This is a genomic window from Pseudomonas sp. ADAK21 (assembly GCF_012935735.1).
Lineage (GTDB): Bacteria > Pseudomonadota > Gammaproteobacteria > Pseudomonadales > Pseudomonadaceae > Aquipseudomonas > Aquipseudomonas proteolytica.
This window is the reverse complement of record NZ_CP052857.1, coordinates 1,370,001-1,427,064: the sequence shown is the minus strand read 5'-3', so window position 1 is coordinate 1,427,064 and position 57,064 is coordinate 1,370,001. Positions and strand designations below refer to the sequence as shown.

Annotated in this window: 50 protein-coding genes (2 of these 50 only partly in view); 23 read left to right on the top strand and 27 right to left on the bottom strand. The window is 60.7% G+C overall.

Annotation, left to right across the window (positions count from 1 at the left end):
• The 4 genes from HKK57_RS06540 to rpsU all read right to left on the bottom strand — a co-directional run.
• A protein-coding gene (locus tag HKK57_RS06540) for a bifunctional diguanylate cyclase/phosphodiesterase (RefSeq protein ID WP_070994510.1) crosses the window boundary here: on the bottom strand, positions 1-3,672 show its 5' portion. 72 nt of this gene lie to the left of the window's left edge; 3,672 of the gene's 3,744 nt are visible here — the first part of the coding sequence; its start codon is at positions 3,670-3,672; the stop codon falls past the left edge of the window.
• Between the two features lie 125 nt (positions 3,673-3,797).
• Complete coding sequence (gene rpoD, locus HKK57_RS06535) at positions 3,798-5,648, bottom strand: RNA polymerase sigma factor RpoD (protein ID WP_029296867.1); 1,851 nt, start codon at positions 5,646-5,648, stop codon at positions 3,798-3,800.
• A gap of 67 nt (positions 5,649-5,715) precedes the next feature.
• Positions 5,716-7,686, bottom strand: a complete 1,971-nt coding sequence (gene dnaG, locus HKK57_RS06530; protein ID WP_029296866.1) for a DNA primase — start codon at positions 7,684-7,686, stop codon at positions 5,716-5,718.
• Positions 7,687-8,140: 454 nt separating this feature from the next.
• Positions 8,141-8,356 carry a 30S ribosomal protein S21 gene (rpsU, locus tag HKK57_RS06525; protein WP_002551877.1) on the bottom strand — a complete coding sequence of 72 codons (216 nt, stop codon included), beginning with the start codon at positions 8,354-8,356 and terminating at the stop codon, positions 8,141-8,143.
• A gap of 203 nt (positions 8,357-8,559) precedes the next feature.
• Here rpsU and tsaD point away from each other — a divergent pair, with 203 nt between their 5' ends.
• A complete protein-coding gene (gene tsaD / locus HKK57_RS06520; protein WP_029296833.1) occupies positions 8,560-9,585 on the top strand; it encodes a tRNA (adenosine(37)-N6)-threonylcarbamoyltransferase complex transferase subunit TsaD in 1,026 nt (341 codons plus the stop codon).
• A gap of 34 nt (positions 9,586-9,619) precedes the next feature.
• Here tsaD and plsY read toward each other — a convergent pair whose 3' ends face one another.
• Positions 9,620-10,189, bottom strand: a complete 570-nt coding sequence (plsY, locus tag HKK57_RS06515) for a glycerol-3-phosphate 1-O-acyltransferase PlsY (protein WP_029296831.1) — start codon at positions 10,187-10,189, stop codon at positions 9,620-9,622.
• 74 nt (positions 10,190-10,263) lie between these two features.
• On the opposite strand from plsY, the gene folB reads away from it, so the two are divergent.
• Together folB and folK are read left to right on the top strand one after the other, a co-directional pair.
• Positions 10,264-10,617, top strand: coding sequence for a dihydroneopterin aldolase (folB, locus tag HKK57_RS06510; RefSeq protein ID WP_092230882.1), 354 nt, complete (start codon positions 10,264-10,266; stop codon positions 10,615-10,617).
• The gene (gene folK, locus HKK57_RS06505) at positions 10,608-11,120 is read left to right on the top strand and encodes a 2-amino-4-hydroxy-6-hydroxymethyldihydropteridine diphosphokinase (protein WP_070994512.1); all 513 of its coding nucleotides are present in this window, start codon (positions 10,608-10,610) and stop codon (positions 11,118-11,120) included. The genes folB and folK overlap by 10 nt, the downstream gene beginning before the upstream one ends.
• A 73-nt stretch (positions 11,121-11,193) precedes the next feature.
• Here folK and HKK57_RS06500 read toward each other — a convergent pair whose 3' ends face one another.
• The 11 genes from HKK57_RS06500 to HKK57_RS06450 form a co-directional block, all read right to left on the bottom strand.
• Complete coding sequence (locus HKK57_RS06500; RefSeq protein WP_169389948.1) at positions 11,194-12,423, bottom strand: multifunctional CCA addition/repair protein; 1,230 nt, start codon at positions 12,421-12,423, stop codon at positions 11,194-11,196.
• 63 nt (positions 12,424-12,486) lie between these two features.
• Positions 12,487-14,049 (bottom strand): SpoVR family protein, encoded by a 1,563-nt coding sequence (locus tag HKK57_RS06495; protein WP_029296823.1) that lies wholly within the window; start codon positions 14,047-14,049, stop codon positions 12,487-12,489.
• Positions 14,046-15,317, bottom strand: a complete 1,272-nt coding sequence (locus tag HKK57_RS06490; RefSeq protein ID WP_029296821.1) for a YeaH/YhbH family protein — start codon at positions 15,315-15,317, stop codon at positions 14,046-14,048. Before HKK57_RS06490 ends, HKK57_RS06495 begins: the two co-directional genes overlap by 4 nt.
• A gap of 113 nt (positions 15,318-15,430) precedes the next feature.
• Positions 15,431-17,353 (bottom strand): PrkA family serine protein kinase, encoded by a 1,923-nt coding sequence (locus HKK57_RS06485; RefSeq protein WP_017739508.1) that lies wholly within the window; start codon positions 17,351-17,353, stop codon positions 15,431-15,433.
• Between the two features lie 283 nt (positions 17,354-17,636).
• Entirely contained in the window at positions 17,637-17,966 is a 330-nt protein-coding gene (glpE, locus tag HKK57_RS06480; protein WP_029296818.1) for a thiosulfate sulfurtransferase GlpE, read from the bottom strand.
• A gap of 32 nt (positions 17,967-17,998) precedes the next feature.
• Positions 17,999-18,850 carry a symmetrical bis(5'-nucleosyl)-tetraphosphatase gene (locus tag HKK57_RS06475; RefSeq protein ID WP_169389947.1) on the bottom strand — a complete coding sequence of 284 codons (852 nt, stop codon included), beginning with the start codon at positions 18,848-18,850 and terminating at the stop codon, positions 17,999-18,001.
• Positions 18,850-19,230 carry a Co2+/Mg2+ efflux protein ApaG gene (gene apaG, locus HKK57_RS06470; RefSeq protein WP_029296814.1) on the bottom strand — a complete coding sequence of 127 codons (381 nt, stop codon included), beginning with the start codon at positions 19,228-19,230 and terminating at the stop codon, positions 18,850-18,852. Before apaG ends, HKK57_RS06475 begins: the two co-directional genes overlap by 1 nt.
• Before the next feature lie 187 nt (positions 19,231-19,417).
• Entirely contained in the window at positions 19,418-20,230 is an 813-nt protein-coding gene (gene rsmA / locus HKK57_RS06465) for a 16S rRNA (adenine(1518)-N(6)/adenine(1519)-N(6))-dimethyltransferase RsmA (protein ID WP_029296812.1), read from the bottom strand.
• The gene (gene pdxA, locus HKK57_RS06460) at positions 20,227-21,216 is read right to left on the bottom strand and encodes a 4-hydroxythreonine-4-phosphate dehydrogenase PdxA (RefSeq protein ID WP_169389946.1); all 990 of its coding nucleotides are present in this window, start codon (positions 21,214-21,216) and stop codon (positions 20,227-20,229) included. The genes rsmA and pdxA overlap by 4 nt, the downstream gene beginning before the upstream one ends.
• The gene (locus HKK57_RS06455; RefSeq protein WP_169851218.1) at positions 21,213-22,547 is read right to left on the bottom strand and encodes a peptidylprolyl isomerase; all 1,335 of its coding nucleotides are present in this window, start codon (positions 22,545-22,547) and stop codon (positions 21,213-21,215) included. The genes pdxA and HKK57_RS06455 overlap by 4 nt, the downstream gene beginning before the upstream one ends.
• On the bottom strand, positions 22,528-25,305 hold the full coding sequence (locus tag HKK57_RS06450; RefSeq protein WP_169389945.1) for an LPS-assembly protein LptD: 2,778 nt from the start codon (positions 25,303-25,305) through the stop codon (positions 22,528-22,530). The genes HKK57_RS06455 and HKK57_RS06450 overlap by 20 nt, the downstream gene beginning before the upstream one ends.
• A gap of 130 nt (positions 25,306-25,435) precedes the next feature.
• Between HKK57_RS06450 and HKK57_RS06445 the strand changes: the two genes are divergently transcribed.
• From HKK57_RS06445 to HKK57_RS06435, 3 genes are read left to right on the top strand one after another with little or no spacing between them, the layout of a single operon-like run.
• Positions 25,436-26,461 carry an aminoglycoside phosphotransferase family protein gene (locus tag HKK57_RS06445; protein WP_169389944.1) on the top strand — a complete coding sequence of 342 codons (1,026 nt, stop codon included), beginning with the start codon at positions 25,436-25,438 and terminating at the stop codon, positions 26,459-26,461.
• Positions 26,458-27,132, top strand: coding sequence for an N-acetylmuramate alpha-1-phosphate uridylyltransferase MurU (gene murU, locus HKK57_RS06440; protein ID WP_169389943.1), 675 nt, complete (start codon positions 26,458-26,460; stop codon positions 27,130-27,132). The genes HKK57_RS06445 and murU overlap by 4 nt, the downstream gene beginning before the upstream one ends.
• A 1-nt stretch (position 27,133) precedes the next feature.
• The gene (locus HKK57_RS06435; RefSeq protein WP_169389942.1) at positions 27,134-27,901 is read left to right on the top strand and encodes a DnaJ domain-containing protein; all 768 of its coding nucleotides are present in this window, start codon (positions 27,134-27,136) and stop codon (positions 27,899-27,901) included.
• A 168-nt stretch (positions 27,902-28,069) separates the two neighbouring features.
• Here the strand turns inward: HKK57_RS06435 and HKK57_RS06430 are convergent, their stop codons facing one another.
• Positions 28,070-29,047, bottom strand: a complete 978-nt coding sequence (locus tag HKK57_RS06430; protein ID WP_169389941.1) for an alpha/beta hydrolase family protein — start codon at positions 29,045-29,047, stop codon at positions 28,070-28,072.
• A gap of 61 nt (positions 29,048-29,108) precedes the next feature.
• Here HKK57_RS06430 and HKK57_RS06425 point away from each other — a divergent pair, with 61 nt between their 5' ends.
• The 10 genes from HKK57_RS06425 (at position 29,109) to trpE (ending at position 41,494) form a co-directional block, all read left to right on the top strand.
• The gene (locus HKK57_RS06425; protein ID WP_175581910.1) at positions 29,109-31,502 is read left to right on the top strand and encodes a PAS domain-containing sensor histidine kinase; all 2,394 of its coding nucleotides are present in this window, start codon (positions 29,109-29,111) and stop codon (positions 31,500-31,502) included.
• A 137-nt stretch (positions 31,503-31,639) separates the two neighbouring features.
• Positions 31,640-32,269: a response regulator gene (locus tag HKK57_RS06420; protein WP_029296794.1), complete on the top strand. Its 630-nt coding sequence runs from the start codon at positions 31,640-31,642 to the stop codon at positions 32,267-32,269.
• 291 nt (positions 32,270-32,560) lie between these two features.
• Positions 32,561-33,673, top strand: a complete 1,113-nt coding sequence (locus tag HKK57_RS06415; protein WP_029296791.1) for an ABC transporter ATP-binding protein — start codon at positions 32,561-32,563, stop codon at positions 33,671-33,673.
• Positions 33,674-33,719: 46 nt separating this feature from the next.
• Positions 33,720-34,760: an ABC transporter substrate-binding protein gene (locus HKK57_RS06410; RefSeq protein WP_029296789.1), complete on the top strand. Its 1,041-nt coding sequence runs from the start codon at positions 33,720-33,722 to the stop codon at positions 34,758-34,760.
• Between the two features lie 157 nt (positions 34,761-34,917).
• Positions 34,918-36,165 (top strand): ABC transporter permease, encoded by a 1,248-nt coding sequence (locus tag HKK57_RS06405; RefSeq protein WP_029296786.1) that lies wholly within the window; start codon positions 34,918-34,920, stop codon positions 36,163-36,165.
• A 12-nt stretch (positions 36,166-36,177) separates the two neighbouring features.
• Positions 36,178-37,005: an ABC transporter permease gene (locus HKK57_RS06400; protein ID WP_029296783.1), complete on the top strand. Its 828-nt coding sequence runs from the start codon at positions 36,178-36,180 to the stop codon at positions 37,003-37,005.
• Positions 37,006-37,221: 216 nt separating this feature from the next.
• The gene (locus HKK57_RS06395) at positions 37,222-38,370 is read left to right on the top strand and encodes an iron-containing alcohol dehydrogenase (protein ID WP_169389940.1); all 1,149 of its coding nucleotides are present in this window, start codon (positions 37,222-37,224) and stop codon (positions 38,368-38,370) included.
• 84 nt (positions 38,371-38,454) lie between these two features.
• The gene (rpe, locus tag HKK57_RS06390; protein ID WP_092239451.1) at positions 38,455-39,129 is read left to right on the top strand and encodes a ribulose-phosphate 3-epimerase; all 675 of its coding nucleotides are present in this window, start codon (positions 38,455-38,457) and stop codon (positions 39,127-39,129) included.
• Positions 39,126-39,944: a phosphoglycolate phosphatase gene (locus tag HKK57_RS06385; RefSeq protein WP_029296774.1), complete on the top strand. Its 819-nt coding sequence runs from the start codon at positions 39,126-39,128 to the stop codon at positions 39,942-39,944. Before rpe ends, HKK57_RS06385 begins: the two co-directional genes overlap by 4 nt.
• A 68-nt stretch (positions 39,945-40,012) precedes the next feature.
• Positions 40,013-41,494 carry an anthranilate synthase component I gene (gene trpE, locus HKK57_RS06380; protein WP_029296771.1) on the top strand — a complete coding sequence of 494 codons (1,482 nt, stop codon included), beginning with the start codon at positions 40,013-40,015 and terminating at the stop codon, positions 41,492-41,494.
• 181 nt (positions 41,495-41,675) lie between these two features.
• Here trpE and estP read toward each other — a convergent pair whose 3' ends face one another.
• A complete protein-coding gene (estP, locus tag HKK57_RS06375; RefSeq protein ID WP_169389939.1) occupies positions 41,676-43,598 on the bottom strand; it encodes an esterase EstP in 1,923 nt (640 codons plus the stop codon).
• Positions 43,599-44,017: 419 nt separating this feature from the next.
• Between estP and HKK57_RS06370 the strand changes: the two genes are divergently transcribed.
• The 4 genes from HKK57_RS06370 to HKK57_RS06355 all read left to right on the top strand — a co-directional run bounded on the left by HKK57_RS06370 (position 44,018) and on the right by HKK57_RS06355 (position 47,291).
• Positions 44,018-44,611: an aminodeoxychorismate/anthranilate synthase component II gene (locus tag HKK57_RS06370; protein WP_029296765.1), complete on the top strand. Its 594-nt coding sequence runs from the start codon at positions 44,018-44,020 to the stop codon at positions 44,609-44,611.
• A gap of 9 nt (positions 44,612-44,620) precedes the next feature.
• The gene (trpD, locus tag HKK57_RS06365) at positions 44,621-45,670 is read left to right on the top strand and encodes an anthranilate phosphoribosyltransferase (RefSeq protein ID WP_029296763.1); all 1,050 of its coding nucleotides are present in this window, start codon (positions 44,621-44,623) and stop codon (positions 45,668-45,670) included.
• Positions 45,667-46,503 (top strand): indole-3-glycerol phosphate synthase TrpC, encoded by an 837-nt coding sequence (trpC, locus tag HKK57_RS06360; RefSeq protein WP_029296761.1) that lies wholly within the window; start codon positions 45,667-45,669, stop codon positions 46,501-46,503. The genes trpD and trpC overlap by 4 nt, the downstream gene beginning before the upstream one ends.
• Positions 46,504-46,595: 92 nt before the next feature.
• On the top strand, positions 46,596-47,291 hold the full coding sequence (locus HKK57_RS06355; RefSeq protein WP_169389938.1) for a lipoate--protein ligase family protein: 696 nt from the start codon (positions 46,596-46,598) through the stop codon (positions 47,289-47,291).
• Here HKK57_RS06355 and crp read toward each other — a convergent pair.
• Entirely contained in the window at positions 47,288-47,932 is a 645-nt protein-coding gene (crp, locus tag HKK57_RS06350) for a cAMP-activated global transcriptional regulator CRP (RefSeq protein ID WP_029296757.1), read from the bottom strand. The genes HKK57_RS06355 and crp overlap by 4 nt on opposite strands.
• Positions 47,933-48,167: 235 nt before the next feature.
• Between crp and HKK57_RS06345 the strand changes: the two genes are divergently transcribed.
• Positions 48,168-48,590: an OsmC family protein gene (locus HKK57_RS06345; protein ID WP_029296755.1), complete on the top strand. Its 423-nt coding sequence runs from the start codon at positions 48,168-48,170 to the stop codon at positions 48,588-48,590.
• Positions 48,591-48,710: 120 nt separating this feature from the next.
• On the opposite strand, the gene coq7 is transcribed toward HKK57_RS06345, so the two are convergent.
• From coq7 to hemJ, 6 genes are all read right to left on the bottom strand, one after another.
• On the bottom strand, positions 48,711-49,358 hold the full coding sequence (gene coq7, locus HKK57_RS06340; protein WP_029296753.1) for a 2-polyprenyl-3-methyl-6-methoxy-1,4-benzoquinone monooxygenase: 648 nt from the start codon (positions 49,356-49,358) through the stop codon (positions 48,711-48,713).
• A 170-nt stretch (positions 49,359-49,528) separates the two neighbouring features.
• Entirely contained in the window at positions 49,529-49,867 is a 339-nt protein-coding gene (locus tag HKK57_RS06335) for a histidine triad nucleotide-binding protein (RefSeq protein ID WP_029296751.1), read from the bottom strand.
• A 46-nt stretch (positions 49,868-49,913) separates the two neighbouring features.
• Complete coding sequence (locus HKK57_RS06330; RefSeq protein WP_154907903.1) at positions 49,914-50,699, bottom strand: SDR family NAD(P)-dependent oxidoreductase; 786 nt, start codon at positions 50,697-50,699, stop codon at positions 49,914-49,916.
• A 63-nt stretch (positions 50,700-50,762) separates the two neighbouring features.
• Positions 50,763-51,725, bottom strand: coding sequence for a DUF805 domain-containing protein (locus HKK57_RS06325; RefSeq protein ID WP_104911015.1), 963 nt, complete (start codon positions 51,723-51,725; stop codon positions 50,763-50,765).
• A 71-nt stretch (positions 51,726-51,796) separates the two neighbouring features.
• Entirely contained in the window at positions 51,797-52,759 is a 963-nt protein-coding gene (locus tag HKK57_RS06320) for an NAD(P)H-dependent flavin oxidoreductase (protein WP_029296746.1), read from the bottom strand.
• A gap of 35 nt (positions 52,760-52,794) precedes the next feature.
• The gene (gene hemJ / locus HKK57_RS06315; protein WP_029296744.1) at positions 52,795-53,223 is read right to left on the bottom strand and encodes a protoporphyrinogen oxidase HemJ; all 429 of its coding nucleotides are present in this window, start codon (positions 53,221-53,223) and stop codon (positions 52,795-52,797) included.
• Positions 53,224-53,359: 136 nt separating this feature from the next.
• Between hemJ and argC the strand changes: the two genes are divergently transcribed.
• Complete coding sequence (gene argC, locus HKK57_RS06310; RefSeq protein WP_169389937.1) at positions 53,360-54,394, top strand: N-acetyl-gamma-glutamyl-phosphate reductase; 1,035 nt, start codon at positions 53,360-53,362, stop codon at positions 54,392-54,394.
• A 163-nt stretch (positions 54,395-54,557) separates the two neighbouring features.
• Positions 54,558-54,908 (top strand): iron-sulfur cluster insertion protein ErpA, encoded by a 351-nt coding sequence (gene erpA / locus HKK57_RS06305; RefSeq protein ID WP_003176443.1) that lies wholly within the window; start codon positions 54,558-54,560, stop codon positions 54,906-54,908.
• 67 nt (positions 54,909-54,975) lie between these two features.
• Here the strand turns inward: erpA and HKK57_RS06300 are convergent, their stop codons facing one another.
• Both HKK57_RS06300 and HKK57_RS06295 read right to left on the bottom strand, forming a co-directional pair.
• Positions 54,976-56,067: an anhydro-N-acetylmuramic acid kinase gene (locus HKK57_RS06300; RefSeq protein WP_169389936.1), complete on the bottom strand. Its 1,092-nt coding sequence runs from the start codon at positions 56,065-56,067 to the stop codon at positions 54,976-54,978.
• 3 nt (positions 56,068-56,070) lie between these two features.
• A protein-coding gene (locus HKK57_RS06295) for a peptidoglycan DD-metalloendopeptidase family protein (RefSeq protein ID WP_169389935.1) crosses the window boundary here: on the bottom strand, positions 56,071-57,064 show its 3' portion. Its footprint extends 419 nt past the window's final position; the window shows 994 of its 1,413 coding nt (coding positions 420-1,413); its start codon lies off the right edge, out of view; the stop codon is at positions 56,071-56,073.

Sequence of the window (57,064 nt, the reverse complement as noted above, 5' to 3'; positions counted from 1 at the left end):
GATGTCGGCGGGTAGGGGCAGGCTGACGATGTAGCCTTGCATTTGTTCGCAGCCCTCGTCGGCGAGGAAGGCTTGCTGGGCGGGGGTTTCGACGCCTTCGGCGATGATGGTGAATTGCATGCTGTGGCCCAGGGCGATGATGGCGCGCACGATGGCGGCATCGTGGGGGTCGTCTGGCAGGCCGCGGACGAAGGACTGGTCGATTTTCAGGAAGTCCAGGGGCAGGCGCTTGAGGTAACTCAAGGACGAGTAGCCGGTGCCAAAGTCGTCGATGGCCAGTTGGACGCCCAGGCGCTTGAGTTTATGCAGCACTTCAAGGGCCTCTTCGGCCTGGCTCATGATGAAGTTTTCGGTGATCTCCAGTTGCAGGCAGTCCGGCTCCAGGCGGTTGTCCCGCAGCAGTTGCTCGATGCGCCCCAGCAGGTTGGGGTGGCGCAGTTGGGCACCGGCAAGGTTGACGGAGAGCGGGCCAAAGTCGTCATAGGTTTTGCGCCACAGGTGCAGTTGGCGGCAAGCCTGTTCCAGGACCCAGTCGCCGATTTGCAGGATCATGCCGTTCTCTTCGGCCAGGGCAATGAAGTGCTCAGGTGGCACGTCGCCAAAGGTGGGGTGGCGCCAGCGGATCAGGGCTTCGGCGCCGATCAGTTGCTGGGTCTCCAGGCTCAGCTTTGGCTGGTAATACAGAAACAGTTCGTCGCGCTCTATGGCGCGGCGCAGTTCGTGTTCGAGGGCAACGCGCTCGTTGGCCTGGGCGGTGAGGTCCTGGGTGTAACGTTCGACCCGATTGCGGCCCTTGGCTTTGGAACGGTACATGGCGGCATCGGCGTTTTTGACCAGGGTGGCGACGTCGATGCCGTCCTGCGGGTAGAGGCTGGTGCCGATGCTGGCGCTGATAAAAAACTCGTGCTCGCCCGCCTGAAAGGGCAGGGTGAAGCAGGCCAGCAGCTTATTGGCCAGGTGCTGCGCGTCGCTGGCTTGTTGCAGGCCGGGCAGCAGGATGATGAATTCGTCACCGCCCAGGCGGGCCACGGTGTCGATGTCGCGCAGTTGCTCCTTGAGGCGCACCGCGATGTCCTTGAGCAGCAGGTCGCCAATCGGGTGGCCGAGGCTGTCGTTGATGTGTTTGAAACGGTCGAGGTCGAGAAACAGCACCGCACCCTGGCTGCCGGTTTCCTGTTGGCTGGTGAGGGCGGTCTGCAGGCGGCTCTCAAACAGGGTGCGATTGGGCAGCCCGGTAAGCGGATCGTGATGCGCCTGGTAGTCGAGCCGCGCCTGGGCGTGCTTGAGGCTGGAGATGTCGGCAAATACCGCCACGAAGTGGGTGATTGACTGCTCGTGGTTGCGCACGGCACTGATGGTCAGCCAACTGGGGTACAACTCGCCGTTCTTGCGTCGGTTGGAGATCTCGCCTTGCCAATGGCCGTTGGCGGTCAGTTGATGCCACATGGCCGCGTAGAACGCGCTGTCATGCAGGCCGGAGGCCAGCAGGCGCGGGGTGTGGCCGAGGGCTTCGGCTTCGCTGTAGCCGGTGATTTCGCTGAAGGCACGGTTGACGGCGCTGATGTTTTGCCCGGTATCGGTGATCAGTACGCCTTCGGCTGTGCTTTCAAAAACCGTCGCGGCCTGTTGCAGTTTTTCCTGCATCAACTGGCGTTCGGTAATGTCGCGGGCGATGGTCAGCATACAGTCGTCATCCCCGATCGGCAGTGGACGACTGGACACTTCGCACAGGCGAATCTGGCCGTCACTGCGTCGGATATGACAGACAAAATCACGCACCAGACCGTCGCGGTGCAGCAGGTCGAGCATGTGTCTGCGTTCGTTCAAGTCCACCCAGATGCCCAGGTCCAGGGTCGACTGGTCCAGGGACATTGCACTGTTGAAACCGGTGATGCGGCTGAAGCCTTCGTTGACCTCCAGCAGTAGGCCATCATGCTGGCGTGTCAGCAGCAAGCCGTCGGGCGAGGCATGGAAGGCCTTGGCGAACTTTTCTTCGGAAGTCTGCAGTAGTTGCTGGGTTTCCTTCAGTTGGGTGATGTCCCGCACCACCACGACAAGCGCTTCGGTTGCATCGAGTTGGAAGGGTTCGGCGGAGATCAGCCCGGTAAACGCCTGGCCATTACTGCGCAGGAACGGCATCTCCAGGTTGCGGATGCTGGTGGTCTGCACGCGCTTGAGCAGGTTGGGGCCTACGCCCTGGATGCCCCAGATGTTCAGCTCGGTGGCGGTCTTGCCGATGACGTCTGCAGCACTCAGGCCTATCTGGTCCTCGAATGCCTTGTTGACCTCCAGCAGGCAACCATCGGACAGGCGAGCGATCACCAGTATGTCCGGGCATTGCTGGAACACCGAGGCGAACTTCTCCTCTGAGAGCTGCAATGCTTCCTCGGTGCGCTTGGCCTCGCTGATATCGATCATCAGGCCTCGCATGACGGGCTCATGCCCATGCTTGATCAGGCTGACAATGTCCCTGACCCATAGGCAACGGCCGTCGGCGGTGATTACCCGGTAATCGATGCTGTGGTCGCGGTTGGCGCGGGTTTCCCGTTGGCAGAAGGTGTCGGCGCGGGTCAGGTCGGCGGGGTGGATGATATTGCGCCAGAAGCCTGGGATCAGCCAGTGCGCCCTTGGATAACCCAGCAGTTCCTCGGCGTGGGGCGACACATAGCTGTAGGTGAAGTCATGGATGTCAGCTTCCCAGGCGATGGCTGACAGGCTTTCTACCAGCCCGCGGTAATGGTATTCGCTGCTGCGCAACTCCTGTTCCAAGGCCACCCTGCGGGAAATCTCCGAACTGAGCCGACGATTGATCCGAATCACGATGGCCAGCACGGTACTCAACAGCAGCACCGCAGGCAGGCCGTAGAGCAGCAAGTCAGTCCAGAAGGCGCGGTGATCGATGACATTGCCGACCCAGTGTTCCTGGATCTCGTCAATTTCCCGGGGGCTGAGGTCGGCGAGGACTTTATCCAGGATGCCAATCAGCATTTTGTTTTCGCGGGGCACGCCCATGGCCAGTTGATAGCGATAAGGCGTTTCGCCACTGACATATAAACCATCGAGCTTGAGTTGGCGCAGGCTCCAGACACTGGAGGCCAGGTCCCCGACGACGGCGTCCACCTCATCGGTAGCCAGGGCCTGTAACGTCGAGCTGACGTTGGGCATCGCCACCAGGTTCAAGTCGGGGTGGTGGGTGCGCAGCAACTCGTGGGGGGCATAGTTCTCCACCACGGCAATCTTCAACCCATACAGGTCCTTGAGGGAGCGGGGTTGGGCGCCGCCTTCGTGGGCAAGGATGACTATCGGGAAGTCGAGATAAGGCCGGGAAAATGCCAGGAAACCCTGGCGCTCCGGGGTGGACATAATGCCCGGCAAGAGGTCGAGCTGGTTGTTCCTGGCCTGCTCCAGCAGTGCGCTCCAGTTGGCGGGCTCGATCAACTTGACCTTGATACCCAGGCGATCCTGGATCAGTCGAACATAGTCAGCCGCCAGGCCCTGGTAGCGGCCTTCTTCATCGCGATATTCAAATGGCGGCCACGACGCATCAACGCCCAGGCGCAACTCCGGGTGGTCCGCCAACCAGCCATGCTCTTCATCAGTGAGAGTCAACGCGCCAGCCGTTGCGGTCCAGGTCAGCAGCGACAGCAGTAGCACGGTCGGCAGTCTGGGCATAACGGTCTCGTTATGGCACGGGGAATATTTCGAGTGTAGACGGGCATTGCGAGGGGAGGTAAAGCGGGGGGAGATTTAATCTGCACAAAGCAAAACCCCCAGGCCTGGGCCTGGGGGTTTTGTGATCACTCGTCGAGGAAGGAGCGTAAATGCTCGCTTCTCGTCGGGTGGCGCAACTTGCGCAGCGCCTTGGCTTCGATCTGACGGATCCGCTCGCGGGTCACGTCAAACTGCTTACCGACTTCCTCAAGGGTGTGGTCGGTATTCATGTCGATGCCGAAACGCATGCGCAGTACCTTGGCTTCACGGGCAGTGAGGCCGGACAGTACGTCGCGTGTCGCTTCTTTGAGGCTCTCAACGGTGGCGACATCGATTGGCGACTGCATGGTCGAGTCTTCGATGAAGTCACCCAGATGGGAGTCTTCGTCATCACCAATCGGGGTTTCCATGGAGATCGGCTCTTTAGCGATCTTCAATACCTTGCGGATTTTATCCTCAGGCATTTCCATGCGTTCACCCAGCTCTTCCGGGGTCGGTTCGCGACCCATTTCCTGCAACATCTGCCGGGAAATACGGTTGAGCTTGTTGATGGTCTCGATCATGTGCACCGGAATACGGATGGTGCGGGCCTGGTCGGCGATCGAGCGAGTGATCGCCTGACGGATCCACCAGGTGGCATAAGTCGAGAACTTGTAGCCGCGACGGTATTCGAACTTGTCCACAGCCTTCATCAAGCCGATGTTGCCTTCCTGGATCAGGTCGAGGAATTGCAAGCCACGGTTGGTGTACTTCTTGGCGATGGAGATCACCAGACGCAAGTTCGCTTCAACCATCTCTTTCTTCGCGCGACGGGCCTTGGCCTCGCCGATCGACATGCGACGGTTGATGTCCTTGATCTCGGCAATCGTCAGACCGGTTTCGGTCTGCAATGCAGTCAGCTTCTGCTGGCAACGAACGATGTCGGCCTGGAAGCGACCAATGGCTTCAGCGTATTTGCTTTTGCCCTTGGCCAGTGCGTCGGTCCAGCTTTCGTCAACTTCATTGCCTGGGAACTGGCGCAGGAAGTCGGTACGCGGCATGCGCGCATCACGGACACAGAGCTGCATGATCGCACGCTCTTGTGCACGCAGACGCTCAAGGGCGCTACGAACCCGCTCAACCAGGCCTTCGAATTGCTTCGGCACCAGTTTGATCGGCATGAACAGCTCAGCCAGGGCCAGCAGCTCGGCGGTTGCCTGCTTGCTGCCACGACCGTGCTTCTTCAGGGCCTTGCGCGCCAGTTCCATCTGATCGGAGACCGCGCCAAAGCGCTGGGCTGCGATGATCGGATCCGGGCCGCTTTCGACTTCTTCTTCGTCGTCGGTGCTGGCTTCAGCCTCGTCGTCGTCGGTTTCGTCGTCCGCTTTCACGGCCTTCGGGTCGACAGGCGGCGGTATTTCGGCGGCAGGCGGCGTAATGCCGTCGTCCGGGTCGATATAACCGCTCAGGACGTCGGACAGGCGGCCACCTTCGGTGGTAACGCGGGTGTACTCGGAGAGAATGTGGTCAACCGTGCCGGGGAAGTGCGCAATTGCGCCCATCACTTCGCGGATGCCCTCTTCGATACGCTTGGCGATTTCGATTTCGCCTTCGCGTGTCAGCAGCTCAACCGTACCCATTTCACGCATATACATGCGCACAGGGTCGGTGGTGCGACCGATATCGGTCTCCACTGCAGCCAGCGCGGCAGCAGCTTCTTCAGCGGCGGCCTCGTCGGTATCGGCGTCCGCCAGCATAAGAGAATCCTTATCTGGCGCAGCTTCGAATACGTTGATCCCCATGTCGTTAATCATGCGGATGATGTCTTCCACCTGTTCCGGATCTGAAATATCCTCCGGCAGGTGGTCGTTGACCTCCGCGTAAGTCAGGTAACCCTGCTCACGACCAAGGACGATCAACTCTTTGATACGAGACTGCTGTTGCGCTTTTCCGGACATAACACCCTATCCACTGAAGGTCTTGGCGGGCAAAAAACAAGCCGAGGATTATACCCGAGCTATGACCTCACACGCCAGCTGAGGTCGGGTTTGATGCGGAAACATTCTGTTTTAAGAGGTCGCGCATCTGCTTTGCTATCTGAATTTGCTCTTCAGCCGACAATCCTGGCTGCCTTGCTTTCTTGATAAGTTCATCGAGGGTCTGCGTGTGCTGACCCGCGGATAACCTAGTAATGGTGTCTAAAAACTGTTGTTCAAGGTTATCGCCGTCAATTAACCACTCCTTTTCTGCGAGTGCTTTCAACAAGCGTCCTTGCTCCGTGCCATGCCAGCGGGCCATCAGCTGGATTGAGTTTAGCTTAGGATTTTTCTGCACGGCTTCGATCAGGGCAATCAGCACCTGGGCGTAGGTGTTGCTTTCGTTGGCAAAATGTTCGGCGCTTTCCACTCGGCCCGCCAGTTGCGGGTGGTGGATAAGGGTGCGCAGGGCAATCAGCGTCGGCGCTTCTACGGCCACCGGCGTGCGCGGGGCGTACGGTTCGTCGCGGTCGCCGCGCTTGCCGTTTTTGTTCCAGGGCTTCTTGTCCCATTTCTTGCCGCCGGCGCCGGGTTTTTTCGGTGTCCAGTCCTGTTGCGGCACAAAGGCTTCTTGAGGCTGGTGAAAATCCCCATAGTCCGGCATGGCGTCGTAGTCGAAGCCCGGGTCGTAGGCCGGTGGCGCATCCTGGGGTGCGCTGTGCACCAGCTGGCTCACCGCCTCGCCGCTCAGCCCGGTGATTTCCAGCAAGCGCTGGCGCATCAGGGCCTTGAGGTTGGCGCCGGGAACCTTGTCGATCAGCGGTGCCGCGAGGGTGGCCATGTGGGCCTTGCCTTCGAGGGAGCGCGGGTCGGCTTCTTCGGTCAATTGCTGGAAGAAATAATCGGCCAGCGGCTGCGCGTGCTGATGAATGCGCGCGCGAAACGCATCGGTACCTTCGGAGCGCACCAGGGTGTCCGGGTCTTCACCTTCGGGCAGGAACAGAAAGCGCGCGCGGCGCCCGTCCTGCAGGCTCGACAGGGTCGCTTCGAGGGCGCGCCAGGCGGCATTGCGGCCGGCCTGGTCACCGTCGAAGCAGAACAGCACGCTGGGCACCACGCGAAACAGGCGTTTCATGTGTTCTTCGCTGGTGGCGGTGCCGAGGGTAGCCACGGCATTGCGCAAGCCCTGCTGGGCCAGGGCGATAACGTCCATATAGCCTTCAACCACGATGATTTCATCGAGGTTGCGGTTGTTCTTGCGCGCTTCGAACAGGCCGTAGAGTTCCTGGCCCTTGTGAAACACCGGGGTTTCCGGGGAGTTCAGGTATTTGGGCTTGTCGTCGCCCAATACCCGGCCGCCGAAGGCGATGATGCGGCCACGGCTGTCGCGGATCGGGAACATCACTCGGTCGCGGAAGCGGTCATAGCGCTTGCCGGTCTCGGCATTTTCCACCAGCAAGCCAGCGTCGATCATGGCTTTTTGCTGCAGGGTATCGCTGCTCAGGTGCTTGTACAGGTTGTCCCAACCCGGCGGGGCGAAGCCCAGGCCGAAGTCGCGGGCGATTTCCCCGGTCAGGCCGCGGCCCTTGAGGTAATCCACGGCGGCTTTGCGCTGTGGGTGGCTTTTAAGGGCCTGGCGGTAGAACTCGGCGGCGGCGGTGAGCAGCGGATACAGCGGCGAATCGGTGGGCTGGCGTGGTTTGTGCGGCCGGCCACTTTCTTCGCGGGGGATTTCCATGCCGGCGGCTTTTGCCAGTTCCTCGACGGCCTGGGGGAAGTCCAGGTTGTCATGGTCCATGATAAAGCCGAGGGCATTGCCGCCCGCGCCGCAACCGAAACAGTAGTAGAACTGCTTGTCGGGGCTGACGCTGAACGATGGAGTCTTTTCTTTGTGGAACGGGCAGCAGGCGGTGTAGTTCTTGCCGGCCTTTTTCATTTGCACGCGCGAGCTGACAACATCGACGATGTCGGTGCGGTTCAGAAGGTCGTCAATAAAGCTCTGGGGAATTAGCCCGGCCATGGCGTTCTCGTCATCACTGCGTGTAAATGAGGGCCCGTGACGCACTCAAGTCGCGCATGTCGGCGGCTTGATCATCGATTGTCTGTTTGGGCTGTCAGGAAGTCTATCTGTCGAGCGTTCACTGACGTTAGTTCCAATCAGTCTTCGACGTATCTGAAAGTGTTGCCCTGGAGTCCGGTCACGGCCAATGGCGGCCTCGGAAGCTCATCGTGGGGCACAGCCGACCTATTGATCGCCTGTTTGGAAAATAAGTGTGCTCGTCAGTAGCCTTGTTAGGCTCGTCAGAAGAGACGTGCACCGCTGGCAAAAGAGCCAGTCCTGACGTTTGAAACAGTGAAGCTTTGTCTCGGTCGCATGTGCGGCGTCGACGGTGAAGCATCAAGCGATATCCGCAAATGCCAACAGCCCGGCTGAGGGCCGGGCTTGGCAGAAGCTTGCTACGAACGTCTGTGTATTAGTACAGACGAACGGCGCGGCGCTGTTCGCGCTGAACTTTCTTGGCGTGACGCTTAACAGCGGCTGCTGCTTTACGCTTACGCTCAGAAGTTGGCTTCTCATAAAATTCGCGGCTACGAACTTCAGCCAGAACACCGGCTTTTTCGCAGGAGCGCTTGAAACGACGCAGAGCTACGTCGAAGGGTTCGTTCTCTTTTACTTTGACGGCTGGCATCCAGAGCTACCTTCTTTCATTACCGGGAATCAACGTTCTCGTCGCAAAAAATTCGCGGCTGAGGTCGTCGGTTTTTAAGGGTTGCGGATGTTAACCCCTCATTGCCCGGAATGCAAAGCCTCTGATCGAAAACCGCTAGTCGGGAGGGGGCATGGCGACTATTATGCGCGCCTTCGAATTCAGCCTCTACAAGGCGCAAACCCATGTTAGTACTGGGCTTAGAAACCTCCTGCGACGAGACCGGCGTCGCGCTTTACGACAGTGAACGCGGGCTTTTGGCCGATGCACTGTTCAGTCAGATAGACCTGCATCGCGCCTATGGTGGCGTGGTGCCGGAGCTGGCCAGCCGTGATCACGTCAAACGCATGTTGCCATTGATCCGCCAGGTGTTGGACGAGGCCGATTGTGTCGCGACCGAGATCGATGCCATTGCCTACACCGCTGGCCCAGGATTGGTCGGGGCCCTGCTGGTTGGGGCTTCCTGCGCCCAGGCGCTGGCATTTGCCTGGGGTATTCCAGCCCTTGGCGTGCACCACATGGAAGGCCATTTACTGGCGCCCATGCTGGAAGAAAACCCGCCCGAGTTCCCGTTCGTCGCTTTGTTGGTTTCGGGCGGCCATACGCAGCTGGTTCAGGTCGATGCAATCGGTCAGTACACGCTTCTGGGGGAAACCCTGGACGATGCCGCCGGTGAAGCGTTCGACAAGACCGCCAAGATGATGGGCCTCAATTACCCCGGTGGTCCGGAAATTGCGCGCCTGGCGCAAAAAGGTGTGGCTGGGCGCTATACCTTCCCCCGCCCCATGTGTGATCGCCCAGGCTTGATGTTCAGCTTCAGTGGCTTGAAAACCTCGGCCTTGAACACTTGGCAGCAAAGCGTCAGCGCCGGGGACGACAGTGAGCAAGCCCGTTGCGACATCTCTCTGGCGTTCCAGCAGGCGGTGGTGGAGACTTTGACCATCAAGTGCAAGCGCGCCTTGAAGCAGGCCGGGATGAAGCGCCTGGTGATTGCGGGCGGCGTCAGCGCCAACAAGGCCTTGCGTCTGTCCCTGGAGAAAATGCTCGGCGACATGAAGGGCAATGTGTTTTACGCGCGCCCCGAGTTCTGTACCGATAACGGCGCGATGATTGCTTTTGCCGGGTGCCAGCGCTTGCAGGCAGGCCAGCACGAGAGCCTGGCCATCAGCGTGCAGGCGCGCTGGCCGATGGAGCAGTTGCCGCCCTTGTGAGCAGACGAACATGAGCCGGGCTCACCGGGCATATTTAAAAATGCCGTTCGCGCCCGGCAAACAGGTCGCGTAAATTGCCGCGATGGCGCCAGACGATCAGCAGGGTGAGCACGCTCATCGGCAGCAGCGCTGCCGGCTCCTGCCAGGCCAGTAGTGGCAGGGTCAGGGGGGTGGCGATCAACGCTGCGAGGGAGCTGGTGCGGGTCAGGTAGAACGTCAGCAACCAGGCGGCAATGGCCAGCAACGCCGCTGGCGGGTAGATTCCCAGCAGCATGCCGGCCGCCGTCGCGACGCCCTTGCCGCCGCGAAAGCGAAAGTACAGTGGGAACAGATGGCCGAGCACGGCGCATACGCCAATCCAGGCCTGTTGTTGCAGGGAGAGGCCAGCCAGATCGGCTATCAGTACCGGCAGCAGGCCTTTGCAGACGTCGCCGAACAAGGTCAGCACGGCGAGTTTTTTGCCGGCCAGGCGCAACATATTGGTGGCGCCGGCGTTGCCTGAGCCACTCATTCGCGGGTCGGGATTTCCCGTCAGGCGGCTGAGCAAGATGGCAAAGGACAGCGAGCCGAGCAGGTAGGCGAGGGTCGCCAGCAACCAAGACATGCTAACTATTCCGGGCGAGGACGCCTTGATTCTAACGGGGCATTGCGCCCTTGTCGTGCTGTGGAGAAGAGTGCTTGGACAGAGTGTTTATCGAAGGCCTGGAAGTCGACACCGTGATCGGGGCCTACGACTGGGAGCGAGGTATCCGTCAGTGCCTGCGCCTGGACCTGAGTTTCGCCTGGGACAATCGCCCCGCCGCGGCCGGTGATGACCTGACCCTGGCGCTCGATTACGCCAGTGTTTCCGCACGTATCCAGGCCTTCGCCGCGCAGGCGCAATTCCAACTGGTGGAAACGTTTGCCGAGCGCCTGGCGCAAGTCCTGATGGAAGAATTCCAGATTCCCTGGCTGCACCTCAAGTTGACCAAGCCCGGTGCCGTCCCGGCCGCCAAGGGCGTGGGCGTGGAGATCGAGCGCGGATGTCGCTAACTCAGGTTTACCTTGGTCTTGGCAGCAATATCGAGCGCGAGTCCCATCTGTGTGCGGGCCTCGACGCGTTGGCGGGCTTTTTGACGGACTTGCGCTGTTCGGCGGTGTTCGAAAGCCAGCCAGTGGGAATCAAGAGCGGGCCGTTTTTCAACCTGGTGGTGTCGGCATATACCGATTTGCCCTTGATGGAACTGGATCGCCGCTTGAAGTTCATCGAGGCCGACAATGGTCGCTATGCGCCGGATCGCAAGGGTCTGCCTTTGGATATCGATGTGCTGCTGTATGGCGACCTGAGCGGTAACTTCGATGGATTGGTGTTGCCGCGGGCAGAAATCCTGAAGAATGCCTTTGTGTTGTGGCCGCTGTCGTTGATGGCGCCAGAGCGCGTGCATCCGGAGGTGGGCAAAACGTTCGCCGCGTTGTGGCGCGACGCGCAGATCGATCAGGTGCTGGCCCCTGTTGCCTTCAAGTGGCGCGACCAGCAGCTCACCCAGGGCCTGTAGGGGGCGGCCTGCCGGCTACGGCGCCCTCTGGTTTGCGGGGATGCTGCTGACGCCATCGCGGGCAAGCCCGCTCCTACACTGAATGCTGTTCTTTGTAGGCTTTCAGGGCGTTGAGCCGTTCACGCTTGAGTGCCTCGCCCAGTTGCGGGCCCTTGAAGCCTTTCTCCAGCAGTGGCGCCACTGCAACACCTCGCGACACCTGCGCAGCACCCCGTAGATAATCCGCCTGTGGATAACTTCTCTGCTCAAGGCCCTTGCGGCCCCGCGCGTCCATTTCGCAGGCGACGATAAACTCCTCAAAGCGCTGTGGCCGGCGGAACACGTCAAAACTCTGCAGCAACTCCAGCAGGGTCGAGGCCTTGAGCTCCAGTGCCCGATGCCCATGGGTGTGATACTCGCCGACCAGCAGTGCCAATTCCTGGCAGTCCTTTGGCACTTTGAAGCGCTCATTGACCGCTTTGATCAGCTTCAGGCCTCTCTGCTCGTGAGCGATATGCCTGGGTAACTTATCCACAGGTGTCAGGCCTTTGCCCAAGTCGTGCAGCAGGCAGGCCCAGCGCACAGTCAGGGGTTGGGCGTGCAGGGCGGTTTGCTCCAGCACGCTCAGGGTATGGATGCCGGTATCGATCTCGGGGTGGTGGGCCTCGGGCTGGGGCACACCGAACAGCGCATCCACTTCTGGCAGCAGGGTTTTCAAGGCGTGGCAGTCGCGCAGCACCTGGATAAACACCTGTGGCTGATCTTCCATCAGGGCTCGGGAGATTTCCTTCCAGCTGCGCTCTGGCGTCAGGGCTTCCAGTTCACCGGAGTCACTGAGTTGGCGCATCAATTTCAGGGTTTCGGGGGCGATAGTAAAACCGAGGCCGGCATAACGGGCGGCAAACCGTGCGACGCGCAGCACGCGCAGCGGGTCTTCGGCGAACGCCGGGGAGACGTGGCGCAATACCCGCGCTTGCAGGTCGCGCTGGCCGTTATACGGGTCGGTCAGGTTGCCGTCGTCGTCTTCGGCCATGGCATTGATGGTCAGGTCGCGGCGGATCAAGTCTTGTTCGAGCGTGACTTCGGGGCTGGCATGAAACACAAAGCCGCCATAACCCCGGCCACTTTTGCGCTCTGTACGGGCGAGGGCGTACTCCTCGTTGTTCTTCGGATCAAGGAACACCGGAAAGTCAGAGCCTACGGGCCGATAGCCCTTGGCGAGCATTTGTTCGGTGGTGGCGCCAACAACGACCCGATCTATATCGGTAACGGCAATGCCCAGCAAGCGATCACGCACTGCTCCGCCGACTTTGTAGATTTGCATTAAAAAGCCTCCATTAGCCCTACAGGATAACGCCTGTGCCAGGCTAATGGAGGCATTGCTGCGTCAAAGGTGAACCACGGCCAGGTCCAGGCGGCCGTAGTCGTTGTCGTTGTGGTCGTTGCGCGGCGGAACATGGTGGGTCTTCATGACCTGGTCGCCTTGCAGCGTCTCCAGATGGATGTCGAACCCCCACAGCCGGTGCAGGTGCTTGAGCACTTCATCGGTGGATTCACCCAGGGGTTTGCGATCATGCTGCTGGTGACGCAGGGTCAGGGAGCGATCACCACGCATGTCGATGCTGTAGATCTGCACGTTGGGTTCGCGGTTGCCCAGGTTGTATTGGGCCGCCAGGGTTTCGCGGATCGTGCGGTAACCGGCCTCGTCGTGGATCGCTGGTACCAGCAGGTCGTCCTTGAGGTCGTCATCCATGATGCTGAACAGCTTGAGGTCGCGAATCACTTGGGGCGACAGGTACTGCAGGATAAAGCTCTCGTCCTTGAAGCTGCTCATGGCGAACTTGATGGTTGATAGCCAGTCACTGCCGGCGATCTCCGGGAACCAGCGGCGGTCCTCTTCGGTAGGGTGTTCGCACATGCGTCGGATATCCCGGTACATGGCGAAGCCCAGGGCATAGGGGTTGATGCCGCTGTAGTAGGGGCTGTCGAAGCCCGGTTGGAAGACCACGCTGGTGTGGGAGGTGAGGAACTCCATCATGAAGCCGTCGGTCACCAGTCCTTCGTCGTAGAGGTCGTTCATCAGCGTGTAGTGCCAGAACGTGGCCCAGCCCTCGTTCATCACCTGGGTCTGGCGCTGTGGATAGAAGTACTGCGCGATCTTGCGCACGATCCGCACGATCTCACGTTGCCATGGCTCCAGCAGTGGCGCGTGTTTTTCCAGAAAATACAGGATGTTTTCCTGGGGTTCGACGGGGAAGCGCGCATTGTCCTTGTCGCTGTTCTTGTCGGCGCGTTTGGGGATGGTGCGCCACAGATCGTTGATCTGTTTCTGCAAATGCTCTTCACGATCCTTCTGGCGAAGCCGTTCTTCTTCGGCGGAGATAGGGTAGGGGCGTTTGTAGCGGTCCACACCGTAGTTCATCAGGGCATGGCAGGAGTCCAGTAGATCCTCCACGGCGTCGATCCCGTGGCGTTCCTCGCACTGCATGATGTACTGCTTGGCGAACACCAGGTAGTCGATGATCGAACTGGCGTCGGTCCAAGTACGGAACAGATAGTTGCCCTTGAAAAAGCTGTTGTGACCGTAGCAAGCGTGGGCAACTACCAATGCCTGCATGCAGATGGTGTTTTCTTCCATCAGGTAGGCGATGCACGGGTCGGAGTTGATCACGATCTCGTAGGCCAGGCCCATCTGGCCACGGGTGTAGGATTTCTCTGTGCTGAGGAAGTGCTTGCCGTAGGACCAGTGGTGATAGCCCAGGGGCATGCCCACCGAGGCATACGCGTCCATCATCTGCTCGGCGGTGATCACTTCGATCTGGTTGGGGTAGGTATCCAGGGCATATCCGGCCGCAATACGGCTGATTTCCCGGTCATAGGCCTGGATCAGTTCGAAGGTCCATTCGGACCCTGTGGAAATGGGTTGGCGCTTATGCTCTTTGGCGGTCATGTCACTAACCTGCGCTGGAAGAGTTCACGGAAGACCGGATAGATATCGCCGGCCGAGACCAGTTGTTGCTGGGCGAAGGTATCGGCGAAGGCTTCACCGATGCGCTCGTATTCGAACCACAGGGCCTGGTGCTCGCGGGGGGTAATCTCCACATAAGTGTAGTACTGCACGAACGGCATGATCTGGTTAACCAGGATGTCGCGGCAGATGGGCGAGTCGTCGTTCCAGTTGTCGCCGTCGGAAGCCTGGGCGGCGTAGATGTTCCACTCGTTGGCCGGGTAGCGCTCGGCCATGATTTCCTGCATCAATTTCAGCGCGCTGGACACGATGGTGCCGCCGGTCTCCCGTGAATAGAAAAACTCTTCTTCGTCGACCTCACGGGCACTGGTGTGATGGCGGATAAACACCACGTCGATCTTGTCGTAGTTACGCTTGAGAAACAGGTACAACAAGATAAAAAAGCGCTTGGCGATGTCCTTGGTCGCCTGGGTCATCGAGCCGGAAACGTCCATCAGGCAGAACATTACTGCCTTGGAACTGGGGTTGGGTTGCTTGACCAACAGGTTGTACTTCAAGTCGAAGGTATCGAGGAATGGCACGCGGTGAATGCGCGCGCTGAGTTTCTCGATTTCTGCCTCGATTTCCTGGATATCGCCGAAGTTGTCCGGTTCTTCGCGCTTCAAGCGCGCCAACTCTTCCTTGGCCTCCTTGAGTTTGGCGCGGCTGCTGCCGGACAGGGCAATACGCCGAGCATGGGCCGAGCGCAGGGTGCGGATGATATTGATGCGTGAAGGATTACCCTCGTTGCTGATGCCCGCGCGTACGGTCTTGAACGTGTCGGTGCCGGTCAGGTTGCGCTTGACCAGGTTGGGCAGCTCCAGGTCTTCGAACATGAACTCGAGGAATTCTTCCTGGGTAATCTGGAACACGAACTCGTCCATGCCTTCGCCGGAATTGCCAGCCTTGCCTGGACCTTTACCACCGCCACCGCCTTGAGGGCGCTGGATATGCTCGCCGGTGGTGAATTCCTTGTTTCCCGGGTGAACCACAGTCTGTTTGCCGCCACGGCCGTGATGCAGCACCGGTTCGTCGATATCCCGGCCGGGGATGCTGATCTGCTCGCCGTGTTCCATATCGGTGATGGAACGACGACTCACCGCCTCTTCGACGGCCTTTTTGATGTGGTCACGGTAGCGCCGCAGGAAACGCTGGCGGTTTACCGTGCTCTTGTTCTTGCCATTGAGGCGTCGGTCGATCACATAGCTCATAGGGAGCCCTCCGGGCAGCTTCACGTTACAAGCTTCAAGCCGCGAGCTGGAAGCTTAGAGACAAGCGGTCAGCTGCCAGGCCTGGGGCCCGGCAGCGCGCGCCTGTCGCTGCCTTACTGCGATTTGCGAACCCGCAGGTACCACTCGGAAAGCAGCCGTACCTGTTTGTCGGTGTAGCCACGCTCGACCATTCGTGTGACGAAGTCGTTGTGTTTTTGCTGGTCCTCCTTGCTGGCCTTGGCGTTGAAGCTGATGACTGGCAGCAGGTCCTCGGTGTTGGAGAACATTTTCTTCTCGATGACCACCCGCAGCTTCTCGTAGCTGAGCCAGGTAGGGTTCTTGCCGTTGTTGTTGGCCCGGGCGCGCAGTACGAAGTTGACGATTTCGTTGCGGAAATCCTTCGGATTGCTGATGCCGGCCGGTTTTTCGATCTTCTCCAGTTCCTCGTTGAGGGCTACGCGGTTGAGGATCTCGCCGGTTTCCGGGTCGCGGTATTCCTGGTCCTGGATCCAGAAATCTGCGTAAAGCACATACCGATCGAAGATGTTCTGCCCGTATTCGCTGTAGGACTCCAGGTAAGCAGTCTGGATTTCCTTGCCGATGAACTCGATATAACGCGGCGCCAGGTACTCCTTGAGGAAGCGCAGGTAGCGCTCGCGGGTTTCGGCCTGGAATTGCTCCTGTTCGATCTGCTGCTCCAGTACATAGAGCAGGTGTACCGGGTTGGCAGCGATCTCATGGGGGTCGAAGTTGAAGACCTTGGACAGGATCTTGAACGCGAAGCGGGTCGACAGGCCGTTCATGCCTTCATCCACGCCCGCCGTATCGCGGTATTCCTGGATCGACTTGGCCTTGGGGTCGGTGTCCTTGAGGTTTTCCCCGTCGTAGACGCGCATTTTCGAGTAGATATTCGAGTTTTCCGGCTCCTTGAGGCGCGACAGCACGGTGAACTGGGCGAGCATCTTCAGGGTGTCTGGCGCGCAATGGGCCTTGGCCAGGGAGCTGTTGAACAGCAGCTTGTCGTAGATTTTGATTTCATCGCTGACCCGCAGGCAGTACGGCACCTTGACGATATAGATCCGGTCGATGAAGGCTTCGTTGTTCTTGTTGTTGCGGAAGGTGTGCCATTCCGATTCGTTGGAGTGGGCCAGCAGGATACCGGTGAACGGAATCGCCCCCAGGCCTTCGGTACTGTTGTAGTTGCCTTCCTGGGTAGCGGTGAGCAGTGGGTGCAGCACCTTGATCGGCGCCTTGAACATCTCCACGAACTCCATCAGGCCCTGGTTCGCCCGGCACAGTGCGCCTGAGTAGCTGTAGGCATCGGCGTCGTTCTGCGGGAATTCTTCCAGCTTGCGGATATCGACCTTGCCCACCAGCGCCGAAATGTCCTGGTTGTTTTCATCCCCTGGTTCGGTCTTGGCCACGCCGATCTGGTTGAGGATCGACGGATAGAGTTTGACCACCCGGAACTGGCTGATATCGCCGCCAAACTCGGCCAGGCGCTTGGTGGCCCAGGGCGACATGATGGTATTGAGATAGCGGCGCGGGATGCCGAAGTCTTCCTCGAGGATCGCGCCATCTTCCGTGGCGTTGAACAGGCCCAGGGGCGACTCGAACACCGGGGAGCCCTTGATCGCGTAGAAAGGCACCTTTTCGATCAGTTGCTTGAGTTTTTCGGCCAGGGAAGATTTACCGCCGCCCACCGGGCCGAGCAGGTAGAGGATCTGTTTCTTCTCTTCCAGGCCTTGGGCGGCATGGCGGAAGTAGGAGACGATCTGGTCGATGCATTCTTCCATGCCATGGAAGTCTTCAAAGGCCGGGTAGCGGCGGATCACCTTGTTGGAGAATATTCGCGACAGTCGCGAATTGTTGGAGGTGTCTACCAGCTCCGGCTCGCCAATCGCCAGTAGCAGGCGTTCGGCGGCAGACGCGTAGGTGCTGCGGTCCTTTTTGCACAGCTCAAGATACTCTTGCAGCGTGAGCTCTTCCTGCTGTGTGGACTCGAAGCGTTGTTGGAAGTGGCTAAAAATACTCATGACGTCGTCACCTCGCTCGATACGTGGAGCCGACGCCGGATCAATCAGTCGATGCTGGCAGCCAGTGGCGCTTGCCGTGGCCATTTCCCCCCAGAACACCCTGAAACGCTACCGATGACCCGCACGCCGGTGTACCGGCTCTCCCCTGTTTTGGATGGCCTGCGCTTAATGATAGTTGGGAATCCGGGAGGTCAAGGCGAGATGCCGAATTAGTTTGGGCGCACCGTTCGTCAGAATCGGCGCGAGCCCAAGCGTCACGCGGGGTAGCGGGGTTTGAAAAAAATTATTGCGAATCGCCTGTGGCAATTTCTGCAGGATAGGTCGTACGCCATAGCTCAAAGCCACCGTCCAGGCTGTAGACGTCGGAGAAGCCCTGGCTGACCAGATAGGCGGCAGCGCTCTGGCTGGAGTTACCGTGATAGCAGGCCACTATCAGAGGCGCGTCGAGGTCGGCTGCGCGGATGAAGTCGGCGATATTGACGTTGTCCAAATGCTTGGCCCCGCTGATGTGGGCGGCGGCGTAAGTAGGCTGGTCACGGATATCCACCACCACGGCGCCTTGCTCGCGCAGGGCCTGGGCTTGTTCGGGGGGGATACGTTTGAATTCGGTCATGGCGGGCTCCTTGGGCGGGCGGCAAGCGGCGTCTAGCGCTTGGCGGCAGCCGGCTGTGTTACGGGAAGGGGAGATTCACACTGGCAGCTCAGACGCTCGCCGGTGTCGATGTTCATCAAGGTCATGGCCCCGCCCCACACACAACCGGTGTCGAGGGCGAAGACGCCGGGCTCGTCGCAATGGCCTTCAAGGGCGGCCCAGTGACCGAAGATGATCTTCGTGTCGCGGGTCTTGCGCTCCTTGTGGGCGAACCAGGGTTTGTAGCCGGGCAGGGCGGTTTCGGCGCCTTCCTTGCTCTTGAGGTCGAGTTTGCCTTCGGCGGTGCAGAAGCGCATGCGCGTGAAGTAGTTGGTAATGACCCGCAGGCGGGTGATGCCGGTCAGGTTGTTATCCCACTTCACTGGCTCATTGCCGTACATGCCGTCCAGATAGGTGGCGAACAGGGTGTCATCGGCCAGGACGGTTTCGACTTCGGCGGCACATTTGAGGGCTTTTTTCAGGGTCCACTGCGGCGGGATGCCAGCATGCACCAGGGCGGTATTACGGCTTTCATCGTAATGGACGAGCTTTTGCCGGCGCAGCCAGTCGAGCAGCTCGGCGCGATCCGGGGCCTCGAGGATTTCCCGCAGGGTGTCGCCCTTTTTCAGACGCTCGATGTTATTGCCGGCCGCCAGTAAGTGCAGGTCGTGGTTGCCCAGCACGCAGACCAGGGAATCGCGCAGGCGATACAGGTAGCGCAGGGTCTCCAGGGATTGCGGCCCACGGTTGACCAAGTCGCCCACCAGCCACAGCCGATCTTCGGCCGGGTCGAAGGCTACGCGTTCAAGCAGGCATTTAAGCGGCTCCAGGCAACCTTGCAGGTCGCCGACAGCATAGGCTGCCATCAGTGCAGGGCTCCCGGCACCGCCAGGCGGAAGGGGGCAATGATGGCGTCGAAATGTTCGCCGTCTTCGGCCAGCATCTGGTAGCTGCCCTGCATCGTGCCGACCTTGGAGGTCATCACGGTGCCGCTGCTGTAGGTGTGGCTGGCGCCGCTGTCGATCAGTGGCTGTTGGCCGATGACGCCGGCACCGCGCACTTCTTCGACATGGCCGTCACCGTCGGTGATCACCCAATGACGCGACAGCAGCTTGGCGGGCACTTGGCCGTTGTTCTTCACCGTGACGGTGTAGGCAAAGGCGTAGCGGTTCTGTTCGGGTTGCGATTGTTCCGCCAGGAAGCGGGTGACGACGCTGACGTCGATCTGATAGCGAGGATCGGACATGCAAGAGGCCTTAAGAGCAAAAGCGGAGGACAGCAGATGCGGATCAGTCTAGGCCATGAGGTGGGCACTAGGCCAGACATGCTGTCTGGCCGTGGATAATCCTGAGATCGCTATCGCTGGCAAGCCAGCTCCTACAGATGGCGCGGTGTGTGTCTGTAGGAGCCGGCTTGCCGGCGATGGAGCTGTGTCAGTCGGCAGTGGGTGCCGGCTGAATCGCTAGCTGGTCGGCCAAGCGTACGAACGCGGCCAGGTCCAACTGCTCCGGGCGCAGGCTGCCGTCGACACCGGCCGCTTCGATCTCGGCGTTGCTCAGCAGCGCCTTGAGCGTATTGCGCAAGGTCTTGCGCCGCTGGTTGAACGCTTCACGCACCACTCGCTCCAGCAGGCGATGATCCTTGGCCGGATGCGGCAGCACGGCGTGTGGTACCAGGCGCACAATCGCCGAATCAACTTTTGGCGGTGGATTGAACGCGCCCGGCCCCACATTGAACAGGTGTTCGACCCGGCAGTGGTACTGAACCATGATCGACAGACGACCCCAATCACCGCCGCCAGGACCGGCCGCAAGACGTTCGACCACTTCTTTCTGCAACATGAAATGCATGTCGCGGATGATCCCGGCGTTGTTCAGCAGGTGGAAGATCAGCGGCGTGGAGATGTTGTATGGCAGGTTGCCGACCACTCGCAGGCTGTGGGGGGCGGCATTGAGGCTGTTGAAGTCGAACTTCAACGCGTCGCCTTGGTGCAGGTTGAAGTTGGACTTGCCCGCAAACTGCTGGTTGAGGATCGGAACCAGGTCCTTGTCCAGCTCAATCACATCCAGCTGGCCGCCACTATTGAGCAGGCCCTGGGTGAGTGCGCCCTGGCCCGGGCCGATTTCCAGCAGGCGGTCTTCGGGCTTGGCATGGATGGAGCGCAGGATACGGTCGATAACGCCAGCATCGTGCAGGAAGTTTTGCCCGAAGCGCTTGCGCGCCCGGTGTTGGTAATGCTCGGTCATATACGGGTCTCGGCCATCTGATAGGCGGTTTCCAGGGCCACGTGCAGGCTGCCGGTATCGATCTTGCCGCTGCCCGCCAGGTCCAGGGCGGTGCCATGGTCGACGGAGGTGCGAATGATCGGCAGGCCCAGTGTCACGTTGACTGCGGCGCCGAAACCTTTGTATTTCAGCACGGGCAGCCCCTGGTCATGGTACATCGCCAGCACTGCGTCGCAGTGCTCCAGATATTTGGGGGTAAACAGAGTGTCCGCAGGCAGTGGGCCGCGCAGGTCCATGCCTTCTTGGCGCAGACGCTCCAGGGTTGGTTCGATGATGTCGATTTCTTCGTGGCCCAGGTGGCCGCCTTCACCCGCGTGGGGGTTGAGGCCGCACACCAGGATCCGTGGCTGGGCGATGCCGAACTTATGTTGCAAGTCAGCGTGCAGGATGCGCGTTACGCGCTCCAGGCGTTCTGGGGTGATGGCATCGGCAATCTGGCGCAAGGGCAGGTGAGTGGTCACCAGTGCCACGCGCAGGCCGCGGGTTGCCAGCATCATCACCACTTGTTCGGTGCGGGTCAGCTCGGCAAGAAACTCCGTGTGACCGGAAAAGGCGATACCGGCTTCGTTGATCACGCCTTTATGTACCGGCGCCGTGATCATCCCGGCGAAGTCGCCGTCGATGCAGCCTTGCCCGGCACGGGTCAGGGTCTCCAGCACAAAGGCCGCATTGGCCTTGTCCAGATGCCCGGCGACCACCTTGGCTTGCAGCGGGGTATCCCACACATACAGGCTGCCCGCGGGTGCCGGCAGGTTGGGCCAGTTGCCCGGTGCGGCGTCCAGCAGGTTGACAGCCACGCCCAACTGCGCGGCCCGCTCAAGGAGCAGGTCGCGGCTGGTAATGGCAATCAGGGGGTGGGGCTGAGCTTGCGAGGCGAGCAGCAGGCACAGGTCTGGACCTATGCCGGCCGGCTCGCCGGGTGTCAACGCGAAACGCTGGGGTTTCACTGGGCTGCCTGGTCGGTGCCTGTTGTGTCGGCGCCAGGAAGCTTGTTTTCCACGTAGGCTTCGTCACGGATCTGACGCAACCAGGTTTGCAGCTCTTCGTCGTACTTGCGGTTACGCAGTACAGTCAGCGCTTGTTGCTCACGGGCCTGGGTGGTGTTGTCGGTGGCGCGGCGGCCAAGGACTTCCAGGACGTGCCAGCCATATTGGGTCTTGAACGGCTTGGACAGCACGCCTTGCGGCGTATCGTTCATGACTTGCTGGAACTCGGGCACCAGGGCGCGTGGGTCGATCCAGTTAAGGTCGCCGCCGTTGAGGGCAGAACCCGGGTCTTCCGAGAAGCTTTTGGCCAAGGTGGCGAAGTCTTCACCGCCTTCGATGCGCTCATAGATCTTTTGCGCCAGTTCCTTGGTTTGAGCCTCGGTGCGAATCTCGCTCGGCTTGACCAGGATGTGGCGGACATGCACTTCGTCTTTCAACGAAGCCTCACCGCCGCGACGCTCCAGCAATTTCAGAATGATGAAACCACCCGGCGTACGCGCAGGTTGGGTGATGCCACCCACTTCCATGGCGCTCAGCTCACGGTCAAACGGTGGTGGCAATTGAGCAGCTTTACGCCAGCCCATATCACCGCCTTCGAGGGCGTTGTCGCTGCCGGACTGGGCAATGGCCATCTGGGCAAAGTCAGCACCGGCCTTGAGGCGGTCGTAGATCGCCTGGGTCTTGGCCGCTGCAGCATTGAGTTGCTCGGCGTTGGCGCTGTCTGGCGTCGGGATCAGGATATTGGCCAGGTGCAGTTCTTCGGAGAGCTGCATCTTGCCCAGGTCCGAGGCCAGGAAGTTCTTCACTTCCTGCTCAGAGACCTGCACGCGCTCGGCCACACGGCGCTGGCGCACACGGCTGATGATCATTTCGCGGCGGATCTGGTCACGGGCGTCCTCATAGGAGAGGCCATCACGAGCCAGGGCCGCGCGGAACTGATCAATGCTCATGTTGTTGCGTTGAGCGATGGTGCCGACGGCCTGGTTCAGCTCTTCGTCGGTGATGCGGATGCCGGAGCGGTCGCCAATCTGCAGTTGCAGGTTTTCGACGATCAGGCGTTCCAGCACCTGTTGGTCCAGGACGCTGGTCGGCGGCACGCCACCGCCACGCTTGGCGATGGTTTGCTGAACTTCCTTGACCCGTTGGTCGAGTTGGCTCTGCATGATCACGTCGTTATCGACGATGGCCACTACTTTGTCCAACGGTTGCACTGCAGCGTGCGCCGCTGCAGTACCCAGGAACAACGCGCCCAGCATCAGCGGGCGCAGACAATCAGAAAGCTTGATCTTCACGTTCACGATAACCTTGGATGCCTTTGTCGAGGAAGCTCTCTACCTTGGCGCCAGTCAGGCCGCCGAGTCCCTTGAGGACGATTTGGAGGAAGAGCCCGTGGTCGCCTTTTTCGTTAAGCGGGGCGATCTGGGTGTATTCGTCGTTGGAAACCCAATAACGGTTGATCACACGCAGTTTCCAGCAGCAGTTGTCGTACTCGAAACCACCGAAGGCTTCCAGGGTACGGTTGCGTGCATAGTCATACTGCCAGCGGGTGATCAGGTTCCACTGCGGAATGATCGGCCACATCATCGAGAAGTCGTGTTGCTGGATTTTGTAGTAATCCTTCACGTAGTTCGCGGTGTCCGACGGGACGCTGTAGTCGCCGCCAAACTGCCACTTACCGGTCAACTGGTTGTAGACAACTTGGTCGTTGCGATAGCGATAACCGACGTTGATAACCTTGTTAGGGTTGTCTTCCGGTTGGTAGTGAAACATTGCGCTGCCGGAGCGGGCACTGTGGTTTTCAGTGTCCCAGTTGTAGTCGGCAGTGGCACGCCAATCACGGTTGAAGCGGAACTCGTAGTCCAGAGCGAGCGGCGACACATCAGATAGCGAGTCTTCACGATCGGCGGCTACGATACCAGGCAGTTGGACTTCGCGGTCCTTGAAGTACAGTGCCTGACCAACGGAAACGCGTTGACGCTCAAATCCGTTCTCTTCGATCCAGCGGCTGGTTACGCCCAGGGACAGTTTATTCTCGTCACCAATACGGTCAGTGCCCGAGAAGCGATTTTCACGGAACAGCGAGCTATAGCTGAACGAGGTTTCGCTGGTGTCGAATACCGGGATATCGGACTGGTCTTTCTCAGGAACATAGAGATAGAACAGGCGCGGCTCCAGGGTCTGGTTGTAATTCTTGCCGAACCACTGGGTGGCGCGGTCGAAGTAGAGGCCACTGTCTACGCTAGCAATGGGGATCGAGCGATCCTGAGAGCTTTTGAACTCATCGCCCGCAGCGAGTGTGGTCTTGCCCCGGTTGTCCAAGTCGAGATCGTATTTTGTGTAGGCATACTTTAGCTTCGGCGTAATGTAGCCGTAACTCGCCGTCATCGGTAGCGAGACGCTTGGTGCCACATTCAAGCGCGTGCCATTTGCTCGGGTAAGACCTCTGACGTTTGTGTCAAGGCGTGGTGTGGTAGTCACGCCATCCTTGTCGATAAAGTTCCCAGTCTCAAGATCCCGGTCAAACCTCACCGCTTCAGTATCATAGGCAAAGTTCAGGCCGCCCGGATGGTAGGGCAGTGAACCATTGAAGGTGATCTGCGGCAGGCGGTTATACGGCGTAATCTGGGAAATCGTCGCCAACTTGTACGCTTGCAGATTCAGGCGCGCATTGTAGTTATCACCACGATAGTTGACGGCACCTTGCTGATTGAGCGCATCACGCCGTTCAACACCAATCTGGTCAGTCTGCAGATCCTGGAAGTAATACGGGTCGCTGATGTCGGTGTAGTCGACTTCAGTCATGACGCGCGAATCCAGGCCGCCCTTGTGCTGCCAGTTGAGCATCCAGCGGGTTTTCTCGAAATCTGTCTGCTTGCTGCGTTCGTCGTTGTCGTCGTTCAGGTACGCACCGCCGACCTGGCCTTCGCTGGACTTGGTGAGGTAGCGGAATTCGCCTTCCATCAACAAGCCACGCTTGGTCATATAACGCGGGTACAACGTGGCATCGTAGTTCGGCGCCAGGTTGAAGTAGTAAGGCGTCACCAGAGTAAAGCCACTTTCCCCACCCGAGCTGAAGCTCGGCGGCAGGAAGCCGGATTGACGACGATCGTCAATCGGGAAGTAGATGTACGGGGTGTACAGGATCGGGATGTTCTTGACCCGCAACGTCGCATTGGTCGCCGTACCGAAGCCGGTCGCCGGGTTCAACGTGATGTTGTTGCCACGCAGTTGCCAGGCATTGCTGTCTGGCTCGCAGGTGGTGTACGTACCATCCTTGAGGCGGATGATCGCGTTTTCGGCACGCTTGGCGTACAGCGCGTTACCGCGGATGCGCGATTTGTGCATCACGTATTCGGCGTTGTCGATCTGGGCCGCACCGGTGTCCAGCTGGACCTGGGCGTGGTCGCCGACGATCAGCGCGCCGTTATCGCGCATACGCACGTTACCGTTCAGCTCGCCACGGTTCTCGGCCTGGTACAGGCTGGCCTCTTGGGCCTCGACCTGCATGCTGCCCTGGCGCATGACTACGTCACCGGCCAGGGTTGCGACTTGGGTTTCCTGCTCGTAACGAGAGGCTTTGGCACCGATGAAGGTCGGCGCGTCGCTCTTGTCCGTCTTGTCGTTCATGCCAGGACGGATCGGCTCGATGTACGCACCGGCGCAATAAGGACCGGTTTCGGCCAGTTGCGCTGCGGTGAGTTTCTCGCGAGGGACCCAGTCCAGGTGGCTGTAGTCGGCGCTGCGCGAGCGCAGGCCACGGCCCTTGGATTCGGTGACCAGCGTGGTCTGCGGCACGGCTTCGGTACCAGCAGCTTCGCCTTGCGGCGTGCCGTTGGCCGAGCTGACGGCACTGCCGTCATGCACCGGACGCGGTGGCAAAGGGGCTGCGCTGGCTTTCGGCGCGCAATCCCAGGCACCCGAAGCAGAGACTGAGCAGTCATACTGTTCCGCGGCGACCACGAATGAGGTGGCGAAAGGTTGCATGGCCAGCAGACTGCCGGTTACCAGCAACGGAAATTTTCTACGAAACGCGGGGGATTTCAATGCCATCTTATTAGTCCGGGCTTCCTGCGTGCCATCTGCCCGCGGTGTGGGCCGCACGCCTCTCGATGGTCTGAAAAAGATGCGTGATAATAAAGCATGACCCGCTTGACGGCTAGCGCCGTCGGAGACCCTTGTAATGCCCGACCAAGATCTACGTTTGCAACACCTGAAAGTCTGGCTTGATCAGCAGTTACCCGAGCTTTTCCATGCCCAGGGTTGGGGGCCCGTCCCCCCGGCTACATTGACTGCGGCCAGCAGCGACGCGAGTTTCAGACGGTACTTCCGTTGGGAAGGCGAAGGTCGCACATTCGTCGTGATGGATGCCCCACCCCCCCAGGAAAACTGCAAACCTTTCGTCGATATCGCACGAATGTTGGCCAAATCGGGAATAAATGTTCCACAAATTTATGCCGAAGATCTGTCCCAAGGCTTTCTTTTGCTCAATGACCTGGGCAAAAACACCTACCTGGATGTGATCGACGGTGAAAATGCCGACCGATTGTTTGCCGAGGCCATCGACGCGTTGCTGGCTTTCCAGCAATTGCCCATGGACGCCGGGTTGCCCAGCTACGACGTGCCGTTGTTGCGCCGGGAGTTGGAGTTGTTCCCCGAATGGTACGTGCGCCGGCACCTGGGCATTGAGTTCGATGAGCAACAGGCGGCGCTATGGCATCGGGTCAGCCAATTGCTGATCGAGAGCGCCCTGGCCCAGCCCAAGGTCCTGGTGCATCGCGACTATATGCCGCGCAACCTGATGATCAGCGTGCCGAACCCTGGCGTGCTGGACTTCCAGGATGCGGTCTACGGCCCTGTGACCTACGACATTACCTGCCTGTTCAAGGACGCCTTCCTCAGTTGGCCCCAAGCGCGGGTGCGCGAATGGCAGCGTGGTTACTGGGAACGTGCTGGCCAGTTGGGCATCCCGGTACAGGCGGATGTTGAAGACTTCCTGCGTGCCAGCGACTTGATGGGGGTGCAGCGTCACCTCAAGGTCATCGGGATCTTCGCGCGTATCTGCCACCGTGACGGCAAGCCGCGCTACCTGGCGGACGTGCCGCGCTTCTTTGCCTATATAGACGCGGTGCTGGCTGATCGCCCGGAACTGGCCGACCTGGGCGAGTTGCTGTCCAGCCTGCGCCAACCGGTCGAGGCCCACGTATGAAGGCCATGATCCTGGCGGCCGGCAAGGGCGAGCGGATGCGTCCGCTTACCCTGCACACCCCCAAGCCACTGGTCCAGGCCGGTGGCAAGCGCCTGATCGAGTATCACCTGGAGGCGCTGGCGAAAGCCGGATTCACCGAAATCGTCATCAACCATGCCTGGCTGGGCCAGCAAATCGAGAGTTACCTGGGCAATGGCGCGCAATACGGCGTGCGCATCCAGTATTCGCCCGAAGACGAACCGCTGGAAACCGGCGGCGGGATTTTCCAGGCCCTGCCCCTGCTGGGGGACGAGCCGTTCCTGGTGGTCAATGGCGATATCTGGACCGACTACGACTTCGCCCGCCTCAAGCAGCCCTTGAGCGGCCTCGCGCACTTGGTGATGGTCGACAACCCGCCTCATCACCCCAGTGGTGGCGATTTCTATATCAAGGACGGTTTGCTTCATGATGCCGCGCCCGATGCCGATAACCTGACCTTCAGTGGCATTTCGCTGCTGCATCCCAAGCTGTTCGCGGGTTGCAGCGCCGGTGCCTTCAAGCTGGCGCCCTTGTTGCGCACGGCGATGGCTCAAGGCTTGGTTTCGGGGGAACACATGGATGGACGCTGGATTGACGTCGGTACGCTGGAGCGCCTGGCGCAGGTTGAAAGTCTGCTGACCGTGGGCCAGTAAGATGCTGTGGCCAGGGACTCTGATCGGAGCCGGGGCGGGGTTTGCCATCGCCAGTATTCCGGGGGCCATGTTGGGCGCGCTATTGGGCCAGGCGCTGGATCGGCGCCTGCAATTGCGCAGTTGGGCGCATCTGCGCGAGCGCCTGGGCGGCCGACCGGCGCTGCGTAATGACGAATTGCTGTTTGTGTTGCTCGGCCGCCTGGCCAAGAGCAACGGGCGGGTGGTGGACGGGCATATCCAGCAGGCGCGGGTGGAGATGCGCTCGCTGGATATGACCGAGCCGGCCCAGCGCCGGGCGATCGCGGCGTTCAATCGGGGCAAGTCGGGGACCGATCGTGTGCGCAGTTACCTACGTATGCTCAAGTCCCAGCCCCATGCGGCCGAAGGTGTGCTGCGTGCCTGCTGGCGCATGGTCTGGGCTGACGGCAAGGCCAGCCTCGCCGAGCGCGACCTGATCGCGCTATGGGGCAAATGGCTGGGGTGGACGCCACAACAGATCCAGGCACTGGCCCATGACTACGAGCCGGAGCGTAAACCCCTGGCTACTCGCGGCGGCACTTACCAGGACGCGCTTCGGATTCTCGGGGTCAGCGCGACTACTGAGCCGGCGGTCATCAAGCGTGCCTATCGACGGCTGCTCAGCCGTCATCACCCGGACAAGATTGCCGGCAGCGGCGCCAGCCCCGCGCAGGTACGCGAGGCCACGGAACGTACGCGGGAACTGCATAGTGCCTACACGATCATTCGCGAGCAGCGCAATTTCCGCTGAGCCGACGGCCTGTGGCTAGGGGGCTTGTCCCCCGTTGGGCTGCGCAGCAGCCCCAAAACCTGCTATCTCGGTTTATCTGATAGACCGGGGGGAGGCTTATTGGGGCTGCTGTGCAGCCCAACGGGGGACAAGCCCCCTCGCCACAACAAGCCCCTCGCCACGCTGGGATCAGCTTGCGCTGTTTTGCGGGCTCAACCAGCCGCGAATCCGCCGGTACAACTGTTCCTGGGCCGCTGCGCTATTGCCGGGGATCGTCTTCAACGACACCTGCTTATAGTTGTCATTCTTCAGCCGCTTGCTCGCCTGGCCGCGTTCGAGCGCCAGTTTGCTTGCCAGGGCGCTGTCCTGATAGAAGACATCGGCAGTCGCCAACTTCAAGGCCGGCACCAACTGTTGCAGGTCCGGTTGACGACCCACCGGCGTCTGCGCGGCGACCATAACGAATTTCTGCACCTGGGCTGGTTGTTTTTCGCTCAGGTAGCGCGCTGCCCACCAGGCCCCGGTGCCGTGCCCCAGTAGCACGACGCTGCGGGCGTTCTGGGTCTGGGCATAGGCGACAGCGGCATCGATACGGGCGAAGATCCGTGTCGCATCGGTCTTGTCCTGCTCGTCCACGCCGGGAACCACGACCGGGTCGGTGCCCTCGGCTTCGGCGCTGGCCGCCTGTTCGATCGGCTTGGGTGCGGCGCTGCTGGCATCCTTGCTGCTGGTGTCGACGGCCGCGTCGGGTGCCTGCATGACCCGAGGTGGCAGGGTGTCCAGGCTCAGGTCGGGCAGCGACAGGCTCAGGCTGCCCCACGCGGCATCCGGCAATTTCTGGCGCAAAGGCCCGATTGCTTGCGGCCAGTCAGCCGTTTCTCCGGCGCCGGGGACGATAATCACCACACCTTGCGGCTCGGCGCTGTTGGCCGGCTTCCACAGGGCCAGGAACGACTCGTCGCCGGCCTGTAACTGTTGCTGTTCCTGAGGCGGCAGTTGCCGCTCCAGGGCGCTGGCTTCTTCCAGGCTGCGCTCGGGTAACGGCTGGCGTTCCGGTGGCTTTTCGGCGGTAGCCGGCGCGGTATCAGCCGCCTGTACGCAAAAGGTGCTGGTAAACAGGAGCGACAGGCACAATGCTGGCAGTGTCGAACGGTGAAGCAGGGGCATAGTGGAATCCCGGCCAGAAGTGATCCCGGCAGCCTAATGGGTTGGATGTGAGATGTGAATGATGATTTTTCGCTGTCTGCTGGTTATCGGCTATCTGTGCTTTCCCTTGATGGCGAGTGCCGCGCCTGCTTCCGTGGTGCCGCCGGCGGTGCTCAGTGCCCAGCAACGCGAGTGGCTGGCGCAGCACCCGCAACTGCGGGTCGGTGTGGTGTTGCAGGCGCCCTACGCACAATACGACCGGCGCCTGCAGCGCTTGTCCGGGGCCAATGTCGAGCTGATGCAGGCGCTGGCCAAGGCGCTGAATATCGAACTGACCTGGCGCAACTTCCCCACGCAAGAGCAGTTGGAGGACGCCTTGCGTGAGGACGCGGTCGACCTCGCGCCTGGCCTGCTGCAAACCCCGGCCGGCCTGCGCCTGTGGCTGTTTTCCGACCCCTATATGCGTGTGCCCCAGCACATCGTGGGTATCCGTGACGGCAGCGGCGCAGTGGACCTGGAAAAACTCGACGAACACTCGCGGGTTGCGGTGCGCATGCCCAGTGCCGTGGCCGAATACCTGCGCAGCAATTACCCCAACCTGAACCTGCAAGGCGTGCCCCTGGAGCGCCAGGCCCTGCAATTGTTGGTCAGCCAGCAGGCGCGCTATGCGGTGATCGATGAGGCGCAGTTGAGTCGGTTGTCGGTCGAGCCCGAATTCGCCGGCCTGGCGGTGGTCGGTGATATTGGCCTGCCGCAACTGCTGCGGGTGGCCACGCGTCGTGACTGGCCACCCTTGGCGGACATTGTCGAGAGCGGCCTGCGGGCCATTCCCGCCCGTGAGTTGGAGCAATTGCACGCCCGTTGGCTGCAACCCAAATATCCGCGGCTCTCGGAATCTCCGGGGTTCTGGCAAAACCTCAGCCTGCTGCTGGGCCTGCTGTTGCTCGCGTGCCTGGCGGTCGCTGTGTGGCAGCGCCGGCAAAAACATGCCCTGGAGCACCAGTTGCTCGCCACCCGCGAAGAAAGCGCGGCCCGCGCCGCCGGTGCCGAAGCCTTGCGCCTGACCCAGTTTTCCATCGACCAAAGCACCGTCGGTATCCTCTGGGTCAATTGGGACAGCCATGTGCGCTATGCCAACGTCGCCGCCGAAGCCATGCTCGGCTACGCCCCAGGCGCGTTGATCGAACGCCCGTTGATCGAGTTCGAACCCAACCTGAGCATGGACCGCTGGCTGAACCTGTGGAAGCGCGCGCGTGCCAGCGAAGACGGCCCCCAGAGCTTCGCCACCCAGTGCCTGCGTGCGGATGGCAGCCTGTTGCCCACGGATGTGTCCCTGAGTTTCCTGCGTTTTGCCGGTGGCGAATACCTGGTGGTGTACCTCACCGACGTTACCGAGCGCCGCCGCGCATTGGCCGCCCTGCAGGAAAGTGAAGCGCGCTTGCAAGGCATCGCCGCCAATGTGCCGGGGATGGTCTTTCGCCTGGAGCGGCTGGCGCTGAGTGCCGATATCGACTTCGCCTATATCAGCGAAGGCAGCGAGCGCCTGGTGGGCTACTCGCCGTCCGTGCTCAGCCATCGCGATGTGGGGATTCGCAGCCTGGTACACCCCGATGACCGCGCCAGTTACCACCAGACCCAGGACCAGGCCATCGACAGCGAGAGTAACTGGTCGTGGCAGGGCCGCATCCTCACTCGCCAGGGCGAGCAGCGCTGGGCCGAGATCAAGGCCGTTACCCGGCGCCTGGAGGATGGCGCGGTGGTCTGGGACGGGATCGTCTGGGACATCAGCGACAGCAAGCGAATTGAATTGGAACTGGATGCCTCGCGTGCGCAACTACGCGAGCTGTCAGCCCACCTGGAGACGGTGCGCGAGGAAGAGAAGGCGCGGATTGCCCGCGAAGTCCACGATGAGCTGGGGCAGATGCTCACGGTGCTGAAACTGGAAACCTCCATGTGCGAACTGGCCTACGCGCAACTGGATCCCGGCCTGCACGAACGCCTGAATAGTATGAAGCGCCTGATCGCCCAGTTGTTTCAACTGGTGCGCGATGTGGCCACCGCGCTGCGCCCGCCGATTCTCGACGCAGGGATTGCCTCGGCCATTGAATGGCAAGCGCGGCGCTTTGAGGCGCGCACGCAGATCCCTTGCCTGGTGCAAGTGCCAGATAACCTTCCGGCGTTGAGCGACGCCAAGGCCATTGGCCTGTTCCGCATCCTGCAAGAGGCGCTGACCAATGTCATGCGCCATGCCCAGGCGCATACTGTGGAACTGACCCTGGCGGTGGAGGGCGCCAATCTGCGGCTGACCATCAGCGACGATGGCGCAGGCTTTGTCGCCGCGCCGGGGCGGCCGGTGTCGTTTGGCCTGGTGGGCATGCGCGAGCGGGTGCTGATCATGGGCGGGCAGTTGAGCCTGGACAGCGAACTGGGGGAGGGCACCACCCTGAGCGTGACGGTGCCGCTGGATGCGCCCTAGGCCCTTGTGGGAGCGGGCTTGCCCGCGATGGCGGTGTCACAGTCAGCGGATGCATAAGCTGCTAAACCGCATTCGCGAGCAAGCCCGCTCCCACATTTTGAATATCGGCGTTTAATCGTTATAGAGAGGAAAGTCCTGTGATCCGCGTATTGGTAGCCGAAGACCACACCATCGTCCGTGAAGGCATCAAGCAGTTGATCGGCCTGGCCAAGGATCTGCTGGTGGTGGGCGAGGCGGGGAATGGCGAACAGCTGTTGGAAGCCTTGCGCCATACACCATGCGAGGTCGTGTTGCTGGATATCTCGATGCCTGGGGTCAATGGCCTGGAAGCGATTGCACGGATTCGCGCGCTGAACAATCCGCCGGCGATCCTGGTGCTGTCGATGCATGACGAAGCGCAAATGGCTGCCCGGGCGCTGAAGGTCGGCGCGGCGGGGTACGCGACCAAGGACAGTGATCCGGCGCTGCTGTTGACGGCGATTCGCAAGGTGGCCGCGGGCGGGCGCTATATCGACCCGGACCTGGCCGACCGCATGGTGTTCGAAGTCGGCCTCACCGATGCCCGGCCCTTGCATTCGCTATTGTCCGAGCGTGAATTCTCGGTGTTCGAGCGTTTGGCCCAGGGCGCCAATGTCAACGATATCGCCCAACAACTGGCCCTGAGCAGCAAGACCATCAGCACCCACAAGGCGCGGTTGATGCAAAAGCTCAACATCACCTCCCTGGCAGAACTGGTGAAGTACGCGATGGAGCACAAACTCCTGTAGGCGCCCGGCTTGCCGGTGGTAGCTATCTTGAGGGCGCCATCGCCGGCAAGCCGGGCTCCTACAGGGAGGCGTATCTATTTGCGACACCCCGGCAGCACCCCGCAGCCCATGCCTGCGGCTTGTCGCGTCCTCCTGGCCGCTCAACTGTCCCATGCCCGCCATCCGTGTAGGGCAATCCCTACCCCGAACCTTCCACCGCGCTGATGCCAATCTCTCTTGCGCCCCGATTTTCGTGGGCTGGCGCCTGGACTACGCTTGCTCCACAGCAGTCCAAAACACAAAGGTGCGGGTATGAGCGAGGTGGATTCAAATGATGTGCTGGTCAGCTTTCGTGGTGTGCAGAAGAGCTACGACGGCGAGAACCTGATCGTCAAAGACCTCAACCTGGACATTCGCAAAGGCGAGTTCCTTACCCTGCTGGGCCCGTCCGGCTCAGGCAAGACCACCAGCCTGATGATGCTGGCGGGCTTCGAAACGCCGACCGCCGGGGAAATCCTCCTGGCCGGACGCTCGATCAACAACGTGCCGCCGCACAAGCGCGACATTGGCATGGTGTTCCAGAACTACGCGTTGTTCCCGCACATGACCGTGGCCGAGAACCTGGCGTTCCCCCTGACAGTCCGGGGTTTGAGCAAGACCGATGTCAGTGAGCGGGTCAAGCGCGTGCTGAGCATGGTGCAACTCGACGCCTTCGCCCAGCGCTACCCCGCGCAACTTTCCGGCGGCCAGCAACAACGGGTCGCGCTGGCCCGTGCATTGGTATTCGAGCCGCAGTTGGTGCTGATGGACGAACCCCTCGGCGCCCTCGATAAACAGCTGCGTGAACACATGCAGATGGAGATCAAGCACCTGCACCAGCGCCTCGGCGTGACCGTGGTCTACGTGACCCACGACCAGGGTGAAGCGCTGACCATGTCCGACCGCGTGGCGGTGTTCCATCAGGGCGAGATCCAGCAGATCGCACCGCCGCGCACCTTGTATGAAGAGCCGAAAAACACCTTCGTCGCCAACTTCATCGGTGAGAACAACCGCCTTAACGGCCGCCTGCACAGCCACACCGGTGAGCGTTGCGTGGTCGAGCTGGCGCGGGGCGAGAAGGTCGAGGCGCTGGCGGTGAATGTCGGGCAGATCGGCGGCCCGGTAACCCTGTCGGTGCGCCCGGAACGGGTCAGCCTCAATGGCTCCAGCGAAAGCTGCAGCAATCGCTTCTCGGGTCGGGTGGCCGAATTCATCTACCTGGGCGATCACGTACGTGTGCGCCTGGAAGTCTGCGGCAAGGCTGATTTCTTTGTGAAACAACCGATCGCCGAGCTGGACCCGGCACTGACGGTCGGCGATGTGGTTCCGATTGGCTGGCAAGTCGAGCACGTTCGCGCACTCGACCCACTTCTAGAGGCGAATTGATCGCCCCCTTGGCTTCACCCAACCCTGCACGTGGAGAGAACAATAAATGTTGAGATCCCTGAAATTGACCGCCCTGGCCATTGGCCTGGCGGGTGCTTCACAGGTCATGGCAGGTCCCGACCTGACGGTGGTGTCGTTTGGCGGCGCGAACAAGGCGGCCCAGGTCAAGGCTTTCTATGCCCCGTGGGAAAGCGCGGGCAACGGCAAGATCATCGCCGGCGAGTACAACGGCGAGATGGCCAAGGTCAAAGCCATGGTCGACACCAAGAGCGTGTCCTGGGACCTGGTGGAAGTCGAGTCGCCGGAACTGTCCCGTGGCTGTGACGAAGACATGTTCGAACCGCTGGACCCGAAACTGTTCGGCAACCCCGACGACTATGTGAAAGGCGCGATCCAATCCTGCGGCGTGGGGTTCTTTGTGTGGTCCACAGTGATGGCCTACAACGCCGACAAACTGAAGACTGCGCCCACCAGTTGGGCAGACTTCTGGGACACCAAGAACTTCCCGGGCAAGCGTGGCCTGCGCAAGGGCGCCAAATACACCCTGGAATTCGCCCTGATGGCCGACGGCGTGGCGCCCAAGGATGTCTACAAAGTGCTGGCCAGCAAAGATGGCCAGGACCGCGCCTTCAAGAAACTCGATGAACTCAAACCGTCGATCCAGTGGTGGGAAGCCGGCGCACAGCCGCCGCAGTACCTGGCCTCGGGTGATGTGGTCATGAGCTCGGCCTACAACGGCCGGATCGCCGCTGTGCAGAAAGAGAGCAACCTGAAAGTGGTGTGGAACGGCGGTATCTACGATTTCGACGCCTGGGCGATCCCCAAGGGCCTGAGCAAGGAGCGCGCTGAGGCGGCGAAGAAATTCATCGCCTTCTCCGTGGCACCGCAACAGCAGAAAACCTATTCGGAAAACATCGCCTACGGCCCGGCCAATACCCAGGCTGTGCCGCTGCTGGCCAAGGACATCCTCAAGGACATGCCGACCACCCCGGAAAACATCGCCAACCAGGTGCAGATCGATGTGAGCTTCTGGGCGGATAACGGCGAGCAGTTGGAGCAGCGCTTCAATTCCTGGGCCGCCAAGTAATACGCCGCGCCACATAACCCCTGTGGGAGCTGGCTTGCCTGCGATGGCATCACCTCGGTAGACCCGACACACCGAGGCGCTGGCATCGCGGGCAAGCCCGGCTCCCACAAGGGGGCCTTTCACACGGGTCTCAACAGTAGATTTTCCGGAGTTTGCCATGGCCATCGCCGTTCCCTCGAACGAGGTCACCACCCCCAGCTTGAAGCAGCGCCTGGCGCGTGCCGAGCGGCTTAACCGCTGGAAGGCCCAGGCGCTGATCGCGCCACTGGTGGTGTTTTTGCTGCTGGTGTTCCTGGTGCCCATCGTCGCGCTGCTCTACAAAAGCGTCGGTAACCCGGAAGTGGTCGCCGGCCTGCCGCGCACCGTGGTGGCGGTGACGGCCTGGGATGGTCGTGGCTTGCCCGGCGAGCCGGTGTACCAGGCCATCAGCGAGGACCTTGGCGAAGCCCGCAAAAACCAGACCCTGGGCGATCTGTCCAAGCGCCTGAACATGGAACTGGCGGGCTATCGCAGCCTGTTGACCAAAACCGCGCGGGCGCTGCCGTTCAGCGAAGTGCCGGCCTCTTATAAAGAAGCGTTGGAAAACCTCGACGAACGCTGGGGCGACCCCGCGTACTGGCAGGCAATCCGCCGCAATACCAGCAGCCTGACGCCTTACTACCTGCTGGCGGCGGTCGATCATCGGATCGACGACCTGGGCGAAGTCGCCCCGGCCACGCCGGACCAGGCGATCTACCTCGATATCTTCGCCCGCACCTTCTGGATGGGCCTGGTGATTACCGTGTGCTGCCTGTTGCTGGCCTATCCGCTGGCATACCTGCTGGCCAACCTGCCGGCGCGGCAGAGCAACCTGTTGATGATCCTGGTGCTGCTGCCCTTCTGGACCTCGGTGCTGGTGCGGGTCGCCGCGTGGATTGTGTTGTTGCAGTCCGGTGGTTTGATCAACGGCGCGCTGATGAGCATGGGCATCATCGATAAGCCCCTGGAATTGGTGTTCAACCGGCTTGGGGTCTACATCTCCATGGTGCATATCCTGCTGCCGTTCATGATTTTGCCGATCTACAGCGTAATGAAGGGTATTTCACCGACCTATATGCGCGCGGCGATTTCCCTGGGCTGTCATCCGTTTGCCAGTTTCTGGCGGGTGTACTTCCCGCAAACCTATGCGGGCGTCGGTGCCGGTTGCCTGTTGGTGTTCATCCTGGCGATTGGTTACTACATCACCCCGGCGCTGCTGGGCAGCCCGAATGACCAGATGGTCAGCTACTTCGTGGCGTTCTACACCAACACCAGCATCAACTGGGGCATGGCCACTGCACTGGGCGGCTTGCTGCTGCTGGCGACCGTGGTGCTGTACCTGATCTACAACTGGCTGGTGGGCGCCAGCCGCCTGCGCCTGAGCTGAGGAGCGCCTGATATGTCCAGCAGTCCTTACATGTCACCCATCGAACGGGTGTGGTTCTACAGCTTGCGGATCCTCTGCGGCCTGATCCTGTTGTTCCTGATCTTGCCGGTGTTGGTGATTATCCCGCTGTCATTCAACTCCGGAAGTTTCCTGGTGTACCCGTTGCAGGGGTTTTCGCTGCACTGGTACCAGGACTTCTTCGCCTCGGCGGAATGGATGCGCGCCTTGAAGAACAGCATCATCGTCGCCCCGGCAGCGACGGTGCTGGCGATGGTATTCGGTACGCTGGCGGCCATCGGCCTGACCCGTGGCCATTTCCCCGGCAAAGCGCTGGTGATGGCCCTGGTGATTTCGCCGATGGTGGTGCCCGTGGTGATTATCGGCGTGGCCAGTTATCTGTTCTTTGCCCCGCTGGGATTGGGCAACAGCTTCTTTTCGCTGATCGTGGTGCATGCGGTGTTGGGCGTGCCCTTTGTGATCATCACGGTGTCGGCGACCTTGCAGGGGTTCAACCATAACCTGGTGCGCGCGGCGGCCAGCCTGGGAGCATCGCCACTGACTGCCTTTCGCCGGGTGACCTTGCCGTTGATTGCGCCGGGGGTTATTTCCGGGGCGCTGTTTGCCTTTGCCACGTCCTTCGATGAGGTGGTGGTGACGCTATTCCTCGCCGGGCCCGAGCAGGCGACCTTGCCGCGGCAGATGTTCAGCGGCATCCGTGAAAACCTCAGCCCGACCATCGCCGCGGCGGCGACCTTGTTGATCGCCTTCTCGGTGGTTTTGCTGCTGACCCTGGAATGGCTGCGTGGTCGCAGCGAAAAACTGCGCACCGCGCAGGTCTGACTGCTGAAACCCGATCACCTGTGGGAGCTGGCTTGCCTGCGATGGCATCACCTCGGTACACCTGACACACCGAGCCGATACCATCGCAGGCAAGCCAGCTCCTACAGTGGCCGTGCCCGCCTGGAGTCATCCGACCATTCAGCCGCTGAATGGCAGACAACCCATATTCCCCAGCTATTCTTGTGCCAGCCCCCCAACTTATAAGAGGCCGCGCACATGAGTACCTCCTCATTCAAGATCGCCCATAAATTGCTCACCGGCCCAGGCGCCATCGAACAATTGGCCGCCGAGTTGACCCGGCTGGATATCGATAACCCGCTGATCGTCACCGATGCCGCGCTGGTCAAGTCCGGTACGGTGCAACTGGCGTTGGCGCAGTTGGGTGATCGTCCCTATGAGATTTTCGACCGGGTGTTGCCCGACCCGGAGATCGCCATTGTCGAAGACTGCATGCAGGTCTACCGCGAAGGCGGGCATGACGGCCTGATCGGTGTGGGCGGTGGCAGTGCCATGGATATCGCCAAGAGCGTTGCCGCCTATGCCGGTTATCACGGCGCCCTCGCGGATTTGTTCGGCGTGGACCAGGTGCCGCGCAAGGGGCCGCCGCTGATTGCGATTCCCACCACGGCCGGCACCGGTTCGGAAGTGACCAATGTGGCGATTCTTTCAGACAAGGCCGCGCAATTGAAAAAAGGCATCGTCAGCGACTATCTGCTGCCGGATGTCGCGTTGATCAGCCCGCAAATGACCCTGACCTGCCCGCGCAGTGTAACGGCGGCCAGTGGCGTGGATGCCCTGGTGCATGCCATCGAGTCCTATCTGTCGCTGAACGCCTCGCCGATCACCGATGCCCTGGCCATCGGTGCGATTAAGTTGATTGCCAAGGCCTTGCCCAAGGCCTATGCCAACCCGGCCAACCTGCAGGCGCGTGACGATATGGCCACCGCCAGCCTGATGGCCGGCATGGCGTTCGGCAATGCCGGGGTGGGCGCGGTGCATGCGCTGGCCTATCCGTTGGGCGGGCGTTTCAATATTGCCCATGGGGTGAGCAACGCGTTGCTGCTGCCCTACGTGATGCACTGGAACAAGCTGGCCTGTGTCGAGCGCATGCAGGATATTGCCCAGGCCATGGGCGTGAATGTCAGCGCGTTGAGTCTCAACGACGCTGCCGACCAGGCGGTGGAAGCGATGACGCGGCTATGTGCCGCAGTGGAGATCCCCCAGGGCCTGCGCAGCTTCGGCGTGCCGGAGGAGGCGATCCCGGCCATGGCGGTAGAGGCCGCGGGAATCGAGCGGCTGATGCGCAACAACCCGCGCAAGCTCAGTGCGGCGGATATCGAGAAAATCTACCGCGCCGCCTATTAGCCATTGAGTCAGGTCACGGTGCGCGCAGCAAAGCATGAGGTATACAATGCGCGCCATCGTGATTTAGCTCAGAAAAGGTGCGTCATGCAGCCCTTCGTTATTGCTCCATCGATCCTCTCCGCCGACTTCGCCCGCCTGGGTGAGGAAGTGGACAACGTGTTGGCCGCCGGTGCCGACTTCGTGCACTTCGATGTCATGGACAACCACTATGTGCCGAACCTGACCATCGGTCCGATGGTCTGCGCAGCGCTGCGCAAATACGGCGTGACCGCGCCGATTGACGTGCACCTGATGGTCAGCCCGGTGGATCGCATCATCGGCGACTTCATTGACGCCGGCGCGACCTACATCACCTTCCACCCGGAAGCCACGCTGCACATCGACCGTTCCCTGCAGTTGATCCGCGAAGGCGGTTGCAAGGCCGGGCTGGTGTTCAACCCGGCGACGCCGCTGGACACGCTCAAGTACGTGATGGACAAGGTCGACATGGTCTTGCTGATGAGCGTCAACCCAGGCTTTGGCGGGCAGAAGTTCATCCCCGGCACCCTCGACAAGCTGCGTGAAGCCCGCGCGCTGATCGATGCCTCTGGCCGCGATATCCGCCTGGAGATCGACGGTGGGGTCAACGTCAACAACATCCGTGACATCGCGGCGGCGGGCGCTGACACCTTCGTCGCCGGCTCGGCGATCTTCAACACCCCTGACTATCAGGCGGTGATCGCCAAGATGCGTGCAGAACTGGCGCTGGCGCGTCCATGAGCGGTTTTGAGCAGTTGTTCCCCGGCAAGTTGCCACGGCTGGTGATGTTTGATCTGGACGGCACCCTGGTCGACTCGGTGCCGGACCTGGCAGTGGCGGTGGACCAGATGCTGCTCAAACTGGGGCGCAAGCCTGTGGGTATCGAGTCGGTGCGCGACTGGGTCGGCAACGGCGTGCAGATGCTGGTGCGCCGGGCCCTGGCCAATCATATCGACGCCCAGGGTGTCGATGACGTGGAGGCCGAGCACGCGCTGGAATTGTTCAACGCCGCCTACGAAGACGGCCACGAACTGACCGTGGTTTACCCCGGCGTACGCGACACCCTCAAGTGGTTGCACAAGCAGGGCGTGGAAATGGCCCTGATCACCAACAAGCCGGAACGCTTCGTTGCGCCGCTGCTGGACCAGATGAAGATCGGCCGGTATTTCCGCTGGATCATCGGTGGCGATACCCTGCCGCAGAAAAAGCCTGATCCGGCGGCGCTGTTCTTCGTGATGAAAATGGCCAACATCCCGGCGTCCCAATCGCTGTTTGTCGGCGATTCACGCAGTGATGTGCTGGCGGCAAAAGCGGCGGGCGTGCAGTGCGTGGCCCTGAGCTACGGCTATAACCATGGCCGGCCGATTGCTGAAGAGTCGCCGGCGCTGGTGATTGACGACCTGCGACTGCTAATCCCCGGTTGCTTGGGAGCGGGCGCTGAGATAACGTTGCCCGACGCCGTCCCATCCCCTTCTGGAAATCCCATCGTGGTGGTCACTCGCAAACTCTGGATGAAAGTCATCAAGGCCCTGGCCCGCTGGCGTTGGCGCGCCTGACTGATCCTGGCCGCGCTGCGGCACGTTTGCATACCTGACCGTTAGACCCTCACGCCACGAGGCACCTCATGATCCGCGAAGAATTCCTGCGTTTGGCCGCTGCCGGCTACAACCGTATCCCCATGGCCCGGGAAACCCTGGCCGACTTCGATACGCCGCTGTCGATCTACCTGAAGCTGGCCGACGAGCCCAATTCCTACCTGCTGGAATCGGTGCAGGGCGGTGAGAAGTGGGGCCGTTACTCGATCATCGGCCTGCCGTGCCGCACGGTCCTGCGGGTGCATGACTATCACGTCAGCATCACCCATGACGGCGTCGAGATCGAAAGCCACGATGTGCAAGACCCGCTGGCCTTCGTCGAAGCGTTCAAGGCGCGCTACAACGTGCCGACTATCCCTGGCCTGCCGCGCTTCAATGGCGGCCTGGTGGGGTATTTCGGCTACGACTGCGTGCGTTACGTGGAACAGCGCCTGGGCAAATGCCCAAACCCCGATCCTTTGGGGGTGCCGGACATTCTGCTGATGGTTTCCGACGCGGTGGTGGTGTTCGACAACCTGGCCGGCAAGATGCACGCGATCGTCCTCGCCGACCCGGCCCAGGCCGATGCTTTCGAGCAAGGCCAGGCCAGCCTCGAGGCCCTGCTGGACAAGCTGCGCCAGCCGATCACCCCACGTCGCGGCCTGGACCTCAGCCGTCCGCCGGCGGCCGACCCGGTATTTCGCTCCAGCTTTACCCAGGATGACTACGAGCGCGCGGTCGATACCATCAAGGAATACATCCTCGCCGGTGACTGCATGCAAGTGGTGCCGTCGCAACGCATGTCCATCGACTTCAAAGCGGCGCCCATCGACCTGTACCGGGCGCTGCGTTGCTTCAACCCTACGCCGTACATGTACTTCTTCAACTTTGGCGACTTCCACGTGGTGGGCAGCTCGCCAGAAGTGTTGGTACGTGTCGAAGATAACCTCATCACCGTGCGCCCGATTGCCGGCACCCGGCCCCGTGGCGCCACCGAAGAGGCTGACCTGGCGCTCGAAGAAGACCTGCTGTCCGACGACAAGGAAATCGCCGAGCACTTGATGCTTATCGACCTGGGGCGTAACGACACCGGGCGCGTTTCGGAAATCGGCTCGGTGAAACTCACCGAGAAAATGGTGATCGAGCGTTATTCCAACGTGATGCACATCGTCTCCAACGTCACCGGCGAGCTGAAGGCCGGGTTGACGGCAATGGACGCGTTGCGCGCGATTCTGCCGGCGGGCACCTTGTCTGGTGCACCTAAGATCCGCGCGATGGAAATCATCGATGAACTGGAGCCGGTCAAACGCGGTGTCTACGGCGGCGCCGTGGGCTATTTTGCGTGGAATGGCAACATGGACACCGCCATTGCGATCCGCACGGCGGTGATCAAGGATGGCGAATTGCATGTGCAGGCGGGCGGCGGGATTGTTGCCGACTCGGTGCCGGCCCTGGAATGGGAAGAAACCCTGAACAAGCGCCGGGCGATGTTCCGGGCGGTGGCGTTGGCCGAGCAGAGCCCGCAGGACTGACGGCCGGTCCAGATCCAACTGTGGGGCGGGCTTATGTGGGAGCGGCGGTGCGACGATTCGACTTGCCCGCGATGGCGGTCTGTCAGTCACCGATGTAGTGACTGAACCACCGCTATCGCGGGCAAGTCGAATCGTCGCACCGCCGCTCCCACATTGGTTTTACGTTGGGCTTGCGACCGTATTAGAAATCCAGGCTCACCCCGACACTGACTCCCTGCTGGGTCAGGCTGTCATCCTTCCTTACGTTATAGGCGGCCCGCAACGCCAGCTCCTGGGTCAACTTGTGGCTGACCCCGAGGCTCAGGCGCTCCGAGTTGCTGCGGGGCGTGTAGCCGTCCAGCTTGAAGTCGATCCCCTGCACGCTGTTGAGCGAAATGTTCACCTTCTGGGTGTCGTTTTCAAACTCATGCTCGTGAGCCACTTCGCCAAACACCTGGGTTTGCGGGGTGACCCGGTAGCTGCCCTGCAGGCCAACCCCCAGGCGTTTGGAGTCGCGCTGCTGGTCATCAAAGGTCAGCGCCGTGGAGCGGTTGCCTTTTTCCCCGTAGCCATCGACTTCGACCCGCGCATAGTCGGCGCTGATGAACGGTGACAGGTGCCAGTCGCTGCCGACCCCGGCAATGTCATAACCCACGCGGCCGCTCAAGGCCCAGAGCCAGCCGTCGGTGTCGCCTTTTTCGGAGCCTTCGCTGACGCCCAGGGCGAATTTGCGTTTGAGGCTGTCGAAGTCCAGGCGGCCACCGGTCAGCGCGGCATCGGCCCACCAGTGATTGTGCTGATACTGCGCGAATGCGCTGCCCATGTAGCTGTTGAGCTTGTAGTCCGAGTCGTTGGCGCCGGCTTCCAGGGTCTGGCGATACAAGCCAGCCGCGACGCCTACGCGCCAACTCTCGTCGAGCCGATAGCTGGTGCCGACATTCAGGTTGTGGCCACTGCCGTCGCCACTGGCCGAACTGCGTTGATCATCAAAGTCCAGGCGCTGGCCACCGCCGGCCACAATTGCGCGCCACTGGCCAACGGCCTGCCAGTTGCCATTGTCCGCTTGCCATTGGTTGCGCAGCTCATCCTGGTGGGCACGCAGGGTGCCCTGGGCCATTTCCGGCAGCAAGGTCAGCTCCCAAGGGGCGGCCAGCAGGGAATAGGCGTAGTCGGCGATCAAGCGCTGCCCGGCGACGGTGGGGTGGACCGAGTCGTTGTAGATCAGCTTGGTCGGATCCGGGTTGGTGCCGCCAATGCCGTAGACCGGGTTGGCGGTGCAACTGTTGCCACTGAAGCAGGTGCCGGTAAGGTTCTGCCCGGTTGCCAGGCCAAAGCGGCCTGGGTCGGCGAAGGATTCTTGCAACAACAGTGGAATATTCAACGGGATGATCTGGGCATCGATCTGCGACAGGCGTTGTACCAATGCCTGGTTGAAAATATTACTCAGGGCGGAGGTCGCTGCCTGCTGTGGTGTGCCGTTGATGGCAGGTGTCAGGCCCAGGTCGGGTAGCATCCACACCATGATGTAGCGCGCACCGGCTTGTTGCAGGACCTGGGCGCTGTCGGCCAGGCGCCCGCCTGCCGCAACGGCGTCGCCAGGGCTGCCGATGCGCTGTTGCAGGAAGTCATTGCCGCCACCGGACAGAAAGTACAGGGCATTGGGGTCGGCGCGCCCGCCGTTTGCCGGCAGGTAGCCCTGGCGACTGCGCAACACCGTGCCCGCGCCCGCATTGCCGGGTGGGATCGCGGTGTTGGATACCGAGGTGATGGAATCCAGGATGTTGTCGGTCCGGTAACCACCGACCGCCCAGTTGTTGCCGTCAGGCAAGCCTTGCGCCGCGCGAACCGGGGAGGTGGAGGCATTCAGGTCGTTTGGCGCTACGCCCAGTTTCGAGCCCAGCAGGGTTGATGACACCAGGCCATAGTCGCCTTGGAATGTCGGACCGGTACGGTTGGTGAAGCGCAGGCTGGCGCCAGACAACCCGTCGGGGAACTGGCCGGCGTCCGCCAGGCTATCGCCGAAAACGACCATGGTTGAATAAGGTGAAGGTGCTGCAAACGCCTGCGCGCAGGCCAGTGCCAAGAGGCAGCCGGCAAGGGGCGCAACAAAATATGGTCTGAGCATACGAAATTCCATGTGATTGTTTTTGTATCGGAAGTGGAACACTAGCAATGTAGTGGGAGTTGCCTGTGAGGAAAAACGTTTTTTCCTACAAACCCTTGGTCATCGCCCCCGTATTTGCTGCTCCATATTGCACGGCCGGCGAGGCTACGTTACTGTGCGGGAACGTATGAATGAGACCCTCCCCGTGTTGATCATCAGCAAACTCTTGATGCGAGTAGTCAAGGCACACGCCCGTTGGCGTTGGCGCGCCTGAATTTTCTCTGCCGGCCCCGCCGGACCTGTACCGATTTGCCTTCTTCACCCTTTGTTCGACGCCCCTTGCCGGCTCACCCTGGCAACCGGAAAGTGCGTCTGGCAGCGGGTCACTCTCTTGGAAGGCGGTCATTCGAAATCAGTGAATTCAAGAGGTTTGAACCCACATGTTGCTGATGATTGATAACTACGACTCCTTTACCTACAACGTTGTGCAATACCTGGGCGAGCTGGGTGCCGAGGTCAAGGTGGTGCGCAACGATGAAATGACCGTGGCGCAGATTGCGGCCTTGAACCCGGAGCGCATCGTCGTTTCGCCCGGGCCGTGTACGCCGACCGAGGCGGGAATTTCCCTTGAAGCGATCAAGTATTTTGCCGGCAAGCTGCCGATTCTCGGGGTTTGCCTGGGCCACCAATCCATCGGCCAGGCGTTTGGTGGCGATGTAGTGCGTGCCCGCCAGGTAATGCACGGCAAGACCAGCCCGGTGTTTCATCGTGACCTGGGCGTGTTCCAGGGCCTGAACCTACCGGTGACGGTGACCCGCTACCACTCACTGGTGGTCAAGCGCGAAACCCTGCCCGAGTGCCTGGAACTGACGGCCTGGACCCAACTGGAAGACGGCTCGGTCGATGAGATCATGGGCCTGCGGCACAAGACACTGAATGTCGAAGGGGTGCAATTTCACCCCGAATCGATTCTGACCGAGCAGGGCTACGAGCTGTTCGCCAACTTTCTCAAGCAGAGCGGCGGCACGCGCTAAGGACTTTCCATGGATATCAAGACTGCCCTGAGCCGTATCGTCGGCCATCTGGACCTGAGCACCGCTGAGATGAGCGATGTCATGCGCGAAATCATGACCGGTCAATGCACCGATGCGCAGATTGGCGCCTTTATGATGGCCATGCGCATGAAAAGCGAGAGCATCGACGAAATCGTCGGCGCCGTCTCAGTGATGCGCGAGCTGGCGGACAAGGTCGAACTCAAGACCCTCGACGGCGTGGTCGATGTGGTCGGCACCGGCGGCGATGGTGCGAATATCTTCAACGTATCGACGGCGTCTTCCTTTGTGGTCGCGGCCGCTGGCTGCACCGTGGCCAAGCATGGCAACCGCGCGGTATCGGGCAAGAGCGGCAGTGCCGACCTGCTGGAAGCGGCAGGTATCTACCTGAACCTGACGCCGGTGCAGGTGGCGCGCTGCATCGATAACGTTGGCATCGGCTTTATGTTTGCCCAGTCCCACCATGGGGCGATGAAGCACGCCGCAGGCCCGCGCAAGGACCTGGGCCTGCGTACCCTGTTCAACATGCTTGGCCCGCTTACGAATCCGGCCGGTGTGAAACATCAGGTGGTGGGCGTGTTCAGCCAGGCGCTGTGCCGGCCTTTGGCCGAAGTCCTGCAACGCCTGGGCAGCAAGCATGTGCTGGTGGTGCATTCCAAGGATGGCCTGGACGAATTCAGCCTGGCGGCCCCGACCTTTGTGGCGGAGCTCAAGAACGACCAGGTCACTGAGTACTGGGTCGAGCCAGAAGACCTCGGTATGAAGAGCCAGAGCCTGCATGGCCTGGCGGTGGAAAGCCCGGCGGCTTCCCTGGAGTTGATTCGCGATGCCTTGGGGCGCCGCAAGACCGAAAACGGCCAGAAAGCGGCTGAGATGATTGTTCTGAATGCTGGCGCGGCACTTTACGCAGCCGATCACGCCTATAGTCTTAAAGAAGGTGTCGCCTTAGCCCACGATGCGCTGCACACGGGTCTGGCTCGCGAAAAACTCGAAGAGCTGGGAGCATTCACGGCCGTATTCAAAATGGAGAATGAAGGATGAGCGTGCCAACAGTCCTGGAAAACATCCTCGCCCGCAAAGTTGAAGAAGTCGCCGAGCGCCGCGCCCGCGTGAGCCTGGCCGAGCTGGAAGGCCTGGCGAGAAGCGCCGATGCACCGCGCGGCTTCGCCAATGCCCTGATTACCCAGGCCAAGCTCAAGCAGCCGGCGGTGATCGCAGAGATCAAAAAGGCCTCGCCGAGCAAAGGTGTGATCCGCGAGCACTTCGTGCCAGCAGAAATTGCTGCCAGTTACGAGAAGGGCGGGGCGACCTGCCTTTCCGTGCTGACTGACATCGACTATTTCCAAGGTTCCGATGCTTACCTGCAACAAGCCCGCGCCGCGTGCAAGTTACCGGTGATCCGCAAGGACTTCATGATCGACCCGTACCAGATCGTCGAAGCCCGGGCATTGGGCGCCGATTGCGTGCTGCTGATCGTTTCGGCGCTGGACGACGTGCAGATGGCCGAGCTGGCGGCTGTTGCCAAAGGCGTGGGCCTGGATGTACTGGTCGAAGTCCACGACGGTGACGAGCTGGAGCGCGCACTGAAAACCCTCGATACACGGCTGGTTGGGGTCAACAACCGCAATCTGCATACCTTTGAAGTCAACCTCGAAACCACCTTGGACTTGCTGCCGCGCATTCCCCGCGACCGGCTGGTGATTACCGAGAGTGGGATCGTCAATCGTGCGGATGTGGAGCTGATGGAAATCAGCGACGTCTACTCGTTCCTGGTCGGCGAAACCTTTATGCGTGCGGAAAATCCTGGGGCTGAGTTGCAGCGCCTGTTTTTCCCGGAGCGTGGTGTGCCGGTCAGCGGTTCGACGCTGGATTGATTTGAAACGCGGTCACTGTGGGAGCTGGCCAGCTCCCACACAAGCCAGCTCCCACATTTGCTTTTGTGTTTATTCAGAGAGGTAAATGCCCGATGATCCAGCCCGTAGCGATGACCGTTGAAGCAGGCCTTGCCGCCGAGCAGGACTTGCTGGCCGCCGTCTGTGCGGGTGAGCAGTCATTCGGGCTGCTGTTCTGGCAACCCAGCGACCAGGCATTGGTGATGCCTCGCCGCCTGAGCCGCGTGCCTGCGTTTGAAACGGCGAGCCAAGTGTCGGCCGCCCATGGTTGGCCGGTATTGCTACGGGAAACCGGCGGTGAACCGGTGCCGCAATCGAGCGCGACGGTCAATATCGCTCTGGTCTACGCGCCGCCGCGCAGTGAAGGCGACCAGGGCCGGATTGAAACCGGGTACTTGCGTCTGTGCCAACCTATCTGCGATTTGCTGACTGAGTTGGGGGGCGATGCTTCTGTAGGCGAAATCGACGGTGCCTTTTGCGATGGCCGCTATAACGTCAACCTCGACGGACGCAAGATGGTCGGTACTGCCCAGCGTTGGCGCCAGAGTGGTGGGCGCCCGGTGGGCCTGGTGCATGGCGCACTGTTGCTGGATAACCATCGCGAAGAACTGATTGCTGCGGTCAATCGCTTCAACCAGGCGTGTGGCCTGGAGCAACGGGTTCGTGCCGACAGCCATATCGCCCTGCATGAAGCCTTTGCTGCGCCGGATGCGGTCAGCCGCCTCGACGCTTTATACCGGCAGATGCTGGCGCAGGTCTTTGCGCCCTAGCGGGTGCCGAACACCACCATCGTCTTGCCTTTGACGTGAACCAGGTTGCGCTCTTCCAGATCCTTGAGCACCCGACCGACCATCTCCCGCGAGCAACCGACGATGCGCCCGATCTCTTGGCGCGTAACCTTGATCTGCATTCCGTCAGGATGAGTCATGGCATCTGGCTGCTTGCACAGCTCCAGCAGGCAGCGGGCGACGCGCCCTGTGACATCGAAGAATGCCAGATCGCCGACTTTGCGTGTGGTGTTGCGTAATCGCTGGGCAATCTGGCCGCTCAGGGCGTAGAGAATTTCCGGATCCTGTTGGGCCAGCTCGCGAAATTTTGCGTAGCTGATTTCCGCGACCTCACACTCGATCTTGGCTCTCACCCAGGCGCTACGTTCCTGTTCTTTGCCGGCTTGCTCAAACAGCCCCAGTTCGCCGAAAAAATCACCGGTGTTGAGGTAGGCGATGATCATTTCACGGCCGTCTTCATCCTCGATCAGGATCGTGACCGAACCTTTGATAATGAAGAAGAGGGTTTCCGAGCGTTCCCCGGCGCAGATGATGTTCTGTTTCGCCGGATAGCGTCGCCGCTGACAATGAGTCAGGAGCTTGTCGAGGTTCTTGATCTTGGGTATGGGGGTAATAGCAACCATGGTTGTATCCCGAAAAGACTGCACGGTGTGGTTGGACTTGTATTTTTTATCGAGCGAGGTCCATCCAATGGATGGCAATGCGCCATTGATTTGGCGCCAGCTTAACAGACACATTCTGACTCGATCAGGGAATTTATCTATCAAGGCCTACTGTTGAGCGCATTGCGGCAGAACACTGCGCTCGCGGGGGCCTGTGATAAGCTGGCGCCCCTTTTTTAGCAGTGGAGTCTGGGCGATGAAGGCACGCATCCAATGGGCGGGCGAAGCCATGTTCCTCGGTGAGTCGGGCAGTGGCCATGTGGTGGTCATGGATGGCCCGCCGGAGGCCGGTGGTCGCAATCTGGGGGTACGGCCCATGGAAATGCTCCTGCTAGGCGTGGGCGGCTGCAGTAATTTTGATGTGGTCAGCATCCTGAAGAAGTCGCGCCAGGCGGTGGAAAGCTGCGAAGCCTTTCTGGAGGCCGAGCGCGCCACTGAAGATCCAAAGGTGTTTACCAAGATCCATATGCATTTTGTGGTCAAGGGGCGCGCGCTGAAGGAGGCGCAGGTCAAGCGGGCTATCGAGCTGTCGGCGCAGAAGTACTGCTCGGCCTCGATCATGCTTGGTGCGGCCGGAGTGGCCATTACTCATGATTACGAGATCATTGAGCTGGGTTGACCCTTTGTAGGAGCGAGCTTGCTCGCGAAGAACGCCAGCGACAGCGGGTTTAGTCAGGCTGCCCGCGGTGCTCTTGAGTTTTTCGCGAGCAAGCTCGCTCCTACAATGTTCGTGCGAGGTTTAAATGCGGTAAGTGCTTTTGGTCATGACCTTGGCCATCAGGCTCATGCCAAACCTTACCGGCGCCGGGAAGCGGAATCCGCCGGCATCCAACGCGCTTTCGGCGTGGTGCTCTTCGTCGATACGCATCTGCTCAAGAATCGCCCGGGATTTTTCGTCCTCGGCCGGCAGTTGTTCCAGATGCTCATCCAGGTGCTTGCACACCTGATGTTCGGTCGCCGCGACAAAACCCAGGCTGACCTTGTCGCTGATCAATCCCGCAGCGGCCCCGATACCAAACGACAAACCGTAAAACAGTGGGTTCAGCACGCTGGGGTGGCTGCCCAACTGGCGGATGCGCTGTTCACACCAGGCCAAGTGGTCGATTTCTTCCTCGGCCGCATGCTCCATGGCTGCGCGTACTTGCGGCAGCTTGGCGGTCAGGGCTTGGCCCTGGTACAGCGCCTGGGCGCAGACTTCACCGGTATGGTTGATACGCATCAGGCCGGCGACATGACGGGTGTCCGTCTCGCTCATTTGCGCTTCGGGTTGCACGATGGCGGGTGATGGGCGATACGGCTGGCCGCTGAAGGGAAGCAGCGTGCGCATGGCCGTATCGGCTTGCAGCAGCAGTCGGTCAATCGGCGAGTAGTGACGTTGGGTAGTCATGCTGACCTCCGGGAAAAATCTCGGCGCCCAGTTTACCGCAAGACAGGGGCGTGCGTTTGCGCTGGGTCATGCTTCTTGTAGGGGGTGCGGCTTGCTGGCGATGAGGCTCCTGAGGGTTACGGTGCTCTGGAAGGCGACATCGCCGGCGAGCCGGCTCCTACAACAGGGGTTCAGCCCGGTGGCCAGTTCATCTGGCGTTGACCCAATACATGCATATGAATGTGATAGACGGTCTGGCCGCCATCCTCATTGCAGTTCATGACCACGCGAAAGCCTTTTTCACAGCCTTGTTCCACGGCCAGGCGCTGGGCGGTGTACAGGATGTGTCCAGCCAGGCCTTTATCTTCTTCCGTCAGGTCGTTGAGGGTGCGGATCGGCTTTTTCGGAATCACCAGGAAATGCACGGGGGCCATTGGCGCAATATCGTGGAAGGCCAGGACCTGGTCATCCTCGTAGATAATCCTCGCGGGTATTTCTCTGTTGATGATCTTGGTGAACAGAGTATCCACAGCTGTTTCTCCATTATGAAAGTGCAGGGTGAGTGTACTCAGCAGTTCAACGCGGGCAATAGGCCTTGTTGATGGCGCCGGCAATCTTGCGGGTCAACCAGCGTGGGCTCAAGCGCGGGCTGAACGCCAGCCAGCGATTACGGCGCCCGGGAATAATGATCGCTTTGTTCTTTGCCAGGGCGCGAACGGTGTGCAGCGCCACCTCTTCCGGGCTCATCAACGCCAAGCGGTCCAGCTTGGCGGTGTCCATCTGTGCGGTACCGAAGAACGCGGTGCGTGTCGGGCCGGGGCAAAGTACTGAAACCTTGATGCCGCAGCTCTTCAGCTCTTCGCGCAGGCCTTCGGAGAAGTGCAGCACATAGGCTTTGCTGGCGTAATAGGTGCTCATCCACGGTCCCGGCTGGAAGGCTGCGACCGACGCGACGTTGAGAATCTGCCCGCCACCCTGCAGGGCCATGGAGTTACCCAGTGCGTGGCACAGACGAGTCAGGGCCAGGACGTTGACTTCGATCAGGTCTTGCTCGGTCATCCAATCCTGGGCCAGGAATGGCCCGCTGGTGCCGATGCCGGCGCAGTTGACCAGCAAGTCGATCTGTCGCTCGCCTTCTTCCAGCTCCAGCAGGAACCCGGACAGGCGCAACGGTTCGCCCAGGTCGCAGGCACGGAACAGCACCTCGACGCCAAAGCGTTGGGTCAGTTCTATGGCAATACTTTCCAACTGATCACGCTGGCGGGACACCAGAATCAAGCTGCGGCCGCGACGGGCCAGTGCTTCGGCCAAGGCCAGGCCGATGCCGCTGGAGGCACCGGTGATCAGAGCGTAACGGGTCATGCGTTTCTCCATCGCAACGCCACCGCGCCTGCGACAGATGCGTCACAGGCGCGGGGCGTTTCTTCATTCTTCCGGAGAGTCTACAGGTTCGGCCGCATCGTCAGCACTTTGCGCGTCTTCTTCACCGGCGATGACGCTCTGGTCCGCGTCTTCATCGGTGGTCATGGAGCTGCTTTCATAGCCGCTGTCCACGCTGCTTTCGAGCTGGTCCAGGTAACCGCCCATGGCCAGCATCACCATAGCGGCGAAGATCAATGGGAGCAGCGCTAGCCACAGGGTGGCCAGGACCTTCACCGCCGTCGAGTTGCGTGGCGGTGGCGCACCATATTGGTTGGCGCCCGCATTGCCTGGCAGCACGATCAGCAGGATCGGGAAAATGCTGCCTACGATCGGTACGAGGTTCAGGAACCATAACCAGCCGGACCAGCCCAGGTCATGCAGGCGCTGTACGGTGATCTGGACACTGATCCACACAGACGCCACGAGTACGACGAAGCCAAGCAGCGAGCCAATGATGATTGCGGCGGTGGGGGAGGCTGCGGCAATACCCAGGCCCACGGTGAACAGGGCACCCACGATGGCGAACATCGCCAGGCTCAGCACCAGGGTCCAGGCCAGGAAGCGCAGGCGCCCGATACGGCCGTTGACGGTAAACACCTTGAGGGTGGAAAACTCGGGAAGGTTATCCCCGACAGCTGCGCGCGGCGGTGCGTATGGCGAAGCAGCCGCGCTTGAGACGTCAGAGCGGGCGGAGTCAGTCTCGTGAGTTTCAGCCAGGCTGAAGGCCACGGGTTGTTCCGCTTCGATGCGTGCATCAATCCCGGTGTTTTTCAGGGCCGTCAGGTAGGTTTCGGCATCGGGGTGAGACAGGTCGCGCTTCAGGGCCACCGGACGACCGGTGAAAAGCTTTTCGATCGCTTCAACGTCGCTTTTAAACAGTTCGGCCAGGTTCAGCTTGGCGGTGGTGCTTTCGACACCCGGGAGCAGGGCTCCATCAAACACAATCTTGAAACGGTTGTCGCTCATGCGGGCATCCTTGTCACTTTCCAGGAGGTAGGTAATGCAGGCCTGCTTCAATCGGCAGGCCTGGGGGGGTGTCAGCGTGGCCAGCGCAATTGTGCCGCTTGCTCACGCGCCTTGCGGTATTCGGCATCGAGACGGGCAACCAGTTCATCGACGCTGGGTAAATCGTCAATTTCACCGACGCCCTGGCCGGCGGACCATACAGTCTTCCAAGCCTTTGCCTCGTCGCTGAGAGGCTTGAGCTTGGAGCCGAAGTTGACTTCACCTTTGCCTTGCAGGGCGGCGAGGTCGAAGCCGGCGTTTTCCAGGCTTTGCCGCATAAAACTGGCAGGCACGCCGGATACCGCCGGAGTGTGCACGATATCGGCTGCGCGGGATGTGAGCAGCATCTCTTTATAGGCATCGGGGGCGTGGCTTTCAGTGGTGCCGATAAAGCGGGTACCGAAATACGCGAGGTCAGCACCGAGCAATTGCGCGGCGAGAATCTCGTGCCCATGGTTCAAGCAGCCGGCCAGTAGCAGGGTCTTGTCGAAAAACTGGCGGATTTCGGCGATCAGCGAGAATGGACTCCAGGTGCCCGCGTGACCACCAGCCCCTGCGGCTACGGCGATCAGCCCGTCGACCCCGGCCTCGGCGGCTTTCTCGGCATGGCGTCGGGTGGTGACGTCGTGGAACACCAGGCCGCCGTAACTGTGTACGGCGTCTACCAACTCCTTGACCGCACCCAGGCTGGTGATAACGATCGGCACCTTGTGCTCGACGCAGATCGCCAGGTCAGCCTCAAGGCGCGGGTTGCTGTTGTGCACGATCAGGTTGACCGCGTAAGGCGCGGGATTGTCCAGTAGCGCCAGGCCCGCTTCGATTTCCTCCAGCCAGGCCTTGAACCCGCTGCTCTCGCGCTGGTTGAGTGCCGGGAAGCTCCCGACCACGCCATTGCGACAGCACGCCAGGACTAGTTGCGGGTTGGAAATCAGGAACATCGGCGCAGCCACCACGGGCAGGCGCAGACGTTGTTCAAGCAAAGCGGGCAGCGACATTGGAAGTACCCCGGTTTAGGTGCGGCTGATTAGAGTTAGAACGGCTTTACGACGACCAAAATTACAATAGCCAGCAATATCAGAACCGGCACTTCATTGAACCAGCGATAAAAGACATGGCTGCGGGTGTTTTCGCCACGGGCGAAACGTTTTACCTGGGCGCCACACATGTGGTGGTAACCGATCAGGATTACTACCAGGGTCAGCTTGGCGTGCATCCATCCACCCTGGCTGAATACACTTGGGTTAAGGCTGATCAACCAGATGCCGAATACCAGGGTGGCGATCATCGCTGGCAGCATGATGCCCTTGTACAGCTTGCGCTCCATCAGGCTGAAACGCTCCTGACTGACGGCATCCTGGCTTTGTGCGTGGTAGACGAACAGGCGCGGCAGGTAAAACAGCCCGGCAAACCAGCAGACAATGCTGACGATATGAAAGGCTTTGAGCCATAGATAAAGCATTTTTAGTTATTCCCAGGTTCACGGTGACTGGAGATAGTAGAGGTTAGAGTGCGCGCACGTCACGTTGACGGTTGTCGCAGAACGATACGACCCCTATTATCGACGGCTTTCCAGTGGGTTCGTTGAGGGCAGGTTTATGGTCAAGGTCGGTATCGTCGGCGGCACGGGTTACACCGGTGTCGAATTGCTGCGTCTGTTGGCTCAGCATCCGCAAGCTGAGGTGGTGGTCATCACCTCCCGATCCGAGGCTGGCCTGGCCGTTGCCGATATGTATCCGAACCTGCGCGGCCATTACGATGGCCTGGCGTTCAGCGTTCCGGACATCAAGACCCTGGGTGCCTGCGACGTCGTGTTCTTCGCCACACCACATGGGGTTGCCCATGCCTTGGCGGGTGAGTTGCTGGCGGCCGGGACCAAAGTCATCGACCTCTCGGCGGACTTCCGCCTGCAGGATGCCGATGAGTGGGCCAAGTGGTACGGCCAGCCCCACGGTGCTCCGGAGCTGCTTGAGGAGGCGGTGTATGGTTTGCCTGAGGTCAATCGCGAGCAGATCAGCAAGGCGCGCCTGATTGCCGTGCCAGGTTGCTATCCGACGGCGACCCAGTTGGGCTTTCTGCCGCTGCTCGAAGCCGGTCTGGCGGATGCTTCGCGCCTGATTGCCGACTGTAAGTCGGGCGTCAGCGGCGCTGGTCGTGGTGCGGCTGTAGGCTCCTTGTACTCCGAGACCTCGGAAAGCATGAAAGCGTATGCCGTAAAAGGGCATCGCCACTTGCCGGAAATTCGCCAAGGCCTGCGTCGGGCTGCCGGCAGTGACGTCGGTCTGACGTTCGTGCCGCACCTGACCCCGATGATCCGTGGGATTCACTCGACGCTGTATGCAACCGTCAAGGATCGCTCGGTGGACCTGCAGGCACTGTTTGAAAAACGCTATGCCAATGAACCGTTCGTCGATGTGATGCCAGCTGGCAGCCACCCGGAAACCCGTAGCGTGCGCGGCGCCAACGTATGCCGGATCGCCGTGCATCGTCCGCAGGACGGCGACCTAGTCGTGGTGCTGTCGGTCATTGATAACCTGGTCAAAGGCGCGTCGGGCCAGGCTGTGCAGAACTTGAACATCTTGTTCAGCCTCGATGAGAAGCTCGGTTTGTCCCATGCCGGCATGCTGCCTTAAAGCGTCGGCTGCAGTGCAAAAGGCCCGTTGATCGGGCCTTTTGCGTTTTTAAGGGCGGCTACGCAGATTGATATACCGTAACAATAGTTGACCGCTTTTCTAGGAGAAGCGGATAATGGCCGCCATCACGCATATGGCGGCGCTACGCCGGGAGATTATCAGCATGAGCGTTGAATCCTTCACCCCCACGGCTTTGCAATTCACCCACGGTGCTGCGCACAAGGTGAAGAGCCTGGTCGATGAAGAGGGTAATGATCGCTTGAAGCTGCGCGTATTCGTTACGGGCGGCGGTTGTTCAGGGTTTCAGTACGGCTTTACCTTCGATGAAGATGTGGCCGATGACGACACCATCGTCGAGCGCGAGGGCGTAAGCCTGGTCGTGGATCCGATGAGCTTCCAGTACTTGGCAGGTGCCGAGGTTGATTACCAGGAAGGTTTGGAAGGCTCGCGCTTTGTGATCAAAAACCCGAATGCCACCACGACTTGTGGTTGCGGTTCGTCGTTCTCGATCTGATCGATAGCGGATAGGCAAAACGCCGTTTGGCTCTTATGGGGCCAAGCGGCGTTTTGCTATCTGCGTGTCAGGCGGGGTAGATCGCGCCAAGTACGCGAAGGCCGCGGGCGCCGGTAACGCTTGGACGGTTGGCGGCGATGCCTTCAAGGCAGCAATGGGCCAGCCAGGCGAAGGCCATGGCCTCAACCCAGTCGGGATCGACGCCGTGGGTGGCGGTGCTGCTGACGCGAGTGGCCGGCAGCAAGGCTGCGATACGGTTCATCAGCGTCGTGTTATGGGCGCCACCACCACATACCAGCAGGGTTTCGGTTTGCGGCTGTGCGGTTTTCAGCGATTCGACGATGGTCTGCGCTGTCAGCTCCAGCAGCGTGGCCTGGACATCCTGCGCATTGAATGATGGCAGTCGACCGAGGTGGTGTTCCAGCCATGGCAGGTTGAAGACTTCGCGCCCCGTGCTTTTCGGGCCCTTTGTCAGGAAGAAAGGGTCGCTGAGCAGCGCGGCCAGCAGTTGTGGTTCGATCGTTCCTGTGGACGCCCATTGGCCGTCACGGTCAAAGCTATCGCCCCTTTGCTGGTGAATCCAGGCATCCAGCAGGACATTGCCCGGGCCGCAATCAAAGCCAGCTACCGGTTTACCGGTCTCGATCAGGCTCAGATTGCTGAAGCCGCCGACGTTCAGTACTGCGCGGTTGCCGGCAGCCTCGCCAAACAACGCTTCGTGAAAGGCTGGCACCAGCGGCGCACCCTGGCCGCCGGCGGCCACATCGCGGCTACGAAAGTCACTGACCACGGTTATTCCGGTCAGCTCGGTCAGTAGTGCGGGGTTGCCGATCTGTACGGTAAAAGCGCGGGCGGGCTCGTGGCGAATGGTTTGCCCGTGGCTGCCAATGGCGCGGATGTCGTGGTGAGTGAGCTGCTGTTGCTCCAGCAAGGCATGAATGCCATGGGCGGCGAGTGTTACCCAGTTTTGCTGGGCAATCGCCGAGCGGGCAATCTCGTCCGGGCCGCTGGCGCAAAGACCCAGCAGCTCCGCCCGCAGCGTTTCAGGCATGGGAATGTAATGGGTGGCGATCAGTTTGACCGCCGTGTCCTGCTCGATCAGCGCAATGTCCAGGCCATCGAGGCTGGTCCCGGACATGACACCTATATAGAGCGCCATCGCTTAACGCTTCGCCGAAGCCAGCATGGTGGCGCGTTCTTGGTCCATGCGTGCCATCAGCGGTTGGCTTTGCTGAAGGAAGCGCGCGCGTTCGGTCTTGGCGATCGGGTCGGCCATCGGCAGCTTCTGGCCCAGCGGGTCGACGTGCACGCCGTTGACCTGGAACTCATAGTGCAAGTGCGGCCCGGTGGACAGGCCGGTGGTACCGATATAGCCAATCACCTGGCCTTGCTTGACGTTGCCGCCGGTTTTCACGCCTTTGGCAAAGCCTTGCATGTGGCCGTAAAGCGTACGGTAGCTGTTGCCGTGCTGGATGATCACGGTGTTGCCGTAGCCGCCGCGGCGCCCGGCCAGCAGCACCTTGCCATCGCCGGCAGCCTTGATCGGCGTGCCGCGCGGTGCGGCATAGTCGACACCTTTGTGGGCGCGGATTTTGTTCAGAATTGGATGCTTGCGGCCCATGGAAAAACGCGAGCTAATACGGGCGAAGTCAACAGGAGTACGGATGAAGGCCTTGCGCATGCTATTGCCATCGGCGGTGTAGTAGCTGCTGTTGCCTTGTTTGTTGGTGTAGCGCACGGCGGTGTAGGTCTTGCCGCGATTGGTAAAGCGCGCCGACAGGATATTGCCGGTGCCGACGACCTTGCCGTTGGCCACCTTTTGCTCGTAGATCACGTCGAATTCGTCACCCTGGCGAATATCCTGAGCGAAGTCGATGTCGTAGCCAAACACGCTGGCCATATCCATGGTCATGCTATGGGACAGGCCTGCGCGTGCCGCCGACTGGGACAGCGAGCTGTTGATCACGCCATGGATGTAGGCAGAGCGCATCACCGGCTTGGTGGTCACGCGATTGAAGGCAAATCCCTTGGCGCCCTTGGTCAAGGTGATGCTTTCAAGATCGCTGAGATTGGTGTGCAGGGTGGTCAGTTGACCTTCTGGGCTCAGCTCGAACTCAAGTTTCTGGCCGCGCTTGAGCTGGGTGAATTGCTTGGCT

Coding starts and splice junctions, on each gene's coding strand:
- dnaG (WP_029296866.1), bottom strand. CDS start 7,686: ATGGCCGGGCTAATTCCCCAGAGCTTTATTGACGACCTTCTGAACCGC.
- HKK57_RS06410 (WP_029296789.1), top strand. CDS start 33,720: ATGTTGAGATCCCTGAAATTGACCGCCCTGGCCATTGGCCTGGCGGGT.
- glpE (WP_029296818.1), bottom strand. CDS start 17,966: ATGACCGAATTCAAACGTATCCCCCCCGAACAAGCCCAGGCCCTGCGC.
- HKK57_RS06385 (WP_029296774.1), top strand. CDS start 39,126: ATGAGCGGTTTTGAGCAGTTGTTCCCCGGCAAGTTGCCACGGCTGGTG.
- HKK57_RS06320 (WP_029296746.1), bottom strand. CDS start 52,759: ATGTCGCTGCCCGCTTTGCTTGAACAACGTCTGCGCCTGCCCGTGGTG.
- HKK57_RS06300 (WP_169389936.1), bottom strand. CDS start 56,067: ATGGCGCTCTATATAGGTGTCATGTCCGGGACCAGCCTCGATGGCCTG.
- HKK57_RS06490 (WP_029296821.1), bottom strand. CDS start 15,317: ATGAGCTATGTGATCGACCGACGCCTCAATGGCAAGAACAAGAGCACG.
- HKK57_RS06425 (WP_175581910.1), top strand. CDS start 29,109: ATGATTTTTCGCTGTCTGCTGGTTATCGGCTATCTGTGCTTTCCCTTG.
- crp (WP_029296757.1), bottom strand. CDS start 47,932: ATGGTTGCTATTACCCCCATACCCAAGATCAAGAACCTCGACAAGCTC.
- argC (WP_169389937.1), top strand. CDS start 53,360: ATGGTCAAGGTCGGTATCGTCGGCGGCACGGGTTACACCGGTGTCGAA.
- hemJ (WP_029296744.1), bottom strand. CDS start 53,223: ATGCTTTATCTATGGCTCAAAGCCTTTCATATCGTCAGCATTGTCTGC.
- tsaD (WP_029296833.1), top strand. CDS start 8,560: ATGTTAGTACTGGGCTTAGAAACCTCCTGCGACGAGACCGGCGTCGCG.
- HKK57_RS06435 (WP_169389942.1), top strand. CDS start 27,134: ATGCTGTGGCCAGGGACTCTGATCGGAGCCGGGGCGGGGTTTGCCATC.
- erpA (WP_003176443.1), top strand. CDS start 54,558: ATGAGCGTTGAATCCTTCACCCCCACGGCTTTGCAATTCACCCACGGT.
- trpE (WP_029296771.1), top strand. CDS start 40,013: ATGATCCGCGAAGAATTCCTGCGTTTGGCCGCTGCCGGCTACAACCGT.
- HKK57_RS06450 (WP_169389945.1), bottom strand. CDS start 25,305: ATGGCATTGAAATCCCCCGCGTTTCGTAGAAAATTTCCGTTGCTGGTA.
- trpC (WP_029296761.1), top strand. CDS start 45,667: ATGAGCGTGCCAACAGTCCTGGAAAACATCCTCGCCCGCAAAGTTGAA.
- rpoD (WP_029296867.1), bottom strand. CDS start 5,648: ATGTCCGGAAAAGCGCAACAGCAGTCTCGTATCAAAGAGTTGATCGTC.
- HKK57_RS06405 (WP_029296786.1), top strand. CDS start 34,918: ATGGCCATCGCCGTTCCCTCGAACGAGGTCACCACCCCCAGCTTGAAG.
- HKK57_RS06500 (WP_169389948.1), bottom strand. CDS start 12,423: ATGCAAATCTACAAAGTCGGCGGAGCAGTGCGTGATCGCTTGCTGGGC.
- HKK57_RS06430 (WP_169389941.1), bottom strand. CDS start 29,047: ATGCCCCTGCTTCACCGTTCGACACTGCCAGCATTGTGCCTGTCGCTC.
- HKK57_RS06330 (WP_154907903.1), bottom strand. CDS start 50,699: ATGACCCGTTACGCTCTGATCACCGGTGCCTCCAGCGGCATCGGCCTG.
- rpsU (WP_002551877.1), bottom strand. CDS start 8,356: ATGCCAGCCGTCAAAGTAAAAGAGAACGAACCCTTCGACGTAGCTCTG.
- HKK57_RS06445 (WP_169389944.1), top strand. CDS start 25,436: ATGCCCGACCAAGATCTACGTTTGCAACACCTGAAAGTCTGGCTTGAT.
- plsY (WP_029296831.1), bottom strand. CDS start 10,189: ATGTCTTGGTTGCTGGCGACCCTCGCCTACCTGCTCGGCTCGCTGTCC.
- murU (WP_169389943.1), top strand. CDS start 26,458: ATGAAGGCCATGATCCTGGCGGCCGGCAAGGGCGAGCGGATGCGTCCG.
- HKK57_RS06355 (WP_169389938.1), top strand. CDS start 46,596: ATGATCCAGCCCGTAGCGATGACCGTTGAAGCAGGCCTTGCCGCCGAG.
- HKK57_RS06475 (WP_169389947.1), bottom strand. CDS start 18,850: ATGGCAGCCTATGCTGTCGGCGACCTGCAAGGTTGCCTGGAGCCGCTT.
- HKK57_RS06415 (WP_029296791.1), top strand. CDS start 32,561: ATGAGCGAGGTGGATTCAAATGATGTGCTGGTCAGCTTTCGTGGTGTG.
- rsmA (WP_029296812.1), bottom strand. CDS start 20,230: ATGACCGAGCATTACCAACACCGGGCGCGCAAGCGCTTCGGGCAAAAC.
- HKK57_RS06400 (WP_029296783.1), top strand. CDS start 36,178: ATGTCCAGCAGTCCTTACATGTCACCCATCGAACGGGTGTGGTTCTAC.
- folK (WP_070994512.1), top strand. CDS start 10,608: ATGTCGCTAACTCAGGTTTACCTTGGTCTTGGCAGCAATATCGAGCGC.
- trpD (WP_029296763.1), top strand. CDS start 44,621: ATGGATATCAAGACTGCCCTGAGCCGTATCGTCGGCCATCTGGACCTG.
- HKK57_RS06345 (WP_029296755.1), top strand. CDS start 48,168: ATGAAGGCACGCATCCAATGGGCGGGCGAAGCCATGTTCCTCGGTGAG.
- HKK57_RS06485 (WP_017739508.1), bottom strand. CDS start 17,353: ATGAGTATTTTTAGCCACTTCCAACAACGCTTCGAGTCCACACAGCAG.
- rpe (WP_092239451.1), top strand. CDS start 38,455: ATGCAGCCCTTCGTTATTGCTCCATCGATCCTCTCCGCCGACTTCGCC.
- HKK57_RS06325 (WP_104911015.1), bottom strand. CDS start 51,725: ATGAGCGACAACCGTTTCAAGATTGTGTTTGATGGAGCCCTGCTCCCG.
- HKK57_RS06395 (WP_169389940.1), top strand. CDS start 37,222: ATGAGTACCTCCTCATTCAAGATCGCCCATAAATTGCTCACCGGCCCA.
- HKK57_RS06495 (WP_029296823.1), bottom strand. CDS start 14,049: ATGACCGCCAAAGAGCATAAGCGCCAACCCATTTCCACAGGGTCCGAA.
- apaG (WP_029296814.1), bottom strand. CDS start 19,230: ATGTCCGATCCTCGCTATCAGATCGACGTCAGCGTCGTCACCCGCTTC.
- coq7 (WP_029296753.1), bottom strand. CDS start 49,358: ATGACTACCCAACGTCACTACTCGCCGATTGACCGACTGCTGCTGCAA.
- HKK57_RS06370 (WP_029296765.1), top strand. CDS start 44,018: ATGTTGCTGATGATTGATAACTACGACTCCTTTACCTACAACGTTGTG.
- estP (WP_169389939.1), bottom strand. CDS start 43,598: ATGCTCAGACCATATTTTGTTGCGCCCCTTGCCGGCTGCCTCTTGGCA.